The organism is Novosphingobium jiangmenense, from assembly GCF_015694345.1.
Classification (GTDB): Bacteria; Pseudomonadota; Alphaproteobacteria; order Sphingomonadales; family Sphingomonadaceae; genus Novosphingobium; species Novosphingobium jiangmenense.
In genome coordinates this window covers 451,834-509,504 of sequence record NZ_JADQDC010000002.1, presented here as the reverse complement: position 1 = coordinate 509,504, position 57,671 = coordinate 451,834, and the positions used below count along the sequence as shown (strand labels likewise).

General features: G+C 65.1%; 47 protein-coding genes (2 of these 47 only partly in view). 30 read left to right on the top strand and 17 right to left on the bottom strand.

Features of this window, described 5'->3' with window-relative positions; genetic code table 11:
• On the bottom strand, positions 1-1,094 hold the start of the coding sequence (locus tag I2488_RS05000) for an ATP-dependent DNA helicase (RefSeq protein ID WP_196274694.1). It extends 1,627 nt beyond the left edge of the window; 1,094 of the gene's 2,721 nt are visible here — the first part of the coding sequence; its start codon is at positions 1,092-1,094; the stop codon falls past the left edge of the window.
• 179 nt (positions 1,095-1,273) lie between these two features.
• On the opposite strand from I2488_RS05000, the gene I2488_RS04995 reads away from it, so the two are divergent.
• Positions 1,274-2,074, top strand: coding sequence for a flagellin N-terminal helical domain-containing protein (locus tag I2488_RS04995; RefSeq protein ID WP_196274693.1), 801 nt, complete (start codon positions 1,274-1,276; stop codon positions 2,072-2,074).
• 245 nt (positions 2,075-2,319) lie between these two features.
• Complete coding sequence (locus tag I2488_RS04990; protein ID WP_196274692.1) at positions 2,320-3,927, top strand: lysine--tRNA ligase; 1,608 nt, start codon at positions 2,320-2,322, stop codon at positions 3,925-3,927.
• 1 nt (position 3,928) lies between these two features.
• Here I2488_RS04990 and I2488_RS04985 read toward each other — a convergent pair whose 3' ends face one another.
• Both I2488_RS04985 and I2488_RS04980 read right to left on the bottom strand, forming a co-directional pair.
• Positions 3,929-5,785 carry a DUF885 domain-containing protein gene (locus I2488_RS04985; RefSeq protein ID WP_196274691.1) on the bottom strand — a complete coding sequence of 619 codons (1,857 nt, stop codon included), beginning with the start codon at positions 5,783-5,785 and terminating at the stop codon, positions 3,929-3,931.
• Complete coding sequence (locus I2488_RS04980; protein WP_343070984.1) at positions 5,776-6,405, bottom strand: prolyl hydroxylase family protein; 630 nt, start codon at positions 6,403-6,405, stop codon at positions 5,776-5,778. The genes I2488_RS04985 and I2488_RS04980 overlap by 10 nt, the downstream gene beginning before the upstream one ends.
• Positions 6,406-6,786: 381 nt before the next feature.
• Between I2488_RS04980 and I2488_RS04975 the strand changes: the two genes are divergently transcribed.
• A complete protein-coding gene (locus I2488_RS04975) occupies positions 6,787-7,071 on the top strand; it encodes a winged helix DNA-binding protein (protein WP_343070983.1) in 285 nt (94 codons plus the stop codon).
• A 55-nt stretch (positions 7,072-7,126) separates the two neighbouring features.
• Here I2488_RS04975 and I2488_RS04970 read toward each other — a convergent pair whose 3' ends face one another.
• Positions 7,127-8,179 carry an RcnB family protein gene (locus I2488_RS04970; protein WP_246465480.1) on the bottom strand — a complete coding sequence of 351 codons (1,053 nt, stop codon included), beginning with the start codon at positions 8,177-8,179 and terminating at the stop codon, positions 7,127-7,129.
• A 137-nt stretch (positions 8,180-8,316) separates the two neighbouring features.
• Between I2488_RS04970 and I2488_RS04965 the strand changes: the two genes are divergently transcribed.
• Both I2488_RS04965 and I2488_RS04960 read left to right on the top strand, forming a co-directional pair.
• On the top strand, positions 8,317-8,907 hold the full coding sequence (locus I2488_RS04965; RefSeq protein ID WP_196274688.1) for a PNPOx family protein: 591 nt from the start codon (positions 8,317-8,319) through the stop codon (positions 8,905-8,907).
• Between the two features lie 28 nt (positions 8,908-8,935).
• Positions 8,936-9,409, top strand: a complete 474-nt coding sequence (locus I2488_RS04960; protein ID WP_196274687.1) for a DUF6265 family protein — start codon at positions 8,936-8,938, stop codon at positions 9,407-9,409.
• A 224-nt stretch (positions 9,410-9,633) separates the two neighbouring features.
• On the opposite strand, the gene ettA is transcribed toward I2488_RS04960, so the two are convergent.
• A complete protein-coding gene (ettA, locus tag I2488_RS04955) occupies positions 9,634-11,307 on the bottom strand; it encodes an energy-dependent translational throttle protein EttA (protein ID WP_196274686.1) in 1,674 nt (557 codons plus the stop codon).
• A gap of 135 nt (positions 11,308-11,442) precedes the next feature.
• Between ettA and I2488_RS04950 the strand changes: the two genes are divergently transcribed.
• Positions 11,443-12,771, top strand: a complete 1,329-nt coding sequence (locus I2488_RS04950) for a M28 family peptidase (RefSeq protein WP_196274685.1) — start codon at positions 11,443-11,445, stop codon at positions 12,769-12,771.
• 116 nt (positions 12,772-12,887) lie between these two features.
• Here the strand turns inward: I2488_RS04950 and I2488_RS04945 are convergent, their stop codons facing one another.
• Positions 12,888-13,892 carry a sensor histidine kinase gene (locus I2488_RS04945; RefSeq protein WP_196274684.1) on the bottom strand — a complete coding sequence of 335 codons (1,005 nt, stop codon included), beginning with the start codon at positions 13,890-13,892 and terminating at the stop codon, positions 12,888-12,890.
• Between the two features lie 121 nt (positions 13,893-14,013).
• Positions 14,014-15,261 carry an acetyl-CoA C-acetyltransferase gene (locus tag I2488_RS04940; RefSeq protein ID WP_196274683.1) on the bottom strand — a complete coding sequence of 416 codons (1,248 nt, stop codon included), beginning with the start codon at positions 15,259-15,261 and terminating at the stop codon, positions 14,014-14,016.
• A 137-nt stretch (positions 15,262-15,398) separates the two neighbouring features.
• Between I2488_RS04940 and I2488_RS04935 the strand changes: the two genes are divergently transcribed.
• From I2488_RS04935 to trxB, 6 genes are all read left to right on the top strand, one after another.
• Positions 15,399-16,601 carry a M20 metallopeptidase family protein gene (locus I2488_RS04935; protein WP_196274682.1) on the top strand — a complete coding sequence of 401 codons (1,203 nt, stop codon included), beginning with the start codon at positions 15,399-15,401 and terminating at the stop codon, positions 16,599-16,601.
• Positions 16,598-17,032, top strand: a complete 435-nt coding sequence (locus tag I2488_RS04930; protein WP_214652190.1) for a hotdog fold thioesterase — start codon at positions 16,598-16,600, stop codon at positions 17,030-17,032. The genes I2488_RS04935 and I2488_RS04930 overlap by 4 nt, the downstream gene beginning before the upstream one ends.
• A 74-nt stretch (positions 17,033-17,106) precedes the next feature.
• On the top strand, positions 17,107-18,219 hold the full coding sequence (locus I2488_RS04925; protein ID WP_196274680.1) for a PAS domain-containing protein: 1,113 nt from the start codon (positions 17,107-17,109) through the stop codon (positions 18,217-18,219).
• Entirely contained in the window at positions 18,216-18,602 is a 387-nt protein-coding gene (locus I2488_RS04920; protein ID WP_246465479.1) for a response regulator, read from the top strand. The genes I2488_RS04925 and I2488_RS04920 overlap by 4 nt, the downstream gene beginning before the upstream one ends.
• Before the next feature lie 78 nt (positions 18,603-18,680).
• Positions 18,681-19,475 carry a tyrosine-protein phosphatase gene (locus I2488_RS04915; protein WP_196274679.1) on the top strand — a complete coding sequence of 265 codons (795 nt, stop codon included), beginning with the start codon at positions 18,681-18,683 and terminating at the stop codon, positions 19,473-19,475.
• 97 nt (positions 19,476-19,572) lie between these two features.
• Positions 19,573-20,541 carry a thioredoxin-disulfide reductase gene (gene trxB / locus I2488_RS04910; RefSeq protein ID WP_196274678.1) on the top strand — a complete coding sequence of 323 codons (969 nt, stop codon included), beginning with the start codon at positions 19,573-19,575 and terminating at the stop codon, positions 20,539-20,541.
• On the opposite strand, the gene I2488_RS04905 is transcribed toward trxB, so the two are convergent.
• Genes I2488_RS04905 through I2488_RS04890 form a run of 4 tightly spaced genes read right to left on the bottom strand, consistent with a single transcriptional unit; the run spans position 20,531 to position 23,282 of the window.
• On the bottom strand, positions 20,531-21,319 hold the full coding sequence (locus I2488_RS04905; RefSeq protein WP_196274677.1) for a hydrolase 1, exosortase A system-associated: 789 nt from the start codon (positions 21,317-21,319) through the stop codon (positions 20,531-20,533). The genes trxB and I2488_RS04905 overlap by 11 nt on opposite strands.
• Complete coding sequence (locus tag I2488_RS04900) at positions 21,316-21,987, bottom strand: alpha/beta hydrolase family protein (protein WP_196274676.1); 672 nt, start codon at positions 21,985-21,987, stop codon at positions 21,316-21,318. Before I2488_RS04900 ends, I2488_RS04905 begins: the two co-directional genes overlap by 4 nt.
• Positions 21,984-22,241, bottom strand: a complete 258-nt coding sequence (locus tag I2488_RS04895) for an acyl carrier protein (protein ID WP_039331417.1) — start codon at positions 22,239-22,241, stop codon at positions 21,984-21,986. Before I2488_RS04895 ends, I2488_RS04900 begins: the two co-directional genes overlap by 4 nt.
• Positions 22,242-22,277: 36 nt before the next feature.
• On the bottom strand, positions 22,278-23,282 hold the full coding sequence (locus I2488_RS04890; RefSeq protein WP_196274675.1) for a GNAT family N-acetyltransferase: 1,005 nt from the start codon (positions 23,280-23,282) through the stop codon (positions 22,278-22,280).
• A gap of 17 nt (positions 23,283-23,299) precedes the next feature.
• Here I2488_RS04890 and I2488_RS04885 point away from each other — a divergent pair, with 17 nt between their 5' ends.
• The 13 genes from I2488_RS04885 (at position 23,300) to I2488_RS19490 (ending at position 41,374) form a co-directional block, all read left to right on the top strand.
• Positions 23,300-24,826, top strand: coding sequence for an acyl-CoA ligase (AMP-forming), exosortase A system-associated (locus I2488_RS04885; RefSeq protein WP_196274674.1), 1,527 nt, complete (start codon positions 23,300-23,302; stop codon positions 24,824-24,826).
• A complete protein-coding gene (locus I2488_RS04880) occupies positions 24,823-26,049 on the top strand; it encodes a pyridoxal-dependent decarboxylase, exosortase A system-associated (RefSeq protein WP_196274673.1) in 1,227 nt (408 codons plus the stop codon). The genes I2488_RS04885 and I2488_RS04880 overlap by 4 nt, the downstream gene beginning before the upstream one ends.
• A gap of 211 nt (positions 26,050-26,260) precedes the next feature.
• The gene (locus I2488_RS04875; RefSeq protein ID WP_196274672.1) at positions 26,261-26,908 is read left to right on the top strand and encodes an XrtA/PEP-CTERM system exopolysaccharide export protein; all 648 of its coding nucleotides are present in this window, start codon (positions 26,261-26,263) and stop codon (positions 26,906-26,908) included.
• A gap of 10 nt (positions 26,909-26,918) precedes the next feature.
• The gene (locus I2488_RS04870) at positions 26,919-28,436 is read left to right on the top strand and encodes an XrtA system polysaccharide chain length determinant (protein ID WP_196274671.1); all 1,518 of its coding nucleotides are present in this window, start codon (positions 26,919-26,921) and stop codon (positions 28,434-28,436) included.
• 11 nt (positions 28,437-28,447) lie between these two features.
• The gene (locus I2488_RS04865; protein ID WP_196274670.1) at positions 28,448-29,377 is read left to right on the top strand and encodes an AAA family ATPase; all 930 of its coding nucleotides are present in this window, start codon (positions 28,448-28,450) and stop codon (positions 29,375-29,377) included.
• Positions 29,374-31,083, top strand: coding sequence for a preprotein translocase subunit YajC (locus I2488_RS04860; RefSeq protein WP_246465478.1), 1,710 nt, complete (start codon positions 29,374-29,376; stop codon positions 31,081-31,083). The genes I2488_RS04865 and I2488_RS04860 overlap by 4 nt, the downstream gene beginning before the upstream one ends.
• A gap of 18 nt (positions 31,084-31,101) precedes the next feature.
• A complete protein-coding gene (locus tag I2488_RS04855) occupies positions 31,102-32,364 on the top strand; it encodes an XrtA/PEP-CTERM system-associated ATPase (protein WP_196274669.1) in 1,263 nt (420 codons plus the stop codon).
• Between the two features lie 23 nt (positions 32,365-32,387).
• Positions 32,388-33,275, top strand: coding sequence for an XrtA system polysaccharide deacetylase (locus I2488_RS04850; RefSeq protein ID WP_196274668.1), 888 nt, complete (start codon positions 32,388-32,390; stop codon positions 33,273-33,275).
• Positions 33,272-34,327, top strand: coding sequence for a FemAB family XrtA/PEP-CTERM system-associated protein (locus I2488_RS04845; RefSeq protein ID WP_196274667.1), 1,056 nt, complete (start codon positions 33,272-33,274; stop codon positions 34,325-34,327). The genes I2488_RS04850 and I2488_RS04845 overlap by 4 nt, the downstream gene beginning before the upstream one ends.
• Positions 34,324-35,553, top strand: a complete 1,230-nt coding sequence (locus tag I2488_RS04840) for a TIGR03087 family PEP-CTERM/XrtA system glycosyltransferase (protein WP_196274666.1) — start codon at positions 34,324-34,326, stop codon at positions 35,551-35,553. The genes I2488_RS04845 and I2488_RS04840 overlap by 4 nt, the downstream gene beginning before the upstream one ends.
• Positions 35,540-37,108, top strand: a complete 1,569-nt coding sequence (xrtA, locus tag I2488_RS04835; RefSeq protein WP_343070982.1) for an exosortase A — start codon at positions 35,540-35,542, stop codon at positions 37,106-37,108. The genes I2488_RS04840 and xrtA overlap by 14 nt, the downstream gene beginning before the upstream one ends.
• Before the next feature lie 11 nt (positions 37,109-37,119).
• On the top strand, positions 37,120-39,009 hold the full coding sequence (locus I2488_RS04830) for an XrtA/PEP-CTERM system amidotransferase (RefSeq protein ID WP_196274665.1): 1,890 nt from the start codon (positions 37,120-37,122) through the stop codon (positions 39,007-39,009).
• A gap of 82 nt (positions 39,010-39,091) precedes the next feature.
• The gene (locus tag I2488_RS19490; protein ID WP_246465477.1) at positions 39,092-41,374 is read left to right on the top strand and encodes an EAL domain-containing protein; all 2,283 of its coding nucleotides are present in this window, start codon (positions 39,092-39,094) and stop codon (positions 41,372-41,374) included.
• A gap of 272 nt (positions 41,375-41,646) precedes the next feature.
• Here the strand turns inward: I2488_RS19490 and zapE are convergent, their stop codons facing one another.
• Genes zapE through I2488_RS04810 form a run of 3 tightly spaced genes read right to left on the bottom strand, consistent with a single transcriptional unit; the run spans position 41,647 to position 44,032 of the window.
• Positions 41,647-42,780 (bottom strand): cell division protein ZapE, encoded by a 1,134-nt coding sequence (gene zapE / locus I2488_RS04820; RefSeq protein WP_196274664.1) that lies wholly within the window; start codon positions 42,778-42,780, stop codon positions 41,647-41,649.
• A complete protein-coding gene (locus tag I2488_RS04815) occupies positions 42,777-43,241 on the bottom strand; it encodes a hotdog domain-containing protein (RefSeq protein ID WP_196274663.1) in 465 nt (154 codons plus the stop codon). Before I2488_RS04815 ends, zapE begins: the two co-directional genes overlap by 4 nt.
• 8 nt (positions 43,242-43,249) lie before the next feature.
• Entirely contained in the window at positions 43,250-44,032 is a 783-nt protein-coding gene (locus tag I2488_RS04810) for a succinate dehydrogenase iron-sulfur subunit (protein WP_214652189.1), read from the bottom strand.
• Positions 44,033-44,490: 458 nt separating this feature from the next.
• Between I2488_RS04810 and I2488_RS19775 the strand changes: the two genes are divergently transcribed.
• A complete protein-coding gene (locus I2488_RS19775) occupies positions 44,491-46,470 on the top strand; it encodes an alpha/beta fold hydrolase (protein WP_196274662.1) in 1,980 nt (659 codons plus the stop codon).
• 3 nt (positions 46,471-46,473) lie between these two features.
• Here I2488_RS19775 and I2488_RS04800 read toward each other — a convergent pair whose 3' ends face one another.
• Positions 46,474-47,106, bottom strand: coding sequence for a class I SAM-dependent methyltransferase (locus I2488_RS04800; protein WP_196274661.1), 633 nt, complete (start codon positions 47,104-47,106; stop codon positions 46,474-46,476).
• Positions 47,107-47,180: 74 nt separating this feature from the next.
• Positions 47,181-48,320, bottom strand: a complete 1,140-nt coding sequence (locus tag I2488_RS04795; RefSeq protein WP_196274660.1) for a ThuA domain-containing protein — start codon at positions 48,318-48,320, stop codon at positions 47,181-47,183.
• Between the two features lie 129 nt (positions 48,321-48,449).
• Here I2488_RS04795 and I2488_RS04790 point away from each other — a divergent pair, with 129 nt between their 5' ends.
• Together I2488_RS04790 and I2488_RS04785 are read left to right on the top strand one after the other, a co-directional pair.
• On the top strand, positions 48,450-49,814 hold the full coding sequence (locus I2488_RS04790) for an amino acid permease (RefSeq protein WP_196274659.1): 1,365 nt from the start codon (positions 48,450-48,452) through the stop codon (positions 49,812-49,814).
• Between the two features lie 5 nt (positions 49,815-49,819).
• The gene (locus I2488_RS04785) at positions 49,820-51,520 is read left to right on the top strand and encodes an amidohydrolase (protein WP_196274658.1); all 1,701 of its coding nucleotides are present in this window, start codon (positions 49,820-49,822) and stop codon (positions 51,518-51,520) included.
• A gap of 147 nt (positions 51,521-51,667) precedes the next feature.
• Here the strand turns inward: I2488_RS04785 and I2488_RS04780 are convergent, their stop codons facing one another.
• A complete protein-coding gene (locus I2488_RS04780) occupies positions 51,668-54,454 on the bottom strand; it encodes an Rne/Rng family ribonuclease (RefSeq protein WP_196274657.1) in 2,787 nt (928 codons plus the stop codon).
• Between the two features lie 588 nt (positions 54,455-55,042).
• Between I2488_RS04780 and I2488_RS04775 the strand changes: the two genes are divergently transcribed.
• Both I2488_RS04775 and I2488_RS04770 read left to right on the top strand, forming a co-directional pair.
• Positions 55,043-55,939 carry an N-acetylmuramoyl-L-alanine amidase family protein gene (locus I2488_RS04775; RefSeq protein ID WP_196274656.1) on the top strand — a complete coding sequence of 299 codons (897 nt, stop codon included), beginning with the start codon at positions 55,043-55,045 and terminating at the stop codon, positions 55,937-55,939.
• 51 nt (positions 55,940-55,990) lie between these two features.
• On the top strand, positions 55,991-57,671 hold the 5' portion of the coding sequence (locus I2488_RS04770; RefSeq protein ID WP_196274655.1) for a penicillin-binding protein 1A. It continues 854 nt past the right edge of the window; 1,681 of the gene's 2,535 nt are visible here — the first part of the coding sequence; its start codon is at positions 55,991-55,993; its stop codon lies off the right edge, out of view.

The following is a 57,671-nucleotide window of genomic DNA, read 5'->3' as shown; positions in this document are numbered from 1 at the left end:
CACCCGGCATAGACGCACTCGCCGCGCTGGTCAGTCAGCGCCGCGATCCCGCGCTTGCGGAACAGCGTGCCCAGCCAGCCCGGCAGGTCGCCGCCGATCATGTCGCCATCCTGCGAATAGGCAGCCCAGCGCGCCACCAGCTGCGCCAGAATTGCCGCCCGCCCGGCAAACCCGCCCTGCAGCGCGTCTTCCAGATTGAGCAGGCACAAGTAATTCTCGCGCCCCTTGCGCACCACAACCGGCGGCTTGCCGTTGCGTGAGGCCGGAAACGCGCGCCTGCTTTCGCGCCGCAACTGCCGCTGCAGCGCCTTGGTATAGGTCGAAACCCACACCGTCCCGCCCGATTGCTCCGCCCACAGCGACGACGGCGCGAGATAGCCGAAGGTCTTGCCCGTTCCGGTGCCCGCCTGCGCCAGCACCACATGCGGCTGGCCCTGACCCTGCCTTGGCGCGAACATCCGCGAAGCCTCGCGCGCATAGTCCTGCTGCGTCGGCCGCGCCTCGGCCCCGGCGCCGGTCAGTTCAGCAAGCCGCGAAACCACCGCCGTCTCGCCCAGCACCACTTGCGCCGGCTGAGGCCGTTCCGCCGTCTCTTCCCACTCCGGCAACTTGGCGAACAGCCAGCGCTCGGCCCGCTCCGGCTTCCTGATCCGCGGGGTCAGCAGCGTTGCCCAAGGCCAGCGCATCCGCACCAGCGATTGCAGCGCCGTCCACGCCCCCTCACGTTCGGCCCAGTCCGCACTCTCGCAGGTCGCCAGCAAGGCCTCCGCCGCCTCCTGCAACAGCTGCGGCACCTTGTCGTCACCCGCAGGCTCGTCCAGCCCCAGCGCGTGGGCGAGGCCCTTGGGTGTCGGCACCATGAACCGCGCCGGATGCACGAACGCGAACAGCTCCAGCAGATCGAGCCCCGAAAGGTCGGGATAGCCCAGCCGGCTCGCCACCAGCGGCGCATTCAGCATCAGCAGCGGCGTATCGGCCGCCGCCACGATCGCCTCGCCCTTGCCAAGCCCGCGCGTGGCAAAGCCATCGCGCAGCCAGCACCCGCCATGGCTCGCATGAATCGCTGGCAGATTGAGGGCAGGGCGCTCTGTCATCTGGCTCTAGCGTTAGAACAGGAATGGAACATCGCACAACCCTGCGCCGCGCGAAAAACCAAACCTTTCACCGCGATTCACTACTGCCCTTAAAACCTTCGCGCAGCCGCCGTCCTTGTCCTCAGCAACCGAACCGGAGCATTCACAGTCACGCTCCGGCCCATAGTGGAGAATGGGACATGGCAGTCATCAACACCAACATCAGCGCAATCCGCGCTACCAACGCTTCGAACTCGGCCAACAAGATGCTCGGCAGCGCGATGGAGCGCCTCTCGACCGGCAAGCGCATCAACGGCGCCAAGGACGACGCCGCCGGCCTCGCCATCAGCACCACCATGACCTCGCAGATCAAGGGCATGGGCCAGGGCATCCGCAACGCCAACGACGGCATTTCCTTCGCCCAGACCGCCGACGGCGCGCTGAACGAAGTCACCGCCATGCTGCAGCGCGTCCGCGAACTTGCCGTTCAGGCCAAGTCGGCCACCTATCAGGACACCGACCGGGAATACATGGACGCCGAAGTTCAGGAGCTGAACACCCAGATCAATGACGTGCTCAACAACGTCAAGTTCAACGGCAACAACGTCTTCGGCACCACCGACACGACATTCGACATCCAGGTCGGTGCGGAAACCACCGACACCGTGACCATCACCAGCAAGGGTATCGCCAACGTCGCGTTCGATGTCACCACCGTGACCGACGCCAGCACGACGATGGACGACGTCGACACCTCGCTAGCCGAAGTCAGCGCCGCCCGCGCCTCGTTCGGTGCCGCGCAGAACCGGCTGGAATCGGTGATCAACAACCTCAACGACAACGTCACCAACCTGTCGGACGCCCGCTCGCGGATCATGGACACCGATTATTCGGCGGAAACCACCGCCATGGCCAAGGCCCAGATCCTGTCGCAGGCTTCGACTGCCATGATCGCCCAGGCCAACCAGGCCCAGCAGAACGTGCTTTCGCTTCTGAAGTAAGCCTCCCTCAGAAGCCTCCACGGAAGGGCGGGATTGCGGATGCGCGGTCTCGCCCTTTCGGCGTTCGCCATACGGTGTTTCTTCCTCGTTCGTCATTGCGAGCGTAGCGAAGCAATCCATGGCGTTTGGCGCGTCGCTCCGGATTGCTTCGCCCGCTTCACGGGCTCGCAATGACGAGTGCGCGGTCGTTGGTGACGGCCTTTTCACTTGCACCAGCCGCCCCCACGCGCAAAAGGGCGGGCACTATGACAGACGCAATCAGCACCGCCGCCCAGACCTCCAAGGCTTGGCCCTTCGAGGAAGCCCGCAAGCTCATCAAGCGGTATCCCGGCGGCAAACGCGATGCGTCCGGCGAACTTGTGCCGGTGCTGTTCGAAACCGGCTACGGTCCCTCGGGCCTGCCGCACATCGGCACGTTTCAGGAAGTCCTGCGCACCACTTTCGTGCGCCGCGCCTATGAAGTGCTGACGGGAGGCCACCCCACGCGCCTCGTCGCCTTCTCCGACGACATGGACGGTCTGCGCAAGGTGCCCGACAACGTGCCCAACAAGGCGCTGCTCGATGCCCACCTCGGCCATCCGCTCAGCCGCATTCCCGATCCGTTCGAAAAGTTCGAAAGCTTCGCCCACCACAACAACGCGATGCTGCGCGATTTTCTCGATCGCTTCGGCTTCGATTACGAATTCGTCTCGGCCTCGGACCGTTACAACTCGGGCGCCTTCGACGAAGCCCTGAAGGGCGTGCTGCGCAACTGGCAGGCGATCATGGACATCATGCTCCCCACCCTGCGCGAGGAGCGCCGCAAGACCTACTCGCCGGTCCTGCCGGTCTCGCCGACCACCGGCGAAGTGCTGCAGGTGCCGGTCGAAGTCGTCGATGCCGAAGCCGGTATCGTCCGCTTCACCGACAGCAACGGCGAAACGGTCGAGCACACGATCCTCGGCGGCTGGTCGAAGCTGCAGTGGAAGGTGGATTGGGCAATGCGCTGGGTCGCCTTGGGCGTCGATTACGAAATGTGCGGCAAGGACCTTACCGACAGCGTCACGCAGTCGGGCAAGATCGCGCGCGTCCTCGGCGGCCAGCGCCCCGAAGGCCTGATCTACGAACTCTTCCTCGACGAGAAGGGCGAGAAGATCTCCAAGTCCAAGGGCAACGGCCTGACCATCGAGCAGTGGCTTGAATACGGCAGCGAGGAGTCCCTGGGCTTCTACCTCTTCCGCGAACCCAAGAGCGCCAAGTCGCTCCACGTCGGGATCATCCCCCGCGCGGTCGACGAATACTGGCAGTTCCGCGAGAAGATCCCGGCCCAGCCCATCGAACAGCAGCTCGGCAACCCGGTGTGGCACCTGCTGCGTACCAACGGTCCGGCTGAAGGCGAGGGGGACAAGCTCCCCGTCACCTATGGCTTGCTGCTCAACCTCGTCGGCGTGCTCGGCGCGCAGGCGACGCGCGATCAGGTGTGGTCGTACCTCGGCAACTATGTCGAGGATGCCGACCCGGCCGCGCATCCCGCACTCGACGGCCTCGTCACTCGCGCGCTTGCCTATAACCGCGATTTCATCGCGCCCACGCTTCAGCGCCGCAAGCCCGAGGAGAACGAGGCCAAGGCGCTCGCCGCGCTCGACGAGGAACTCGCCGGAACCTCCGAAGACGCCACTGCAGAAGAACTGCAGAACATCGTCTACGAGATCGGCAAGGACCCGCACTACGGCTTCGAACAGCTGCGTGACTGGTTCAAGGCGCTCTACGAAACCCTGCTCGGCTCCAGCGCCGGCCCGCGCATGGGCAGCTTCATCGCGCTTTATGGCGTGGTCAACACCCGCAAGCTGATCGCCGAAGCGCTGGGCGACTGATCTACCGGGCTGCGCGGGTGCGAGAAATCCACCCGCGCACCTTGCCCTCCAGCACCTTCATGGGCAGCGCACCCGATCCCAGCACCTGATCGTGGAAGGCGCGGATGTCGAACTTTCGGCCCAGCGTGCCTTCGGCTTCCTTGCGCAGCCGCTGGATCGTCAGCGCGCCAATCTTGTAGGACAGCGCCTGGCCCGGAATGGCGATGTAGCGGTCCACTTCGGCTTCGGCATCGCTGCGGCCCATGCCGGAATTGGCCAGCATGTACTCCACTGCCTGATCGCGGCTCCACCCCTTGGCGTGCAGTCCGGTATCCACCACCAGCCGCATTGCCCGCAGCATCTCGTCGTCCAGCGTGCCCCAGTGCTGCATAGGGTCCTTGTAGAACCCCATCTCGTAGCCCAGCGTCTCGGCATAGAGCGCCCAGCCTTCGATGTAGGCGTTGTTGCCGCCAAAGCGCTGGAAGTCGGGCAGGGCGGTGTTCTCCTGCGCAAGGCTGATCTGGAAGTGGTGCCCCGGCGCGCCCTCGTGCAGGTAGAGCGTCGTCACACCGGTCAGGAAGCGGCTCTTGAGGTCATAGGTGTTGAAGAAGAACGTGCCCGGCGTTGTGCCATCGGGCGTCCCTTGCGCATAGCTCCCGCCCGCCTCGAACTTGGCGCGATAGGCAGGGTAGGGCTGGATCTGCAGCGGCGTGCGCGGCAGGTGCAGGAAATAGCGCGGCGCCAGCGCATCGACCTTCCGGCCAACGCTGCGGAAGCCCTCGGCGAGTTCCTGTTCGGTCTTCGGGTGATAGCGCGGATTGCTGCGCAGATCGTCGAAGAACGCCCGCAGCGGCCCGCTGAAGCCCAGTTCGGTCTTCACCTGCTCCATGCCGCTGTGGATGCGCGCCACTTCCTCAAGGCCCATGGCGTGAACCGTCTCGGGATCGAGGTCGAGCGTGGTGTAGGCGCGGATCAGGTCGCGATAGAGGTGGTCGCCGCCGGGAAGGGCCGAAAGTCCCGCCTGATCGCGGGCCGCCGGACGGTATTCATCGGCCAGAAACCGCCGCAGCTTGCGGTAGGCCGGATAGACATCGCGTCGCGTCACGTCGAACAGGGCGCGCTTCAGACGCGGTCGTTCGGCAATGGGCACGCCCTCGGGAAACCTGCGCACCGGGCTGGTGAACGGCGATCGCTCGACCGGCTGGGCCAGCAGCGCGTCGATCTGCGCGATCATGTTGTCGACGGTCAGCCGCGGCTCGGTCACCCCGCTCGCCAGGCCTTCGCGGAACCGCGCAGTCGCCTCGTCGAACACCCGCCCCAGCACGCGGTGCCGCGCGATCAGCAGTTCATAATCGCCCGTCGTCTCGAGCATGATCCCGCTGCCGGGAGACGACAGCTCGGGATAGGCAACATGAAATCCGCCGAAGTGGTTGAACGGCCTCACTTCGGTCAGCGCCAGCGCCTGCGGTTCAAGCAGCGCGGCATCGGCGCCCTTCGCATCGATCAGCACCGCGCGCGAGATGCGGTGCGCCTCGTCAAGCTTGGCCGGGTTGATCCTCTCGAGGCGGTCCAGCAGCCGGGCGTTGGCGTCGCGCCGCTCCCGCGCCAGTTCGGGCGTGAACAGCCTGAGGAACTCGGGCACCGAAACCCGCTGCCCCTGCTGCAGCGCGCCCACCGGATCGAGCGAGAAGCCCTGCCGCAAATCGTCGGCAAAGATCGCGTCCAGTTGCGCGTTCTCGGAAAGCTCTGCCGTGCTCTGCGGACCGATGTCGATCCTGGCCGGAACCGCCGCCGCCGCATCCCCTGCCGCGTGGGCCGGCAGGGACAGGAGCATGGCCAGCGCGACAAGGCCGACCCGCGCAGTCGCTCTCAATGCCATGGCCGTGCCCTGTACCATTTCGTCAGGACGTACTTGGTCCCGCGGACGACGGGGGTTCCGGCATGCAGCGCATCGGGATTGGGCGTGCCGTCAGGCTTCATGTTGTTCCATATCAGCAGCGCGCCCGGCTGCGGCGGGATCGAGAGGTTGACGCGGGGAAAGTCGGTCGTGCCACCTTCCTCCACCGCGTTGAGATAGGCCATCGCCGTCCAACTACGCTGTCCCCCGCGCTTCTGTTCCGTATCCCAGAAATGTTGCGAAGGCAGGAAGTGGTCGTAATGCGCGCGAAATTCCTGGCCGGGTTCGTAGCGCTGTCCCTGGATCGTCTCGCCCAGCGCGGGATCGATGCCCATCAGGTCGTCGATCCGGCGCTGCAGCATCAGGATGAAGGGATCGAACGGATCGACATCGCCGGTGTAACTGGTCCGCCCGGTTGCGTCGGTGCCCTTGTAGGTCGGGGAAGGGCGGGCAACGCTGTCGACGATCGCCATCAGCTTATCGCATTCGGCGGTCGAGAAGAAGTCGGCCACGCCGAATATCTCGAGTCCTTCCACCGGTATGCGATAGACTCCACCGTCCCCTGAAAGGCGCAGGCGAACCGTCTCGCCAACCTTGCGCAAGGCCAGCGTTTCGGAAGTTTCTGACTTTCGTTTAGCGAAGAAGGACATCCTGCCTAAACTCATGTTCTATCCGGGAACTTGTGGCAAGAGCGTTCAATTGGTCCAAAGCGGACTCATAACACCGATTTCATCAAGCATTCTTTGTAGCTTTGCGTTAACCAGTGTTTGATGTGAATTCGATTGTGGTCGCAACGGAATCAAGTGGAGGGTGCGCGGTGTCGTTGGCAGGACACCGCTGTCCAGCCTGAGGCGCAGATGCGCCGCCACTGATGTTCTTGTGTCCGCCGGGAGCTTTGCTTGGACGCCTTCGTAGATCCGGATCTGGAAAGCCTTCGTCTCGCTGTTGCTCTTTACGCGTTGCGCCGCAAACGGGATTCCGTCGTGGCCCGCAAAGGCCTGTTCGGCGAACCGGGCTGGGACATCCTGCTCGATCTCTACATCGCCGACCGTCGGCGGACCGAACTTCAGGTCTCCAGCGTCTGTCTTGACGCTGGTGTCCCATCCACCACGATCCTGCGCTGGATCTCCCGGCTTGAGCGGGAAAAGCTGATCTATCGCACCGCCGATGCGTCCGATGCCCGCCGCCGCTACGTGCGGTTGACGGACGAAGGCCGCACCATGATGCGCAAGGTCCTGCGCGCCATCTCGGCGGCAGGTCTGGCCTGAACGCAAAAAGGCCCCCGCACCGCCGGGTGCAGGGGCCAGTCGTTTTGCGGGAAGCCTACCAGAAGAAGTCGTAGATCACGTCCACCACTTCACCGGAATAGACGTCCACCAGCAGCACGTCGTCCCAGTAACGGACCCAGCGATAGCCGCCATAAGCCGGGGGCAGGCGATAAGCCCAGGGATCGTTGATCCAGTAGTTCTGGCCATAGAAGCCCGAATTCAGGAAGATCCCGATCGACAGCCGGCTGTAGTTGTACCCGCGATAGGGCGAATAGTAGCGCGGCAGGCGGTAGATCCCGCGATTGGCTGAGCGATAGTGGCTCCAGTTGTAGCGATTGTCGCGCCGCCAATCGTTGTTCCAGCGGCGGTAGTCTCCCGCACCATTGTTGCGCCAAGTGTCACGCCGCCAGTTGTCGTCGCGACGATCGTTCCGGCTCCAGTTCCGCCCATCGCGATCACGGTTCCAGTCACGCCCGTCGCGGTTCCACTGACGCCCATCGCGGTTCCATTCCCGGCCATCCCGGTCGCGGTTCCAGTCGCGCCCGTCACGATCCCGGTCACGGTTCCAGTCGCGGCCAGCATTCTGGTTGCCGGGGTTAGTCCCGTTCCACTGCCTGCCGTCCCAGCCGCGCTGTGGCACCGCTGGACGGCCAGCCCGATCTGCCGGAGCCGGACGGTTCACCGTGCCCTGCTGCCAGTCACGACCCTGCGAGCGGCCCCAATCACGCTGCGATCCTTCTGCACGACCCTGCCACGCCGGGCGCGACTGCTCTGGCCGCGCCTGTTCTGATCGGGCCGGCACCTGCGCCTGCGGAGCGCTGCCACCCCACGCCGGACGCTGCACCTGTGCCTGCGGCTGAGCCTGACGCTGGACCTGCTGGTTGCGGAAGTCACCGCCCCCGCGCTGCCAGCCGCCACCACGTTCGCCGCCGGCATCGCCACCGCGCTGCCAGCCGCCGCCGCCGCGATTGCCGCCACCCCGTTCACCGCCGCCGCGCTGTTCGCGCTGCTGTTCCTGGGCAAAGGCCGAGGTCGGTATCGCACTCGCGGTCATGGCCACGGCCAGCGCTGCGAGCGCACTGCTTCTGAAGATTGACTTGCCGGACATCGTGACCGACCCTTTCCCGGTATGAAGAGCCGCGACACCTTTCGCAGCTTTAATGCCATCGTAATAATTGATTCGCGCTGTCCGATGTCTGAACCGGCTTGGTAGCCTCCCGTTCAGGTTTGCTTGGGGAAAGATGAATGGAGTTGACGCTCGACAGCGTCCTTGCCGATGCCGTGAACCGGCTGGCCACCGCCGCCAAAGACCGCCGCCACCCCATGCACACCCCCGTCGTCGGCACCGCCGACGGTGATCTGCGGATCATGGTCCTGCGCGAAGCCACACCGGATCTCGCCACGCTCCGCTTCCACACCGATCTGCGCAGCCCCAAGTGCGGCCTGATCGGAAGCGGCGCCCCGGTCAGCGTCCTGGCTTACGATCCCGAAGCCCGCATTCAGCTCAGGATGCGCGGGGAAGGACGGATTGAGAGCCAAGGGCCTATAGCCGATGCCGCGTGGGAACGCGCCACCGCCTCCAGCCGCCGCTGCTATCTTGCCGAAATCGGCCCGAGCGGCCTGCTCGAAGCAGCAGGCTCGGCCATCCCAGACCATCTCCTCCACCGCGCGCCGACCATTGACGAAACCTTCCCGGGCCGCGCCAACTTCGCCGTCCTCCTCGTCGAGGTCCGCAGCCTCGACTGGCTCCACCTGACCCACGAAGGCGGCATCCGCGCCCGCTTCACCCGCACCAGTGCCGCCGCATCTTGGCAGCAGACATGGCTCGCCCCGTGATGTAACTTGCCTGCAAAGGGGGACAGCCATGATCAGACCGCTCGTCGCATTCGCCGCCGCCATCCTCGCACCCGCCAGCGCCATGGCCGCGCCGCCCGCCACACTCGCCGACATCGCCTGGTTGAAAGGCTCATGGGAAGGCGAGGGCATCGAAGGGGCACCGGCACTCGAAGCCTATGCCCCCGCAGCAGGCGGTCAAATGGTTGGCCATTTCCGCCAGTTGAACAAGGACGGCACGGTGATGTTCTACGAACTCATCACCATTGTCGAAGAAGGCGGCTCGCTCGCCTACCGCCTCAAGCACTTCAATGCCGATCTCACCGGCTGGGAGGAAAAGGACAAGGTCGTCTCCTTCCCCCTGACCGACCGCAAGGGCGACCTGCTGGACTTCTCGGGCCTTGTCTACGAACGCACCGGCAAGAACACCATGACCGCCTCGGTCCAGGTCAACGAAGGCGGCAAGACCGAAACCCTCGTCTTCCGCTTCCGCCGCAAGCGCTAAAGTCCTCATTTCGTCATTGCGAGGAGGCGTAGCCGACGAAGCAATCCAGAGTTGCGCAAGGCTGCACTGGATTGCTTCGCTTCGCTCGCAATGACGATGCAAAAAGCGCAAGTTCGCAAGAGGTTGGCTGCCACCAGCCCCTCTGGCGCCTCTGCGTGAAACAAAAAAACACCCCGCCAGCCACGTAGGCTGACGGGGCGTCTCAAACACCAATCTGTAAAAAATCAGCGCGTCAGCTTCTTGTACGCCAGCGCGGTCGGACGGTCCGCAGCATCGCCCAGGCGGCGGCGCTTGTCTTCCTCATAAGCCGCGAAGTTACCCTCGAACCATTCGACGTGGCTGTTGCCCTCGAACGCAAGGATGTGCGTCGCCAGACGGTCGAGGAAGAAGCGGTCGTGGGAGATGACCACGGCGCAACCGGCGAAGTTTTCGATCGCGTCTTCCAGCGCTGCCAGCGTTTCGACGTCAAGGTCGTTGGTCGGTTCGTCGAGCAGCAGCACGTTGCCGCCGGCCTTCAGCATCTTGGCCATGTGTACGCGGTTGCGCTCACCGCCCGAAAGCTTGCCGACGTTCTTCTGCTGGTCCGGGCCCTTGAAGTTGAACGCGCCGACATAGGCACGGGTCGACATGTCCTGCCCGTTGACCTTCATGTAATCGAGGCCGTCCGAGATTTCCTGCCACACGTTGTTGGCGGGGTTCAGGTCGTCGCGGCTCTGGTCGACATAGCCGAGGTGGACGGTCGAACCGATTTCCACAGTGCCGCTGTCGGGCGTCTCCTTGCCGGTCAGGATCTTGAACAGCGTGGACTTGCCCGCGCCGTTCGGCCCGATCACGCCGACGATGCCACCGGGCGGCAGCATGAACGAGAGGTCTTCGAACAGCAGCTTGTCGCCATAGGCCTTCGAGATGTTCTTCACCTCGATCACCTTGCCGCCAAGGCGCTCGGGTACCTGGATGACGATCTGGGCCTTGCCGACCGGACGGTTGTCCTGCGCGTTCTGCAGTTCCTCGAACTTGCGGATACGCGCCTTGGACTTGGTCTGGCGCGCGGCCGGGGTCTGGCGGATCCACTCGAGTTCGCGCTGCAGCGCCTTCTGCTTGCCGCTTTCCTCGCGTTCTTCCTGGGCCATGCGCTTGGCCTTGGTTTCGAGGTAGGTCGAGTAGTTGCCCTCGTAGGGGAAGTACTTACCGCGGTCGAGTTCGAGGATCCAGCCCACCACGTTGTCAAGGAAGTAGCGGTCGTGGGTGATCATCAGCACCGCGCCGGCATAGTCCTTGAGGTGGTTTTCCAGCCATTCGACGGATTCGGCGTCAAGGTGGTTGGTCGGTTCGTCCAGCAGCAGGATCGACGGCTTCTGGATAAGCAGGCGGGTCAGCGCGATGCGGCGCTTTTCACCGCCCGAAAGGCTCGCCACCGACCAATCGCCCGGAGGGCAGCGCAGCGCTTCCATCGCAATCTCGAGCTGGTTATCGAGCGTCCAGCCGTCGACAGCGTCGATCTTGTCCTGAAGCTCGGCCATCTCCGCGCCCAGCGCGTCGAAGTCGGCGTCTTCCTCGGCCATTTCCATGCCGATCGCGTTGAAGCGCTCGACCATGTCGGCAATCTCGCGGGCGCCATCCTTGACGTTCTCGAGCACGGTCTTGCTCTCGTCGAGCTGCGGCTCCTGCTCGAGATAGCCGACGGTGATGTTCTCGCCCGGCCAGGCCTCGCCGGTGAAGTCCTTGTCGATCCCGGCCATGATCTTGATCAGGGTCGATTTACCGGCGCCGTTCGGGCCGACGATGCCGATCTTGGCGCCCTGGTAGAACTGCAGGTTGATGTTGTTCAGCACCGGCTTCTGCGCGCCGGGGAAGGTCTTCGTCATGTCCTTCATGACGTAGGCGTATTGGGCAGCCATCTCGGGTCCTTGGGGTTCTGGCAAAAACTGTTGCGCGCCCTCTATCCGAGCGCGGGGAGTGGGGCAAGCGCGGCATATGTCACAAGGGCGCAGCCAGGGCTTGGCAGGCGACGGACCGGGCGATAGCAAGGTTGCATGAGAAACCATGCTCGCGCCCTTGCGCTCACCGCCACCCTTTTTGCTTCAACAGCTTATGCGCAGGATCCGAAAGGCGACGTCGCGTGGGACCTGCTCGCCGGGCTCACCAGCGAAGTCGGCCCGCGCCTGCCGGGCTCCGAAGCCGAAGCCCGCGCCCGCGTTTGGGCCGAAGCGCGGCTGAAGGCGCTGGGCTTCAGCAAGGTCGCCGTCGAGGACTTCAGGATACGCGGCTACGTGCGCGGGCGTGACGAAGCCAGCCTGCTCGCTCCGATCCCGTTCAGGCTCGCCGTCACCGCATTGGGCTATAGCGGCACCACGCCGGACACGGGCATCGAAGGCGAAGTCGTCTATTTCCCGACACTTGACGCCCTCAAGGCCGCGCCCGCAGGCTCGCTTGCCGGCAAGATCGCCTTCATCGACCACGCCATGAAGCGCAATCAGGACGGCAGCGGCTATGGTCCGTACGGACAAGTGCGGCGGCAAGGTCCGGCCATCGCCTCGGGCAAGAGCGCGATGGGCGTCGTGATCCGCTCGATCGGCACCGACAGCCATCGCAATCCGCACACCGGCGGCACCAATTTCCCCGATGGCGTCAAGCCTATCCCGGCAGGCGCCGTCTCCAACCCCGACGCCGACCTGATCGCCCGCATCGCCCGCAGCGGCAAGCCGATCCGCCTCAACCTCACGCTCACCGGCAAGACCACCGACAATCTGCCCTCGGGCAACGTCATCGGCGATCTCCCCGGCCGCGATCCCTCGCTCCCGCCGATCCTGCTCGGCTGCCATCTCGACAGCTGGGACCTCGGCACCGGCGCGATCGACGACGCGGCAGGCTGCGCCATCATCACCGCCGCTGCACTCAAGGCCCAGGAAGGCGGCAAGCCGCTGCGCACCATCCGCGTCCTCTGGGCCGGCTCGGAAGAACTCGGCGGCTTCGGCGGCAAGGCCTACGCCGAGAAGCACAGCGAACCCCACGCCCTCGCCATGGAGAGTGACTTCGGCGCCGCCCGCGTCTGGCGCGTCCAGTTCAACATGGCCGACAAGGCCCTGACCGACCGCATCGCCGCCGCCCTCTCACCGATGGGCATCGTGCGCGGAAGCGGCAAGGCCGATGGCGGGACCGACGTCGAACCGGTGATCGAAAAGCAGAAGCTCGCCGTGGTCGATCTCAACCAGGACGGCACCCACTACTTCGATCTCCATCACACGCCGGACGACACCCTCGACAAGGTCGATCCCGCCGAATTGGCGCAAAATGTCGCGGCGTGGACCGAGGTCCTGAAGATCGTCGCCAACGAGGCGGGGCCGATCGCTGCGGCACCCTGAATGTGCATGGGCAAAGCCTCGCCGAGTTGGGGCTTTGCCGTCATGAGTTGGGGGAGAGTCAGGGGGGAGTTGGGGTAGAGTTAGGGGTGAGTTGGGGGGGAGTTGGAAAGTCCCTGTCAGTCCTCCGGAAACTCCACGATCGTCGTCACCCCGTTGCTCCCGTCGACCGTGATCGTGCCGCCCAGCTGGGTGGCGAACCCCTTGGTGATGGCATTGCCGAGACCGCGATGACGAGGCATTTCGCCCTGCTCGGCGGGCAGCCCGCGCCCGTTGTCGGCGATGGTCAGGCGCAGGCGACCGCTGGCGATGCGGTCCAGATTGAGGCGCACTTCGCCTGCCGAACCCTCTGGAAACGCGTGCTTTATCGAGTTGTTGAGCACCTCGGTGATCAGCAGCATCAGCGTCATCATCCGGTCGATAGCCAACCGCGCATCCACGGCGTCGACGACTACCGTGACATGGCTGGCGGCGGCCACGTCCTGCGCTTGCGCCACCACGTTTTCGATCTGCTCGGGCAGGGCCAGTTCGCGCGCGGCGGGGTCATAGAGCTGGCGATGGACCCGGCCCATCAGCTCGATCCGCTGGTCGGCGCTCTCCAGCACGGCCAGCGCCGTCTCCGGTGCGCGCTCGATCTGGCGACGCTGAATGCGCAGCATCGAGGACACCGAGGCGAGGTTGTTCGCCACGCGGTGCTGAAGTTCCTGAAAAAGCAGGGTTTGCTGGTCTGCCATGGCGGCCAGCTGGCGCTGGCTTTCGACCAGCTTCTCCTGCCGCTGCTGCAGCCCGTCGATCAGCAGAATGTCGACGATGACCACGGCGGCAAAGAACAGGAGCGCTGTCGTGACCGGCCACGAAATCGCGAAGGTATTGGCCGGAGGGATGAAAAAATACCACGAAGACAACAGGCTGAGCACACCGCACAGCGCCCCGGGACCACGCCCTGCGACAAATGCCGTCACGATCACCGCCGGAAAGAACGTCAGGAACGGGAAACCCGGAGGAAGCAGATGGTCCGACACTTGTCGCACCAAGGTCGCGACCGCCGCAAGGGCAATGGCCACCGCGTAACCGGAAAGCTTTCCGCGCAAGGGTCTGACGAGAGTTCGCGGAAAATCGGGCATGATTGCCCGACGCTTGCCAGTGCCAAGGCACTATTGCAACGTAACAATTGCAACCGCTTGAAAAACAATGGCCCGGCGACTTGCTCGCCGGGCCATTAATGCTTTCAGATACTTACTTTAGTTAGATGCGCTCAATGATGATCGCAGGAGCCATGCCGCCAGCTGCGCACATCGTGACGAGGCCATAGCGTCCGCCCGAACGTTCCAGTTCGTCAAGCGCGGTGCCGATCAGGATCGAACCGGTCGCGCCGATCGGGTGGCCAAGCGCCATCGCGCCGCCGTTGATGTTCACCTTGTCGCGGTCCAGTTCGAGATCGCGGATGAACTTTTCGGCAACGACGGCAAAGGCTTCGTTGATTTCCCAGACGTCGATGTCGTCCTTGTTCAGGCCCGCCTTGGCCAGCACCTTCTTCGCCGCCGGGACCGGCGCGTTGAGCATCAACGTCGGGTCATCGCCCTGATTGGCGTAGGCGACGATCCGCGCGCGCGGCTTCAGGCCGTGCTTTTCGGCATAGGCAGGCGAGACGATCAGCAGCGCCGCCGCGCCATCGACCACGCCCGAGGAGTTGCCGGCGTGATGCACGCCCTTCCATTCGAGTTCCGGATAGCGGCGCTGGATCTGCTTGCGGAATGTGGTTCCGCCCAAGTCGAAATCGGCGATCCCGTCAAAGCTGGCCTTGAGCGAGGACAGGCCTTCCATGGTCGTTTCGGGACGCGGGAATTCCTCGCGGTCAAGCGCGACGGTGCCGTCCGGATTGTAGACGGTGACCACCGACTTGTCGAAACGGCCTTCGCGGATGGCCCGGTCGGCACGTTCCTGGCTGACAAGGGCGAGAGCGTCGAGAGCCTGGCGATCGATCCCCTCGCGCGCGGCGATGGCGTCGCCGCAGACGCCTTGGTGCGATTGCGGGTGGATCGCATCGAGTTCCATGTTGCCCGAACCCATGCCGAGCGGACGGATGCCGGCATTGGCCTGTTCGGCGCCATGGGCAGCGGTGAAGCTCATCATTTCGGTGCCGCCTGCAATCACGCAGTCTTCCATGCCCGACATGACCGAAGCGCAGGCGAGGTTCACCGAGGTGATGCCGCCGCCGCAGAAGCGGTCGAGCGTGGTGCCGCTGGCCGAGATGTCGTAACCCGCCGCCAGTGCGGCCATGCGGCCAAGGTCGCCACCCTGCTTGCCGACCTGCGACGAGGTCGACCAGATGATGTCGTCGACCGTCGAGGTGTCGAGATTGTTGCGCTCCTTCAGCGCCTTGAGCACGGTTGCGGCGAGGTGCTGCGGGTGCAGGTGTGACAGCGCGCCCTTGCCGGGCTTGCCAATCCCGCGTGGGGTGCGGACGGCATCGATGATGTAGGCTTCGGGCATCGGGACTCTCTCCGTCAGGTGCTATTTAATCGACCGATTAACGCGTCCTGCCCGCTGGTGCAAGTGCTATCCGGAAGGCTCGACAGGAACGCTGCAACGTGCCAGCTTTGGCTCAATCCCATTCCAGAGAGGCCCCGATGCTTCATCACGAACTGCTCGAACAGGCGCGCGGCTTTTCCGGCGCGATCGTCGCCTTGCGACGGGCCATCCATGCCGAGCCGGAACTGGGCCTGCATACGCCAAAGACGCGCGACAAGGTGCGTGCGGCCTTGGCGCATCTGCCACTGACCTGGCGAGAAGGCCCATCGACCACCGGCCTCGTCGCCACGTTGAAGGGCGGCGCGGGTCCCGGACGCCGGGTGCTGCTGCGCGGCGACATGGACGCGCTGCCGATGACCGAGGAGACCGGGCTCGAATTCTCCTCGACCATTCCCGGCGCGATGCATGCCTGCGGCCACGACACGCACACGGCGATGCTGGCCGGGGCGGCAGAATTGCTCTGCGCCCGGGCGGATCAGTTGAGCGGCGAAGTGCAATTCATGTTCCAGCCCGGCGAGGAAGGCTTTCACGGCGCGCGCTTCATGCTCGACGACGGGTTGATCGATCCGCTGCCGGATGCCGCGTTCGCGCTGCACATCATGCCCAACAGCCCGCATGGCCTCGTCGCGGGGCGGGCAGGGCCGCTGCTCGCCTCGGCCGACCAGTTCGACATCGTGGTGCAGGGCCGCGGCGGCCATGCCTCGATGCCGCACGAGACCCTGGACCCGGTGCCGGTGGCCTGCGAGATCGTGACGGCGCTGCAGGCGGTGGTCACGCGCAAGTTCCCGGTCAGCGATCCGGTGGTGGCCACCGTTGCCAAGATCGAGGCCGGCACCGCGCACAACGTCATTGCCGACCGCGTTGCCATGCGCGGCACCCTGCGCACGCTTTCCGCCACCAACCGCGCCCGCATCCATGACGCGCTGCGTCAGGTGGCGACGAACATTGCCGCTGCCCACGGCATGACCGCCGAAGTGGCGATCACGCCCGGCTTCCCGGTGACGGTCTGCGATGGACGCGCGGTCGATCTGGGCGAGAAGGTCGTGCAGGAACTGACCGGCGAACGCGGATTCCATCGCCTTGATTCCCCGATCATGGGGGCAGAGGACTTCTCCTATGTGCTCGAGAAGGTCCCGGGCGCGATGTTCTTTCTTGGCGTTGCGCATGAGGGCGTCGACTGGCGCTCGTGCTGTTCGATCCATTCGACGAAGATGATGGTCGATGAATCCGTCTTGCCGCTCGGCACCGCAGTGCTCGCCGGATGTGCGGAGCGGTTCCTGGCGGAGGGATTTGCCGCTTGATCTGGTGGAATGGCGCAAGGCCCTCGCTCGAAAGACTGACACGACTGGGCAGTTCCTCGATGCCCGCCCATCTCGGCATCGAGTTTCACGATTGCGGCGACGACTGGATCACGGCGCGCATGCCTGTCGATCATCGCACGCATCAGCCGTTCGGGCGGCTCCACGGCGGAGCATCGGTTGCGCTTGCCGAAACCATCGGCTCTATGGCCGGGGCGATGGTGGTCGATCCGGAGCGGTTTGCCTGCGTCGGCATGGAGATCAACGCCAATCACTTGCGCCCGGTGCGCGAGGGCTGGGTCTATGCCACGGCGCGACCTGATGCGCTTGGCCGCACCACCCACGTCTGGTCCATTCGCATCGTCGACGAACTTGACAAACTGGTTTGTGTATCGCGATTGACACTCGCGGTTATTCCGCTGGAACGGAAGTGATCCATCTGAATTTAATGCTTTTTGGCGGAACAAAGCAGTAGGAACTGCATTTTCGGTGGCAGGTAGCCACTGACATGAACCGCAGCACTCCCGACAGCATCCCAGACTCTGGTCCGACGGATCAGGCCCACACCGTGTTCGACCCCTCCGTGGCGCGGTTTCGCGCGCAACATCCGGAAGATACCTTCGATGGTGCTTCCGGTGTCCTGTTCGAACAGGCGATGGCACAGACCCGCATGGCGATCTGCCTGTGCGATCCGCACGCGGCGGACATGCCGATCGTCTTTGCCAACCGCGCTTTCCGCCATCTGACCGGATACGAAGAGCATGAGATCGTCGGCCGCAATTGTCGCTTCCTGCAGGGACCGCACAGCGATCGCTCCTCGCTCGGACGGATCCGCAACGCGCTCGCCCGCGAGGACGTGACGGTCGTTGAACTGCTGAACTATCGCAAGGACGGGACGGCGTTCTGGAACGCGCTGCACCTTGGGCCCGTCTACGATGCCGAGGGCAAGCTCGTCTATTTCTTCGGCAGCCAGTGGGACGTCTCGGACGTTCGCGCGGCGCGGGCCGACGAACTCCACGCGCGCGAGCTGGCGCGCGAACTGTCGCACCGCATGAAGAACATGTTCGCGGTGATCGGCAGCATCGTCAATTTCACCGGGCGCGTGCGCGGGATCGAAACCGAGGCGCGCGAGATCAATGATCGCATTCAGGCGCTGGGGCGGGCTTACGAGACGACGCTGGACGATTCGCACCGCGGTACGGTCGAAGTCGGTCAGGCGATCCGCGCGGTCCTGGCGCCCTACGATCCCGACGGCACGCGCATCCGCTTCGAAGGCAACGGCCTCAGGTCGGACTTCGCCTCGGTCTCGGTGCTGGGACTGTCGCTTCACGAACTTGCGGTGAATGCGATCCGCCACGGCGCGCTGAGCCGTGACGACGGGCGTGTCACTGTTGCCTGGCGGCGCAACGGGACGTCGGAAAGTCCGGCGATCCGCATTGATTGGGTGGAACATGGACATGGCGTGGGTGACACGTCCCACGCAGCCGAACGCGGCTCCGGCGCGGTCGACGGGATCGTTGACCGGATGCTCGACATGGCAAGGGGAGGAATAGTGCGAGAGTGGAACAGCGAAGGGCTGCGGGCGCGGCTCAACATCCCCTTGCGGGACGCAGGCGAATGAGCGGAATGCACCGGGCCAGTTCGGAACCTTGCCGCGTCCTCGTGCTCGACGACGAGCCGCTGATCCTGCTCGACTTGGAGTTTGCGGTGGAGGATGCGGGGTGCAAGCCTCTGACGGCGCTGGATCTGGTCGAAGCGTTGGCTATCGTGCGGAACAATGCGATTTCGGCAGCGATCCTCGATGTCTCGCTGGGGCAGGGGCAGACCTGTGAACAGGTAGCGCGCACCTTGGCGGCAATGGGTGTGCCCTATGTCCTGCACACCGGCGATCTCGATCGCATGGACGAGGCCGTTCGCGAGTTGGGCGGCACGCTGGTGCCCAAGCCCACGCCTGCCGCAGTCGTGGTCGCGCGGGCACTCGAGCCACTTGCCGCGCGCCAATAGCGGAATGAAACGTCACGCCGCGGTGCTTGCACCGGAAGCCGAAGCTGCGCATGGCGATGGGCAGACAAGGACGGTGAGATGAGCATCCAGCAAGAGTCCCGCGTAATCGCGATGGCAGGCATTCACAACTTCCGTGATTACGGCGGCTATGCCGCGCGTGGCGGTCGGCTGCGCGCCGGCAGGTTGTGGCGTTCCGGCCAGCACAGCGAGGCAACGCCCGAGGATCTCGACAAGGTCCATGCTCTGCGCATCGCCACGGTGATCGATCTGCGCGGGGACAGCGAACGTGCCGGGAACCGCTGCCTGCGTCACCCCGAATTTGACGGCGAGGTGCTGTTCCACCCCGGCGAGACCGCCAGCGCGGCAGGCCGCGCGGTGCACGAGGAAATGGTGCGCGATGTCCGCACTGCCGACGATGCGCGGCAGGCCATGCTCAATCTCTACGAGACATTGCCGTTCCGGCCGGTGCTCGTGGGCACCTATCGGCTGTACATGCAGGCACTGGCCGAGCGCGAGAGCCCGAGCCTGCTGCATTGCCTGGCGGGCAAGGACCGCACCGGCGTTGCCGCTGCGCTGGTCCACCACCTGCTTGGCGTGCATCAGGACGACATCGTCGCCGATTACCTGCTGACCAACACCGCCGGCAATGCCGAGGCGCGGATCGAGGCCGGGGCGCGGCATGTGCGCGAGGGGTTCGGCATCAGCATGGATGATGCTGCGGTGCGCGTGCTGATGGGTGTGGAGGCGCCGTTCCTCGAGCGCGCGTTTGCCACTGTCCGCGAACGGCACGGCAGCGTCGAAGCCTATGCCCGCGATGTGCTCGGGGTGACGCCGCAGGTGCTGGCGGCGATGGAAGCGAACCTCGTCGAATAAAGAAAATCTGTCGGATAGCTGCGGAAAAAGCGGGGGGCGCGGACTCGCTTTTGGCCCGCGCGCTGCTTATCTCGCTGGCGACTGGAGGACTTTTCCCATGGCGACCACGCACAAGACCCGCATGCTCATCATCGGTTCCGGCCCGGCCGGGCTTTCCGCCGCGATCTATGGCGCGCGCGCGGGGATGCAGCCGATCGTGGTGCAGGGGCTGCAGCCCGGCGGCCAGCTGACGATCACCACCGACGTCGAGAACTATCCCGGCTTCCGTGACGTGATCCAGGGGCCGTGGCTGATGCAGGAAATGCAGGCCCAGGCCGAGCATGTCGGCACGCGCATGATGTGGGACACGATTCTCGATGTCAGCCTCGATGGCAGCCCGTTCCGCGCCGTGGGCGACAGCGGCGACGTCTACGAAGGCGATGTGCTGGTTATTGCCACGGGCGCGCAGGCCAAGTGGCTCGGCGTGCCGGGCGAGCAGGAGTTTTCGGGCAAGGGCGTCTCGGCCTGCGCCACCTGCGATGGTTTCTTCTATCGCGGCAAGAAGGTCGTGGTGATCGGCGGCGGCAACACCGCAGTCGAGGAAGCGCTCTACCTCACCAACCATTCACCCGATGTGACGCTGATCCATCGCCGCGACAGCTTGCGCGCCGAGAAGATCCTGCAGGACCGCCTCTTCGCGCACCCGAACGTCAAGGTGCTGTGGAACGCCAAGGTCGACAGCTTCGTCGGCGAGGCGGGCAAGGGCCTTACCGGCGTAAAGGTAGTCGACACCGTGACCGGCGCGGAGAGTGTGGTCGAGACTGACGGGGCCTTCGTGGCTATTGGTCACGCGCCGGCGACCGAGCTGTTCAAGGGCAAGCTGGAACTGGACGAGAGCGGCTACATCGTCGTCGAGCCTGGCACGCCCAAGACTGCCATCCCCGGCGTTTTCGCCTGTGGCGACGTGATGGACCACACCTATCGCCAAGCGGTGACGGCGGCGGGCACCGGCTGCATGGCCGCGCTCGATTCAGAACGCTTCCTTGCCGAACTGGACTTCAAGGCCGCTCAGGCGGTTACGGCCTGAGCACCTCGATCAGCCGCGCGTGGAGCCATTCGCGCGCGGCTTCGTCTGAAAAGCTGTGCGAGGCGCTGTCGATGCGCTGAATGCGCGGGTCCGTCGCGTCCCAGACTTCGCTGAACATCTGCGCGGTACGGTCTCGGCTGGCGAGCAGGATTGTCGCTGTGCCACTGAAGCGAGCGAGACCGGACTTCATTTCCTCGACCATGCCGACGGGGGCAGGGGCTGAGGACGCGGCACTTCGCAGGCCCTTGGCAAGCTTTGCCAGGTTCACGCCGCCGGTCAGCAGGCGCCACACCTCGCGCGGGTTGGCGAGCTTGGTCAGGTAGCGGCTGCGAATTGCGGATGCAGGCATCGCATCTGGCGCTTCCTCGCCGTCGATGGTCCACGGATTTGCGAGGACCAGCGCATCGACGGTGAGCGCGGGCGTGTTGAGCATCAGTGCCGCTGCCGCATCACAGTTGCCGAATGCGACAATGCGCGAGACGTGCGGAGCTGCCGCCCGGAAGGCGGTGAGGGCGGCGGCAATGTCCGGGCCCGAGTGCCGGAACGAGAGGTTCTCGCCCTCGCTGTCACCCACGCCGCGCCGGTCGTAACGGAACACCGGGTAACCCTCTGCCGCAAGTCTCGCGGCCTGTTGCGCCTGCCCGCTCCATGCGCCGGCGCGCAGCTCGTTGCCGCCCGAAACGATCAGCAGGCCGGTCGAATGGCTCGCCGCCTCGCGATCAAGCGTGCCGACCAGCGTGGCGCCTTCGCACGGAAAGGTGAGGTGGCGGCGGGTCATGCGTCGATCCCGGACAGGATCAGGCGGGCAAGTGCGGCGGACTGTTCGGGCGCCGCCGCCGGTTCTGCCCGCAGCCACAGCCCGCCGCCACCAAGCTGGCTCTGTGCGATAAGGTGATGACCTTCGACCTGCGGCAGGGCGTTCTCGAGGCCAGCGACCAGCGACGCGCCGCAGTGCCATCCGGCAAGTTCCAGCCCTTCGTTGCGACCTTGTTCCAGCAGTGCCGCACTGTCTTCCTGAATCCCCGCTTCCCGTGAGGCAATGACGCGGGCGCGGATCATCTGCCGCAGGATCGTCGCGCCCTTGGCCGGTTCGAGCGCCCAGCCTGGCAGCGCGTTCGGGAAGACAAGCGCACCGCCGCGCACGGCCAGTACTTCGGTAGCGGAGAAGTGCTGCGCGGCCAGTTGCATTGCGCTGCGCCAGCCATGCAGGCTTTGCGCTTCAAAGCGTTGCAAGCTTTCGTTGCAACCGGGCAGGTCGGGCAGGAACGTGTCGACGCCGGCGTCGTCCAGCATCCGCATGGCATCGACCAGCATCCGCCGCATGCGGTTGGCTTCGTCGAACAGCGCAGGGACGATCAGCAGACGACGCGAGCGACCGCGATCATAGGCCAGCGCGTACTCCTCGCTCTGGCCTCCGGGGCCGGGGCAAGGCCATTGCGCAATCACGCCGTGACTTTGGCTTCCAGAAACGACCGCAGATTGCCGAACGTCTCGAGCAGTTCGCCGTCGACTTCATCATCTTCGATCACTATGTCGAGCCGGTCCTCGATCTCGGTAAGCAGCCCTGCCACCGCCATCGAATCGAGTTCGGGCAGTTCGCCGAACAGGCCGGTCGAGGCATCGAAAGCGGCCACGCGCTCGGCCGAGAGGCCAAGAACGTCCTTGAGGATCGCGCGCAGGGTGCTGTCGGTGTCGCTCATCAGTGTTCCGGCTGCCGTTGACTGTTCATCGCGCCCTTAACCATGGCGGTTCTTGGAAACAAGGGGTTGCAGCGTGCGGGCCGCCAGCGCCCGGAGCAGCGAGGGCCAGTGCCGGACCGCTCTCTTGCGCCATGCGCGCAGCCGCCAGCGAGTGCGAACCTCTTCCATCCAGTCACGCTTGTAGGGATCGTCGCCCGTGCCGAAATCGATCAGCGAGACCCCGTCGCGGTCGATCACGTGCTCGAACATCGCGGCGCTGAGCAGGGTTCCGGGCGATTGCTTACGAAAGCGCTCGTCATGCGCGAGTTTGTGGATGAAGGCCGTGCCGCCTTCGACGGTCCAGAATTGCGCGGCGACGGGCTGGTCCGCGACTTCGGCGATGCCGAGGCGCAAACGGCCGGCACCGCTTTCCATCTGCGCCCAAGCACGCAGGAACTCGGGCGATCCCTCACCGGGCTTCCAGCTCAACTTGTAGATCGCCTCGTAAGCATCCCAATCGGCTTGGGAAAATTCCGTGACGAGCCGCACGTTTACCTCGCCCTTGCGGCTTTTGCGGCGGAAGGTTTCGCGCAGCGCGCCGGGACGGTCGGCCCAGTATTCGGCGAAGCTCCGTCCGTTCACGGGAAGGATGTGGTTGCTGTCGCAAGGCTCGGCAATGACGATCCAGCCTGCCCTGCGGAACGCCTCTGCCAACCCGGTGGCGTCCTCCTCCGGCAGAGGAGCGAACATCGCGCGGGCGTGAGGCAGACTTCTCGCAATCTCTGAAAGGTGATTCTGATCCCCAAGAAATCGCACGTAAAAATTGTACCAGTTGGCAAGCGCGACGATCTGTCCGCCATCATCCAGCCACGGCAACGCGGCAATGCCATGGTCGTCCGCAGCCACGGTGACATGCGCCTTCGTCTCGTCGAGGCAATGCTCGGCCAGCAGCGCGAGCCAGTCCAGACGCTCGAACGGAGACGCGCCTTGCACCGCGACAAGGCGCGGGTCGGCTTGCGCTTCCTTAAGACTGGCGTGATAGACGTCCAACGCTTGTGCCATTCCCTATCGAGACCCGAGTGCCAGAAACGCCCGATCCTACTGTGTATCCGCTCGATCACCTTGCCTTGCGGGGGGAGCGAAATGCCCCTGCGCTGGTGCTCAAGGACCGCACGCTTAGCCACGAAGCGTTAAATGCGCGTGTAGGAAGCCTTGCGAAGTGGTTGAAATCGCGCGTGGGCGAGCAGGGCGCGCGGGTGGCAACCTGGCTGCCCAAGACCGAACTGGCCTGCCTGATGCCGCTGGCGGCGGTGCGGGCGGGGCTGGTTCATGTGCCGATCAATCCGTTGCTCAAGCGCGCGCAGGTCGCGCATATCCTTGCCGACAGCGGATCTTCGCTGCTGATTTCCAACAAGGGACGGCTGGATACGCTGGAGGTTGGTGACGCGGCCTGTCCGGTGATCGAGGAAGCTGCGGTCTGGGCGGAAGTCGAGGCAGGCGGTGGCGAATTGCCGCCGTCGGACGCCGCGCCTGACAGTCTGGCCGCGATCCTCTACACCAGCGGCTCCACCGGGCGGCCGAAGGGTGTGATGCTCAGCCAGGCCAACCTCTGGCTCGGCGCAGTCAGCGTCGCGCATTACCTGAAGGTCGCGCCGGACGATGCCGTCCTGGCAGTGCTGCCTCTGGCCTTTGATTATGGCCAGAACCAGTTGCTTTCGACGTGGTACGCGGGCGGCACTGTGGTTCCGCTGGATTACCTGACCCCGCGTGATGTGGTGAAGGCGGTGGCGAAGCATGGCGTTACAACCATCGCCGCCGTGCCGCCATTGTGGCTGCAACTGACTGAACTCGAATGGCCGACTGAGACCGCTCAGTGCTTGCGCCGCCTGACCAACAGTGGCGGTGCCTTGACGGTACCGCTGGTCCAGGCGCTGCGTACGAAGTTCCCCGCGGCCGAACTTTACGCCATGTACGGGCTGACCGAGGCGTTCCGTTCAACCTACCTCGATCCCTCGCTGGTGGACCAGCATCCGACGTCGATGGGTACGGCCATACCTTTTGCTGAAGTCATGGTCGTCAATGACTTGGGACTGGAAGCTCAGGCACAGCAGGAAGGCGAGCTGGTTCACGCCGGACCGCTCGTCGCGCAAGGTTACTGGCAGGATGCGGAGCGTACAGCCGAGCGGTTCAAGCCGGCCCCGGCCTTCTCGAAGCTTGGCGGAATGGCTGTGTGGTCTGGCGACCGGGTCAAGCGGGATGCGGAAGGGTTGCTCCACTTCGTCGGTCGGCGTGACGCGATGATCAAGACGAGCGGCAATCGTGTCAGTCCGCAGGAAGTGGAAGAGGCGGCAGTGGCGACGGGAATCGTGGCAGAAGCTGTGGCGCTTGGATTGCCCGATCCGCAACTGGGGCAGGCGATCCATCTGGTGGCGCGGGCGGTATCCGGCGCGGACCGCAGCGAACTTATCCCCGCGCTTACCCGTTCCCTGCCCAATTTCATGGTGCCGCGCCATGTTCACTGGCGCGAAGCCATGCCGGTCAGCCCGAATGGCAAGTTGGACCGTGTTGCGCTTGCCGCCGAACTGGCCGAGGAGTCGCAGCCATGAAGCCGCTCGGTCCTATTCCTCACGGTTTTAAAGCCATCGATGGCGTTCTGGCGATTGCCGGACGCAAGGTGACGGAGCTTGTTGCCGAAGCAGGCAGCACCCCGCTGTTCGTCTATTCGCGCGATCTGCTGACGGCGCGGGGGGCTGCTTTGCGTGCGGCAATGCCACATCGGCTTTCGATTCATTATGCCGTAAAAGCAAATCCCTACGGGCCTTTGCTCAAGCACATGCTCGGGCTCGTGGATGGGTTCGACATCGCGTCCGGTGGCGAACTGGCAATTGTTCGCGAGGCTGGCATCGATCCGGCGCGGGTCAGCTTTGCCGGACCGGGCAAGCGGGATGCGGAACTGGAAGCGGCCATTGCTGCTGGCGTCACGCTGAACCTCGAATCCGAGGGCGAAGCTGGCCGCGCGCTGGCCATAGCCGAGCGTCTCGGCGTTCGTCCAAAGCTGGCGATCCGCGTCAATCCGGACTTCGACCTCAAGGGTTCGGGCATGAAGATGGGGGGCGGAGCCAAGCCCTTTGGCATCGACGCCGAGCGCGTACCTGCGCTGGCGCGCAAGCTGATTGCGGCCGGGGCGGACTGGCAGGGGTTTCATATCTTCGCCGGAAGTCAGGCCTTGTCTGCCGGGGCGATCATCGAGACGCAGAGCCAGACGCTGGCACTGGCAGCACGCCTTGCCGAGGAGTCCGGCGCGCCTTTGCCGAAGTGCAATCTTGGTGGCGGCTTGGGCATTCCCTATTTTCCGGGTGACGAGCCGGTCGACATTACCGCAGTCGGCGCTGCCTTGGCCGAGCGCTTCGCCGATCTGCCCGAGGTCCTGCACGAGACCGCATTCTGCATCGAACTTGGGCGCTATCTCGTTGGAGAAGCAGGCGTTTATCTGGCGACCGTGGTCGATCGCAAGGAGAGCCATGGCGAGGTCTATCTCGTCACTGATGGCGGCTTGCACCATCAGCTCGCAGCCTCCGGCAACTTCGGGACGGTCGTCCGTCGCAACTATCCGAGCGCTATCGCCACGCGTTTTGCGGCGCCCGTCGAGGAAGAGGCCAGCATCGTCGGTTGCCTGTGCACGCCGCTGGACCGGCTGGCCGACAAGGGCGGCTTCCCGCGTGCTGACGTCGGCGATATCGTCGCGATTTTCTGTGCCGGGGCCTATGGCGCAAGCGCCAGCCCGGCGATGTTCCTGGGCCAGGGCCCGGCAGCGGAAATGCTTGTCTGACAACAGCATAGGTTCCCGCCGTTAACCGATGATGCCACGCCAGTCCCGTTACGGGACGGCGGCGAATGGGCGCTTGGCGTCACGCCTTCAAGCAATCAAGGCTAACGCAATCTTCACCCTTTTTGGCGATAGCCAGCGGTGAATTGCGGCCCTGCGCGCGCTGTCGGTGGACAGGGCTAGCCGGGAGCCACCGCAGCAAGAAGGACTGTCCATGCCGTTCAATTCGCGCCTTACCCGTATGCTTGCCGGCACGGCCATGCTGAGCCTTGCCCTGTCGGGCTGCGGCGGCGTGGGCGGCGGGGCGCAATTGCCGCCGGCTTCTTTCGTAGCCCTGCAGGAAGGGCCGGGCGAGGAATACGTGATCGGCCCGCTCGACGAGCTGACGATCTTCGTCTGGCGCAATCCGGAACTTGGCGCGAGCGTGCAGGTGCGTCCTGACGGGCGCATCACCACGCCGCTGATCACGGACATGCCGGCCGTGGGCAAGACACCGTCGATGCTGGCCGAGGATATCAAGCTCCAGCTGTCGCAGTACATCCAGGAGCCGATCGTCTCGGTCATCGTCAACAAGTTTGCCGGTACCTTCAGCCAGCAAGTGCGCATCGTCGGCGCCACCGAGAAGCCGGCCTCGATTCCGTTCCGCGCGAACATGACGCTGCTTGATGCGATGATCGCGGTGGGCGGGCTTTCGGAATACGCGGCGGGCAACAAGGCGCGGCTGGTGCGGTTCGACAAGCAGTCGGGCAACCAGAAGGAATATGCGGTGCGCATCGGCGATCTGCTGCGCAAGGGCGATACCAAGGCCAACGTGCTGCTGATGCCCGGCGACGTGATCATCATCCCCGAGAGCACGTTCTGAGCGCGCGCCGATGACCAGCATCTACGAAGAAGTGCGCATCGCGCTCCACGGCATCTGGCATCGGCGCTGGATCGCGCTGGGCATTGCCTGGGCGGTCTGCCTGCTCGGCTGGCTGGTCGTGGCGATGGTGCCCAACAGCTACGAATCCAAGGCGCGCATCTTCGTCCAGATCGACGACGTGCTGGCCGACCAGATCGGCATCGGCGGCGATCGCAAGCGCGATATCGAGCGGGTGCGCCAGACGCTGACCAGCGCGGTCAATCTCGAGAAGGTCGTCCGCGCCACGCGTCTGGGCGACAAGGTGACCAGCGACAAGCAGATGCAGGCGGCGGTCGAGAGCCTCGGCAAGCAGGTGACCGTGGTCAGCCAGCAGGACAACCTGTTCGAGATCACCGGCACCGCTGGTGGCGGCGGTCGCAACGACGCGGAGAATGCCAAGCTGGCGCAGGATGTCGTGCAGAAGATGATCGACATCTTCCGCGAGGAAAACCTTGCCGGCGGTCGCGGCGAGATGACCGATACGCTGGCCTTCATGGACCAGCAGCTTGCCGACCGTAAGAAGGCGCTGGAAGAAGCCGAGCTGAAGCGGACCGAGTTCGAATCCAAGAACGCAGGGTTCATCCCGGGTGCCGGTTCGCTCACCACCCGGCTCGAAGCCGCGCGCAACCAGATGCGCGATGTCGAATCCAACCTGCTGGCGGCGCAGAGTGCGCTGGCCTCGATCAACGGCCAGCTTTCGGGCACGCCGCAGACCATCGCCATTCCCGGCGTTTCGGGCGGGGCCAAGGGCGCGCTGGCGCAGGCGCAGGCAGACCTTGCCTCGATGCGCGCGCGCGGGCTGACCGATGGCCACCCCGACGTGATCTCGGCCAAGGCGCAGATCGCCAACCTGCAGAAGGCGGCGGCGGGCGAGGGCGGCGGCGGCGGCGCGCCGAACCCCGCCTACAGCTCGCTCGTCTCGATCAAGGCCGATCGCGAGGCCAGCCTCGTTTCGCTGCAATCGCGTCGCGCCTCGCTCCAGGCCGAAATCTCGCAATTGACGGCGCAGCAGTACAGCGAGCCGACCGTGGCTGCCGAAGCCGCGCGTATCAACCGCGATTACGACGTACTCAAGGAGCAGTACGACAAGCTCCTGCGTGACCGCGAACAGCTGCGCCTGCGCGGCCAGGTCGAGACCGAGCGCGATGCGGTGAAGTTCGAGGTGATCGACCCGCCGACGATGCCGCGCGGACCCGCTGCGCCTGACCGTCCGCTGCTGCTGTTCCTCGTGCTGATCGTCGGCATCGGCGCAGGCTGCGGCGGGGCCTTTGCCATCGGCCAGCTCAAGTCGGCCTACTCGACGACGGGGCAGCTTGAACGCGCGACCGGCTTGCCGGTGCTGGGCGCCATCTCTGAAGCCATAACCCGCACCACCCGCGCCGAACGGGCCAAGCGCCTGAAGTATTGGGCGGGCGGCGTGGCGGGCCTTTTCGTCGTGCTCTTCGTCCTGCTCGGCGTCGAGATGCTCAAGCGCGGCATGGTGGCCTGAGGAGATATGCGATGACCGAACAGAGCAAGATCCCTCTTCCTGCCAGCGGACCTTCGCTGATCGAGCGCGCCTCGGGCACGTTCGACTTCCGCACCCTGACGCGCCCCGTCGTGCCGGACCTGCCGCCTGCGCCGATGCCCAAGGTCACGGCTGCGCCTGCGCCCGTCATGGCGCCCGAACCGGTTGCCAAGGCTGCACCACCGGTCCGCCAGTTCACCGGCGAGCGCCATCCTATCGACCGCTCCCACTTGCGCGAACAGTGCCTGATCGAACCCGAGAGCGGCGTGACCGGCCTGCTCGAGGAATTCCGCATCGTGAAGCGCCAGCTGCTGCGCACGGCGGCTGACGAGCGTGTCAAACATGGCGAGCGGATCCTCGTCGCATCGGCACATCCGGGCGAGGGCAAGACGTTCTGCGCGGTCAACCTCGCGCTGTCGATGGCGGCGGAGAAGGACACCGAAGTCCTGCTGGTCGACGCCGATTTCGCCAAGCCCTCGGTCCTCTCGACGCTGGGCCTGCCCGGTGGCAAGGGCCTGATGGACGCTCTGGCCGATCCTGCCATCGCGGTGGAAGACTGCATCCTCGGCACCGATATCGCCGGGCTCTATGTCCTGCCCGCAGGCAATGCCACCGGCTCCGACACCGAATACCTCGCGTCCGCGCGTACCGAAGAAGTGCTCGCCCGGCTGACCGCCGATGCGCCCAACCGCGTGGTGATCTTCGATTCGCCACCTGTCCTTGCCGCATCGCCTGCCAGCGTGCTTGCCAATCATGTCGGCCAGACCGTGATGGTCGTGCGCGCCGACATGACCGGCGAGGCTGCGCTGCGTGACGCCGTGGGCCTGCTCTCCGCCTGCGAGGACATCAAGCTCCTGCTCAACGGCACCCGGTTTTCTACTACCGGCCGCCGCTTCGGCACCTATTACGGATACAAGGAATGACCCGGACGAGGCATTCTCTGCGCCTGATGGCAGCTACCGGGGCGATGCTCCTGGCAGGACCGCTTCATGCGCAGTCGCTCGATTACGAGAACGTCGATGGCGATGTGCCCTCGGACAAGGCCGATGCCCCGCGCGAGGGACGCGGCCTGACCTCGCGCGGTGCAGGCGGCGGTCCGCGCACGACGATCCGCCCCTATATCGAAGCCACCCAGAACGTCCTGTGGGAGCTTTCCCCCGGCGACGAAGTGCTGACCTACAGCACGATCGCGGCAGGGGTAGACATGAACCTTGACGGCCGCCGCACCCAAGGCGCGGTGTCGGTTCGCTACGAACGCCGCATCTCGCAGTCGAACCGCGTGCCTGATGGCGATACGCTTTCGGGCCTCGCCCGCGTCAAGCAGGACCTGATTCCCCGTACGCTTTCGGTCGAAGCCGGCGCGCTGGCCGCCCGCACCCGTGTGGAAGGCAGCGGCGCGTCGACGCTCAACCCGCTCGCGGCCAATGATGCGGTGAGCCAGGTCTATTCGATCTATGCGGGGCCTGCCGTCTCGACCCATGTCGGAGACGTGGCGCTCGCCGGGTCCTACATGCTGGGTTACACCAAGGTGCAGCAGAAGGACGCAGTCCAGCTGGCCCCGGGGCAGGCGCTGACCGACATCTTTGACGATTCGGTCTCGCAATCGGCGCAAGTCTCGGCAGGCATCGCGCCGGGAACGGTGCTTCCCGTGGGCATCACCGCCAGCGGTTCGTACTTTCAGGAAGACGTGACCAACCTCGACCAGCGCGTGCGCGACATGCGCGCCGGGGTACAGGTGACCTATCCGGTGACCATGGAACTCGCGCTTGTCGGGGCCGTGGGCTATGAGGATGTCGAGGTTTCTGCCCGCGACGCCGTGCGCGATGCCAATGGTGTGCCGATCCTCGGCAGCAATGGCCGCTACGTCACCGACAAGTCGCAACCCCGCAAGCTGGCCTACGATACCGAAGGCTTCACCTGGGATGCCGGCGTAATGTGGCGCCCGAGCCGTCGCACCGCGCTCTCGGCCTTTGTCGGCCGTCGCTATGACAGCACGACCTACTACGGAAGCTTCTCCTACAACCCGAACGCGCGCAGCTCGTTGACCGTTGCGGTCTACGACAACGTCTCCGGCTTCGGCGGTCAGGTGAACCGGGCGCTGCGCGATCTGCCGACCGACTTTCAGGTCAACCGCGATCCGTTCAACGGCCAGATCAGCGGCTGCGCGATCGGTTCGGAGTCCGGGGGCTGCGTCAACAATGCGCTGTCCTCGGTGGCCAGCTCGGTGTTCCGGGCACGCGGCGTCAACGCCACCTATGCGCACCGCATCGGCCGGATGCAGGCCGGGATCGGCGCAGGCTACATCCGCCGCAAGTACATTGCCCGCGAGGACTCCGTCCTTGGTGCGGCGAACGGCGTGGTGGACGAAAGCTTCTATGTCGACGCCGGGCTCAACGGTCCGATCGACCGCCGCTCCAGCTTCGCCGTATCGGCCTATGCCGCGTGGTTCCAGTCAGGCGCATCCAGCCTTGGCGACGTGACCACGGTGGGCGCCAACGCTGCCTACTTCCGCAACCTGACGGACCGTCTCGTGGCAACCGCAGCGGTCGGTTTGGACAGTGTTAACCGTAAAGTGATTGAAGACGAAGTAATCGCATCGGGCCTTGTCGGCCTGCGCTATTCCTTCTGATGCCCGGAGACGGCTTCGATGTACGATGAATTCTATGGTCTTTCGGGTCGCCCGTTTCAGCTGACGCCCGATCCGCACTTCTATTTCGAGAGCGGAACGCACCGCAAGGCCTTGTCCTACCTCGGTTATGGCCTTGCACAGGGCGAGGGATTCATCGTCATCACCGGCGAGGTTGGCGCGGGCAAGTCCACGCTCGCAGCGCACCTGATGGCAACGGTCGACCGGCAGCGACTCACCGCCGCGCAGATCGTGACGTCCGCGCTTGATGGCGAGGAGCTGATCCACGTTGCCGCGCGTGCTTTCGGTCTGGAAGTCGCCGGACACGACAAGGCGACGGCACTCGCCCAGATCGAGGCCTTCCTGCATCACGAGGCACGCGAAGGCCGTCGCTGCCTGCTGGTGGTGGACGAATCGCAGAACCTTTCAGTCGAGGCACTGGAAGAGCTGCGGATGCTTTCCAACTTCCAGCTGGGCGCGCATCCGCTGCTGCAGATCCTGCTGCTCGGCCAGCCCGAGTTCCGCACGCTGATCCAGACTTCGCCCGACCTCGAGCAACTGCGCCAGCGCGTGATCGCCTCGCATCACCTCGATGCAATGGAGCCTGCCGAGGTTGGCGCCTATGTCGAACACCGCCTTGCGCTGGTTGGCTGGCAGGGCAGGCCGCAGTTCGATGCGCGGGTCTATGCCGATCTCGCCAAGGCCAGCGGCGGCGTGCCGCGCCGCATCAACCAGATCGTCAACCGCCTGCTGCTGATGGGCGCGGTGGAGCAGCGCGATCACATCGATGCGGCCATGCTGCAGGCCGTGCTGGCGGATCTTGCTGGCGATGGCGCATTCGGCAAGCCGCAGGTTTCGGTCACGCCCGCTCCTGCAGCCGAGGTGCCGAAAATCGAACTGCCGGTTGCTCCTGCGCCTATCGCGCCTGCGTCGGTCGCCCCCGCGTTTGACGAAAGCATATGGCGTGCGGCTCTGGCCGAGCGCGACGAGCAGATTGCCGAACTGCAGCAGGCGATCATCGAACTGGCCGACATGCGCGCCGCGCCGGTCGCTTCGGTGCCGGACTTCGATCTGGCTGCGCAGCTTGAGGAAGCCAACCGCCGCATCGCCGCTCTCGAAGCGCGTCCCGGTGATGAAGGCGTGCTCGCTGCGCTGGCCGAAACGCAGCGCACCATTGCCGCGCTCGAATCCCGCACCAGCGAGCAGGAGCAGGCGATCCGCCACACCCTGACCATGCTGATCGAGTGGATCGAAGCCGAAGACTTCCACCGCGCCGCTGCTTGAGCGACGCCACAAGGGGTAAAGCAATGCCGTCCGGGGTGCTGAACGGCCGGGTGTTGAACGGACTCTCGGTCGACGTCGAGGACTGGTTCCAGGTCGGCGCGTTCGAAACCGTGATCGACCGCGCCGACTGGGACGGGCTCGATTGCCGGGTCGAACGCAATTGCCAGCAGATTCTCGCACTGTTCGAGGAAGCGGATGTGAAGGGCACCTTCTTCACGCTTGGCTGGATTGCCGAACGCTATCCCGCGATGATGCGCCGAATTGCCGCAGCAGGCCACGAGATCGCCAGCCATGGCTGGGACCACGCGCGTGTATTTACCTTGGGCCGTGAAGCCTTTGCCGCTGACATCGAAAGCGCGCGCAAGATGCTGGAGGACGTGACCGGCCAACGCGTCATCGGCTATCGCGCCCCGAGTTTCTCCATCGATGCGCGCACGCCGTGGGCGCACGAGGTGCTGGCCGAGCAGGGCTATGTCTATTCCTCCTCGGTCGCGCCGATCGTGCATGACCACTATGGCTGGCGCGAGGCTCCGCGCTTTGCCTTCCGTCCGGTTGAGGGCGCGGAACTGATCGAGATTCCGGTCACCACTGCCGAGGTCGCCGGGCGTCGCATGGCGGCGGGGGGTGGCGGGTTCTTCCGGCTGCTGCCTTATGCCGTGTCGCGCTGGGCGATCCGGCAGGTCAACGAACGCGATGACCGTCCGGCGGCGTTCTACTTCCACCCGTGGGAAATTGACCCCGATCAGCCGCGTCCGCCAGCCGCGCCGCTCAAGTCGAAGCTGCGCCATTACACCAATCTCGATGTCATGGCGGCAAAGCTGGCCCGGCTGGTGCGCGAATTCCGCTGGGGCCGAATGGACGAAGTCGCTGCCATCGAGGCGGCGCGAACCCCACTGAGCCGCGCGGCATGAACGCGCCGTTCTTTCCTTCCAGCGCTGTGGCGCGCCGGGCTGATCCCGGTGACCATGCGGCGGTTGCCCGGTTCCTGTCCGATCATCCGGATACGACCGCGTTCCAACGGCTGGAATGGCTCGACGCAGTAGAGCGCTCAACCGGCCACCGCTCGCACATCCTGCTTTCGGAACAGGACGGTGCGATCCGCGCTGTCTTGCCATTGCACGAAGTTCACTCCCCGCTGTTCGGCCGCGCGCTGGTTTCGACCGGCTTTGGCGTTGGCGGCGGCGTCGTGGGCGAGGGGGATGCTGCGCTGTTCGTGGCCGCGCAGGAACTGGCGGTGCGCCTCAACTGCCCGACGCTCGAACTTCGTGGTGGCCCCTTGCCGGAGGGGGAGGGCTGGCATGTCAAGACCGGCAGCCACGCCGGTTTCGTCATCGCCCTGGCTGCCGACGACGAAGCGCAACTCCTGGCCATCCCGCGCAAACAGCGCGCCGAAGTGCGGCGGGGGCTTGGGCATGGCATGGAGGTGCGGGTTGGCAGCAGCGCCGAAGACAGCGCCATGCACTACGCTGTCTACGCCGAATCCGTGCGCAAACTCGGCACGCCGGTGTTCCCGAAGCGCCTGTTTGATATGGTGCTGGATAGCTTCGGCGGCCAAGCCGATATCCTGACCGTGCTCCACGAGGGTCAGCCTCTCGCATCGGTGCTGAGCCTCTACCACCGCGGCGCGGTCATGCCCTACTGGGGCGGCGGCACCTTCGCGGCGCGGACCATGCGCGCCAATGACGTCATGTACTACGCGCTGATGAACCACGCTCGAGCGCGGGGATGCGACCGGTTCGATTTCGGCCGCTCGAAGGTCAATACCGGCGCCTATCACTTCAAGCGCAACTGGGGCTTCACGCCGGAGCCGCTGGCCTATGCGACGTGGACGGCCAATGGGCAGGCCCCGCGCGACGTCAATCCGCTCAGCCCGCGCTACAAGGCCAAGATCGCATTGTGGCAGAAGCTGCCGCTCGGTCTCGCCAACCGCCTCGGCCCGCTCATCGCGCAAGGGCTGGCATGAGCGAAGTCCTGTTCCTCGCCCACCGCATCCCGTTCCCGCCCGATCGCGGCGACAAGATTCGTTCGTGTCATGTGCTGCGCCATATCGCGGGTCTGGCGCCAGTCCACGTCGCCTGCTTCGCCGATGACGAGGGCGACATGGGGCACGAGCCCGATCTTGCCGCTGTTGCCGCCTCCTATTGCCTCGTCCGCCGCTCGCGCACGCTGAAAGTCGCCGGGCTGGACGCGCTCGCCTCGGGCAAGCCGGTCAGCCTGACCGCTTTCGCCGACAAGCGCATCTCGGCCTTTGTGGCAAGGCTTCTCGCCACCCGGCCGATCTCGGCGATCTACGTCTTCTCCGGCCAGATGGCGCAGTATGTTCCGGCCAGCTTTGCGGGCCGTGTCTTGATGGACTTCGTCGACGTGGATTCGGCCAAGTTCGAAGCATACGCGCAGCAGGCACGCTTTCCGCTTGGGCTGCTCTACACCCGCGAAGCCCGGCTACTGTCCCGCTTCGAAAGCGAGACGGCCCGTCGCGCCAGCGCCAGCCTGCTGGTCACGCCCGAGGAAGCCACGCTGTTCCGCCAGCGGCTCGCTCCCGGCCCCGACCCCGTCATCCTCGCGCTCGGCAATGGCATCGACACCGAATTCTTCGACCCTGAGGGCATGCCGCCCGCGCCGGAACTCGCGGGTGAGGGGCCGCACCTGACCTTCACCGGGCAGATGGACTACCCACCCAACGTTGCCGCGGTGGAGATGTTCGCCCGCGAAGTCATGCCGCAGATCCGCGCTGTCTTCCCGCAAGCCCGCTTCAATGTCGTCGGCCGCGCCCCGACGCTCGCCGTGCGCTCGCTCGAAGGCGTTCACGGCACCCTCGTCACCGGCGCAGTGATCGATGTGCGTCCTTGGCTCTCCGGAGCCGACCTCGTCGTCGCGCCGCTGACTATCGCGCGCGGTGTGCAGAACAAGGTGCTCGAAGCCATGGCCATGGCCCGCCCGGTCCTCGCCACGCCCGAAGCCGCCACCGGCATCCCCGCGCGTGACGGGCAGGAACTGGTCGTCGCCAATGGCACTGAAGCCCTCGCGAAGGCGGCGCTCAGTCTGCTCCACGACAAGGTGCGCGCCGCCACCATCGGCCAGTCCGCCCGCGCTTTCGTCGTAGAGAAGTGCGGTTGGGCAGGGGTGCTTGCCCCGCTGGCCGACCTGCTAGGCCTGTCCGGCCTCAAGGGCTCGCGTGTCGCGGCCTGACGTCGCCCTGAAAGCTCCGCTCGCGCGTGGCTGGGCGAGCCTGCCTGCGACCTGGAAGCGTGCCTTGTCGATGCTCGCGCTCGCCTGGGCCGGAAACATCGCGCTCTTCGCATCCGACTGGCAGGCGATGTTCCTGCAATGGTGGGACAGCTCGACCTACAACCACGTCCTGCTGATCCCCTTCATCCTCGGCTGGCTGATCTCGCTCCGCTGGAAGGAAGTGGAGAAGCTGGTGCCGCAAGGCTGGTGGCCAGGACTGGTCCTGTTTGCAGGCGCAGGCTTCCTCTGGCTCCTCGGTGATTTCGCAGGCCTCTCGCTCGCCACCCAGCTCGGCGTCGTGCTTATGGCGCAGGCGAGCGTATTGACCCTGCTCGGCCCGCGCGTCTCGGCAGCCTTGCTCTTTCCGCTCGCCTACATGCTGTTCCTGGTGCCCGCTGGCGACGAACTGATCCCGGCGCTGCAGACAATCACCGCGCGCATCACCATGGCGCTGCTCGATCTTGCCAATGTCCCCGCCCACATCGAAGGCGTGTTCATCACCACGCCGGGCGGTTACTTCGAGGTCGCCGAGGCCTGCTCTGGCGTGAAATTCCTGATCGCGATGATCGCCTATGGCGCCCTTGTCGCCAATGTCTGCTTCGCCTCGTGGAGCCGCCGCGCTGCCTTCATGGCGCTGAGCGTGGCCATGCCGATCCTCGCCAACGGTGTGCGCGCTTGGGGCACGATCTTCATCGCCGAGCATCGCGGCATCGCGTTCGCCGCCGGGTTCGACCACATCTTCTACGGCTGGATCTTCTTCGCCGTCGTCATGGCACTGGTCATGGCGCTGGCCTGGCGCTTTTTCGATCGCGGCATCGACGATCGCATGGTCGATGCCGAAGCGATCGCCGGGAATCCGTTGCTTGCCGGGCTTGCCGCACTGTCGATCCGCCCCGCTGGCGCTCTCGTCGGCATGGCGGCGCTTGCTCTGGTCTTCACCGGCTGGGGTGCGTGGGCCAACCGCATGGAAGCGCAGGTCCCCGCCCGGATCGATTTCCCGCAGATCCCCGGCTGGAGACAGATCGACTATGCGCCACAGGCCGCATGGAAGCCGCTCCACACCGGCGCCTCGCACGTGCTGCTCGGCCGTTTCCGTGATCGCTCCGGGCATGTCGTCGACGTATCCTTCGCACTCTACGCCACCCAAGGCGACGGCCATGAGGCTGGCGGCTTCGGGCAGGGCGCGATTCCCTTGGACAGCGGTTGGGCGTGGGAGCGCTCGTCCCCGCCGGTGGCAGGCGGACAGGCCGAACGCATCCAGACCGCAGGCCCGGTCCATCGCCTGGCGGAGACATTCTATCGCTCAGGCAATCTCTTCACCGGAAGCAACAGCCACCTGAAACTGCAGAATATTCTCGATCGCCTGCTGCTGCGGGAGCAGACGACGGCAGCGCTCATCCTGTCCTCGGAAGATGGCATTCCCGGCCAGCCCGCTGCCGATCAATCCCTGCGCGCCTTCATCGACGCCACTGGTCCGCTCGATGCGTGGATGGACCGCGTGGCGTCCGGTCGCTAGGCTGCGTTCGCATGTGCGGAATTGCCGGTATCGTCCACACCGAGGGCCTCAAGCCCGTCGACCCCGACCGCGTCCGGCGCATGTGCGATGCCATCGCGCACCGCGGCCCGGATGGTGAAGGCGTCTGGACCGCCCCCGGCGTAGGCCTCGGTCACCGCCGCCTCTCGATCATCGACCTTGCCGGCTCTCCGCAGCCAATGATCGCCGCCGAACAGGATGCGGTGATCGTATTCAACGGTGAAATCTATAATTTCAGAGAGTTGCGCAAGGATCTTCAGGCACTCGGTGCCACCTTCCGTACCGATGGCGATACCGAGGTGATCCTCGAGGCCTGGCGCCATTGGGGCGTCGACTGCCTGCCGAGGCTGCACGGCATGTTCGCCTTCGCGCTTCACGATCTGCGCCAGCGCACCACGCTGCTTGCGCGCGATCGTTTTGGCGTGAAGCCGCTGTTCACCGCGCGCCTGTCCGACGGCGCGGTGATCTTCGGGTCCGAACTCAAGGCCTTGCTCGCACACCCCTCGCTGCGGCGCGAGATCGATCCGCTGGCGGTCGAGGATTATCTCGCCTGGGGTTACGTGCCGGACCATCGCTCGATCCTCAAGGGCGTCGAGAAGCTGCCGGCCGGGCATTACCAACTGCTCCGCCCCGATGCACCGCCGCCAGCGCCGGTGCAGTGGTGGGACGTGTCCTTCGCCGATCGCACCAAGGGCAGCGCGCAAGACCTCGAAGCGCATCTCCTGCACCACATGCGTGAAGCCGTCACCTCGCGCATGCTGGCAGACGTTCCGCTGGGCGCTTTCCTGTCGGGTGGTGTGGACAGCTCCAGCGTCGTCGCCCTGATGGCCGAGGCGAGCGCCACTCCGGTCAAGACCTGCTCGATCGGCTTCGACGTCGGTGCGCTCGATGAAACCGCCTACGCCGACCGTATTGCCGCGCAGTATCATACGCAGCACAGGAAACGCACCGTTTCGGCGGACGATTATTCCTTGGTCGACCGGCTCGCGGGCATGTTCGACGAACCCTTTGCCGATGCCTCGGCCTTGCCGACCTTCCGCGTCTGCGAATTGGCCCGGGAGCATGTCACCGTGGCCCTTTCGGGTGACGGCGCCGACGAGGCCTTCGCCGGTTACCGCCGCCAGACCTTCCAGCACCGCGAGGAACAGGCGCGGGCCTTGCTACCCTCGGCGATCCGCCAGCCATTGTTCGGAGCGCTCGGTCGCGCGTGGCCGAAAGCTGACTGGGCACCGCGTCCGTTGCGGGCCAAGACAACGTTCCTCAGCCTCGCTGAAAGCGGTGAGCAAGGCTATGCCCGCGCCTTGGCGGTGACGCCACCGGAGCTGCGCGATTCGCTTTACAGTCAAGATTTCAAGCGCTTGCGAGGCGATTATCGCGCGGAGCAATCGCTGGTAGACCTGATGAGGAACGCCCCGGCGCGTTCCGGACTGGATCGCGCGCAGTACGCCGACCTCAAGTTCTACATGCCCGGCGATATCCTCACCAAGGTGGACCGTACCAGCATGGCCGTGAGCCTCGAGGCGCGCGAGCCTCTGCTAGATCACCGCCTTGTCGAGTTCGGCGCTCGCCTCCCGGAACGGGCGAGGGTTCGCGGAACCACCGGCAAATGGCTGATCAAGCAGACCATGCGCCGCTATCTTCCTGACGACGTGCTGTTCCGGCCGAAGATGGGCTTTGTCACGCCGATTGCGCAATGGCTGCGGGGACCCTTGGCCGGTGAGGCTATGGGGCTTTCCCGGAGCGATACCCTGGCCCGGACAGGCTGGTTCGAGAACGGCCGTCTCGATTTCGTCGTCCAGGCGCATCTGTCGGGCCGGGCGGACCACAGCCGCCTGATCTGGCAGCTGCTTATGCTGCAGAAATCTATGGATCGCCTTGGTTGATCGCGCATTAAGTTTGATCAAGTGGTAAGGTGATCTTCACCATTGCGGACTAATCCGGTGTTGAAACAACGCCCGTGGGTCCATGCTGAAGAAACTGCGCACACCGCTGTATCTCGCGCTGCTTATCCCGGCGTTGCTGGCGTTTACCGATTTTCTGACGCCGATCGACCATGTCTTCTGGAACGTCCGGTACAAGCTGAATCAGCACCCCGCAAACGCCTCGACTGTCATAGTGGAGTTGAGCGCTGACGGTGAACATCTCGATTCCGCTACTGTAGCGTCGCCTCGCCTGGCCCGCGTGCTCGAACAGGTGCGCCGCCAGATGCCTTATCGGGTTTTTGTCGACGCCCCGGTGAAATATGGTGCCGACGTTGCGGGTGACCGCCAGCTGGGGAAGACGATCAAGGACTTTGGCTCGGGCGTGTCGCTGGTCGTGCGCAGCCAGTCAGTCGGCAGTCTCGATCACGAGTTTACCTACCGTGATTTCCGCATGCCGCCGCGTGCCCTGTCAGACGTCGCCCCGGTGGTCGTTTCGGTGTGGAACGCCAACTTCCTCGATTATGCGGTGTCTTCGCCCTATTCAGTCAAGGTTGACGGGAAGGACTACCCGACCTTTGCGGCTGTTCTTGCCGGCGCCAAGGCCGGGGCGCAGGAGACCTTCGAGCCGGACTTCCTTGTCGATCCCGCTTCAATCCCGAGGGTTGGCGAAGATTCGCTGCTCAGCGGTGCCTATACGCCCGGGTTGCTCACCGGTCGCACGGTCGTGGTTACGCAGGCCGGCAACGCGCCCAACATCGGGTATTTTGGCAAAGGGCGTTTGCACCCGCTGGCTGTGGACATCGCCGGCGCTTCAGGTCTCGCCAAGCCCTTCGCATTGTCGCTCGGGCAATTGCCCTTGCTGGTGCTGGTCTGGCTGATCGTCCGCGCTGGATCCCGCATGGCATTGCGTCGGCGCAAGGTCGCACTGCACGCTGCTGCGACAGCGGTGCCCTTCGTCCTGCCGCCCATGCTCCAGTTGATTGGAATCACCGTCGATGTCGGCGCGGCCATACTGTGCCTCTGTCTTTATGGTGGTGCGCGCGTATGGCAATTGCGCGTGCGCCGGGTGCAGCACACCAGCACCTCCGGTCTGCCCAACCTCCTCGCCTTGAGCGCACATCCCTTCGAAGTCGGGCGTGACGTGATCGTCGCGGTGATCGGTCGCTACGAGGAGATCCTTGCGACGCTGCCAAAGGACCTGCACGGCGAATGCGCTCGCCAGATCGCAAGACGCCTTTCGGTCGGTTCGGGAATCGAGGCCATCTTCAACGGCGAGGGCGGCCACTTTGCATGGACCGAGGAAGCGCGTCCGCTCGAGATGCAACTCAATCACCTTGAGGGATTGCGCGCGCTGTTTTCCGCACCGCTGCAGATCGGCGCGTTCACTTTCGACACGAATATCCATTTTGGCCTGGACCGCAACGAAGGGCTGGACGCGCAAACTCGCGTCAATTCGGCCTTGGCCAGTGCCAACGATGCCCTGAACTCCGGGCGCTCGGTCGAGCTTTTCGAAGCCGAACGCCTTGCCGAAGCGAGCTGGGAGCTTTCGCTTCACGCACGAATCGACGAGGGCTTGCGCAACGGCGAAATCTGGCTGGCGTACCAGAGCCAGTGGGACATGCGCCGCGGAGAGCCATGCGGTGCCGAGGCACTGATTCGCTGGAACCACCCGACACGCGGTCCGATCGCGCCAGATGCTTTTATCCTGCAAGCCGAACGCGCAGGGCGCATCGATGCCTTAACCTATTGGGTGGTGGACGAAGCGATCACCGCGGCTCTCGCGCTGAATGCGCAAGGGCGTCATTTCCAGATGAGCATAAATCTGTCGGCGCAGATGGTCGACAAGCCATCGCTCGTGGCAAACTTCGCGGAGATCGTGCGCCGCCGGAACATCGACCCGCGCCTGCTTACCGTGGAAGTCACCGAAACATCGAGCGTGCGCAATCGCCCGGCAGCGGTTCAGAACCTCTCGCAGCTTCGTGCGATGGGATTCCGGCTTTCGATTGACGATTTCGGTACCGGCGAAGCAAGTCTTGCATACCTCGCCGACCTGCCCAGCGACGAGCTGAAGCTGGACCGGCGCTTCGTCTCGAAGCTGCTCACGCATGACCGCGAGCGCCACATCATCCGCTCGACGATCGGCTTGGCCCATGCCCTCGGGCAGACGGTGGTGGCCGAAGGGATCGAGGATGAGGCAACTTATCGCGCGTTGCTCGATCTGGGCTGCGACGTCGGCCAAGGCTATTTTCTCGGTCGTCCTCAACCATTTGCCGAGTTCTGTCAGGGGCTTCTCAAAATGGGACAACGCCAAAGCGGAGTCGTTTAGAAGTTGTTAACCATGAAGGGCGGTGTTAACCATGTGTCTCCAATCGTGGATGGAGGCACGAATGTCCGCTGTGAACGCAATCATCGAAATCCTGCGCTGGCTCTTCCAGTAATCCGGGTTTCTCCCTGATTTCTCTATGGAATCAGGGGCATGAATAGATAGGCACTGCCACCCGAGTTTGGTGGCAGTGCCCTGTCCATTGCAGATAGACCCTGCGTTGCCCCGATTCGTGGTTAACGCAATATTCTTACGGAAAGCTCTGTTAAGGGCCCTCAGTCCTCGCCGTGGCCGAGCGCCAGATAGTCCTGGCTCTGCATTTCCATCAAACGGCTGACGGTGCGATCGAACATGAAGCGGCCTTCGTCGTCGCCTTTTCCGCTCCAGTCATAAAGCTCCGCTGGCTCCGCTTCAGCGGTAGCGATCAGCTTGACCTTGTGCTCGTAAAGCGCGTCGATCAGGGTGATGAAGCGCGCTGTCTCGTTGCGCAATTCGGCGCCGAGGCGGGGGATGGCGACGACGATGACGGTGTGGAAATTGCGGGCGATGGCCAAGTAGTCCGCCGCGCCGCGCGCTTCGCTGCATAGCCGCTTGAAGCTGAACACGCCCACGCCCTTCAGGCTCTTGGGCACGTGCATCATGCGACCGCCGCCGACGTCCAGTTCGCATGACGGGACGTGCTCGCTGTCTTCGGGCGGATAGTCGGTCAGGCGGAAGAAGGCTTCGCGGACCTTGGCCGTCGATTCGGGGCAGACGGGCACGTGCCAGGTCCCGACGCCCTGCATGCGCTCGAGGCGGTAGTCGGTCGGGCCGTTGAGCGTGAGCACGTCGAGCTTGCCTTCGATCAGCGCGATGAAGGGCAGGAAGTGTTCGCGGTTGAGGCCGTTCTTGTAGAGATCCTGCGGCGCGCGGTTGGATGTGGTGACGACGGTGACGCCGCCGTCGTTCATCAGCGCGGTGAACAGGCGACTCATGATCATGGCGTCGGCGCTGTTGTTGACGACCATCTCGTCGAAGCAGAGCACGCGCGTCTCGGCAGCGATTGCGGCGGCGACGGGCGGGATCGGGTCGCCGCTTTCCTTCTTGCGCTCCTCGCGCAGGCGGGCGTGGACGTCGAGCATGAACTCGTGGAAGTGCGCGCGGCGCTTGGCGCTGACGGCGAGGTTGTCATGAAACAGGTCCATGAGCATCGACTTGCCACGCCCGACGCCGCCCCACATGTAGACCCCGCGCGGAGGTGGTGCGGGTTTGGCGCCGAACAGTTTGCGGAACAGGCCGGGCGAGGGCGGGGGCGTTTCCAGCACCTGCTGAAGTGCGTCGAGGCGCGCGGCGCCGGCGGCCTGTTCGGGATCGGGCCGGAGCTCTCCCGCAGCGACCAGCTCGCGGTAGCGCTGGAGGACCGAGGTCATCGTCTGGTCGGCTTGCGGATCGTGCCGTTGAAGGCGGCCACGGTGTCGTTGCCCTGTTCAACAAGGCCGCGCAGGAAGACGAGGCGACCGGTTTCGCGCAGCACTTCGACCACAGCGTCAAGCGGTTTGCCGACTCGGCCTGCGCCGATGAACTGCGTCGACAGATCAAGTGTGACCGAGCCGGCGGCATCGCCCGACAGGAGCGTGCGCATCGCCGCGAAGAGCGAGATGTCGATCAGCGCGAGGGTGACGCCGCCGTGTACTGCTTCGAGCAGGTTCGAGTGGCGGCGTTCCGGGAACATGCGCAGGCGGGCGCGGCGGGTGCCGTCAACGCCTTCCTCGATCCGCGTCAGCATCCGGCCCATCGTCTGGGCGTTGAAGCGGGTCTCGTCGGTCAGGTTCCAGGTGAACCAGCCGGGGTGGTCCTCGGCCGGTTCGTAACGGAAGGCTTGCTCACTCACCGGATCAATCAGACGAGACGCTCGGCCTGCATCTTCTTGATCTCGGCGATGGCGCGGGCGGGCGAGAGACCCTTCGGGCACACGTTCGCGCAGTTCATGATGGTGTGGCAGCGATAGAGGCGGAAGGGATCTTCCAGCTCGTCAAGCCGCTCACCGGTCATCTCGTCGCGGCTGTCAGCCAGCCAGCGGTAAGCCTGGAGCAGGATGGCGGGGCCAAGGAACTTGTCGGAGTTCCACCAGTAGCTCGGGCACGAGGTGCTGCAGCAGGCGCACAGGATGCACTCGTAGAGACCGTCGAGCTTTTCGCGCTGTTCCGGCGACTGCAGGCGCTCCTTGCCCGAGGGCGTGGGGCTGACGGTCTGGAGCCAGGGACGGATCGAGGCGTACTGCGCGTAGAAGTGGGTGAAATCGGGGACGAGGTCCTTGATCACTTCCATGTGCGGCAGCGGCGTGATGCGGATTTCGCCGTCGAGATCCTCGATCGCGGTGGTGCAGGCGAGGCCGTTGCGGCCGTTCATGTTCATCGCGCACGAACCGCAGATGCCTTCGCGGCAGGAGCGGCGGAAGGTGAGGGTGGGATCCTGCTCACCCTTCATCTTGATCAGCGCGTCGAGCACCATCGGGCCGCACTGTTCGAGATCGATGTCGAACGTGTCGTAGCGCGGATTCTCGCCGCTGTCGGGATCGTAACGATAGACCTTGAACTTGCGGATCTTGCCGTTGGTGGCCGCCGCATGGTGGCGGGGCTTGCCGGTGATCGTGGAGTTCTTCGGAAGCGAGAATGTCGCCATCGTTCTGTCCTGTCCTTCGCGTGGGCGCGGCTTGTTGAGTCGTCCTTAGCGAATGCAGCGCAAGGGGCAAGAGGGCTTTGGCCTGCACGTTGGTAGAGGTTGCAGCCTTGAAGGGCGGCCGGTTTCCATTCGCATATGTGAAAAGGGTTTACGGGGTTTACAGAGTTCAGGGAAATCTTTCCGGGGACTTGGCAGGCGGTTTTCGGGCAAAGCGTTCTTAATTTGTTCGCATATGTGAAGATCGTTTTCCCCTCCGTCAGTCGCCGATGGCGACTGCGACCTCCCCATTTGTCCTCCGGAAAAACGGGGAGGATCACTCGAGATGTTGGTTCGATCATGCGCATGTCCCGACCATGCCATTTTGCTTGCGTGTAGGACAGCGATGAATAGGGTTGGGGTTGGACTTGATCGGACGGCTAATCCCTCTAGCCTGCATTCAGTCAATACACGGGGGAATCGTGCAAATACTTTCGACGGCCATGGTGCTGGGGCTGCTGTCAGCGAATATTCTTCATGCGCAAGCCGTCCCGGCGGACGAGGCCGCCCCCAGAACCGAAGCGGCCACGCCGGTTGCGGTTACCGTCCAGGCACCGTTGCCCGCTTCTGCCTATGCCCAGCTGCCGTTTGTCGAAGGGGCGAAGCTTTCGCCCGACGGGATGTGGGTGGCCGGCCAATTCGCGGTCAACGGCAGCCAGCGGATCGTCGTCATTTCGCCGTTCGACACCAGCAAGCTCAGCCAGGCGGGCCTGCCCGACGATGTCGAGGTGCGCTCGATGCAATGGGTCGGCAACGATAACCTGCTGATCCGGATCACGGCCATCCGCCCGCTCGACGGGGGCGACAAGGCCTATATCTCGCGCGCGGTTTCGTTAAACCGCACGACCGACAAGTACACCAAGCTGATGTGGGACCTTGGCGGACAGAATGCCGCCGATGTGCTGTGGGTTCCGACTGACGGATCAACCCGCATCCTGCTCGCTGGACAGAACTCGATCTACATGGGCGACGATTTCTGGCCAGCGGTCTATTCTGTCGACGTCACCAACGGCCGCCATACCACCGAAGCCAATCCACGTGCCGAAGTGCTGGACTGGATCGCCGATACGTCGGGCGTGGTTCGCGGGGCGATCTCCAACGACCGCGCCAAGGGTACGCGGACGCTGCTCTACCGGGCGAAGAAGGGCAGTGCCTTCGACCGCAAGGATCGCCAAGCCTACGATGACCTCGAAGTGCCGCTGCTGGTCCGCGCCGATGCGAACCGGATGGTCGTCCTGCGCCCCGGCACCGATGGCCGCGATGCGCTGGTCGAGATCGACGGGGACAGCGGCGCGGTGGTGCAGACGCTCTACCAGGCCGAGGTCGGCGTGGACATCGAAGGCGTGCGCTACGACGATTCGGGCAACGAGGTGCTCGGCGTCTACCTCGGCGGCGCCGCGACCGAGCCGCTCCACTGGCTCGATCCCGCTCTCGACGAGCTGCAGAAGGCCTTCGAGAAAAGCCTGAAAGGCAGGCGCGCGCAGATCATCTCGCTTTCGGCCGACCGCCAGCGGATGCTGGTACGGGTGGACAAGCCGAACGAGGCGGGCAGGCTCTATTTCTTCGACACCGCCGACGGTAATCTTCACCTCTTCGCCAATCTCAACAGCGCGACCAACGGCACGCGCGCCGGCAAGATGGAGAAGGTGCATTACAAGGCGCGCGACGGGCTGGAGATCGAGGCGATCATGACGACGCCGCCGGGGCGCGAGGCGAAGAACCTGCCTGTGGTGATCCTGCCGCACGGCGGCCCTTGGGCGAACGACACGATGGACTGGGACTATTGGGCGCAGTTCATCGCGAGCCGAGGCTATCTGGTGATCCAGCCCAACTTTCGCGGATCGACCGGCTACGGCGAGGCCTTCCTGAAGAAAGGCGAGGGGCAACTGGGCCTGGCCATGCAGGATGATGTCAACGACGCGCTGGCCTGGGCAGCGAAGCAGGGGCTGGCGGATGCCAAGCGTGCCTGCGTGGTCGGCGCAAGTTACGGCGGCTACGTGGCGATGTGGGGCGCGGCGCGCGATCCCGACTTGTGGCGCTGTTCGATCTCTATCGCGGGCGTGGCCAACTTGCGCCGCGAGGTGAACGACTTCGGCGACCTGCTTTTCGGCAAGCGCTATCGCGAACAGTGGCAGAAGATGACGCCGGACTTCCCCGCCGTTTCACCGATGAACCACATTGATGCGATCAAGGTGCCGATGCTGCTGATCCACGGCAAGAAGGACCTGACTGTCGATCACGGGCAATCGCAGAGCATGTTCAACAAGATGCAGGCAGCAGGCAAGAACGTTGAATTCGTCTCGCTGCCCAAGGCCGATCACTACTTCACTCGCGAGCCGGACCGGCTTGCGCTGCTTTCGGCAATCGAGACGTTCCTGGCGAAGCACAATCCGGCGGATTGAAGATCAGCGCAGCTTTGTGGCGGTGCCCCATTCCATCCAGGCGGCCCATTTCGGCATGCCGGGCATGTACTGGTGGCCGGGGTGTTCGAGCTGGAAGCCGGCCTGGAGGACCGGGGCGGTGACGGCGCGGGAGAGGTGGCAGCCACCCATCAGGGGTTTCCAGACAGGCTCGATCCGGCGCTGCCATTTGGCAACCGGAGCATCGGGGCTGAGGCCGTGTTCGAGGAACAGGAGCGTGCCGCCGGGCTTGAGGATGCGGCGCAGTTCGGACAGGACCTTGGCCGGATCGTCGACCGAGCAGAGCGTGTAGGTGCAGACGGCGGTGTCGAAGGTTTCGTCACCGAAGGGGATGTCCTCGCCGACGCCCTGCCGGATATCGGCCTGCCAGCCCTTGCGGGCGGCGGCTTCGCGGGCATAGTCGAGGAGCTTGCCCGAAGGGTCGATCCCGGCAAAGCCGATGACGCGGGCAGGATCGTAGAACTGCTGGTTTAGGCCACCACCGCAGCCGATCTCGAACACGCGGCCCTGCGCGCGCGGCACGACGCCGGCGCGCAGTTCCATGATGTTTGGTGATGCACAGGCACACTTGATCATGCGCGGGACGACGTGCGCGTCCCAAACCGCTTTCAGACCCATCGCAATCCCCCTTCGTTTATCGCAGGAGACTGGCAAAGTGGCAGGTGCGGCGCAACCGGGTGCGCCGTGTCATTTCATTTCGCGCGGTCGCCCGCGGAGCCGCAGCCTTCGGGGCTGAGGCCCATCGCCCACATCACGCCCTGATCGAGCAGCTTGAGGCTTTCGGGCTGGCTGTAGTTTTCGGGGCGATGACCGATGGCAGTGTAGAAGCTGCGGCCTTTGCCGAGGCAGCGCGTCCAGGCGATCGGGTGATCGCCCATCGCCAGCTTCTGGCCGAAGCCTTCGCCGGGCTTGTAGGTGCTTTCATCCAGCGAGGCGAGCACGCGGGCGCCCGGCAGGGAGCGCACGCTGCGGTTGAACGAGTACCATTCCTCGGTCATGCGCCAGTCGGCAGGCAGGCCGTATGTGGCGGGGTGGCGCTTGTCTTCGACGACGACGCGGGCTTCCTGGAACTGCGGTGTCATCGGGTGGCCGATGAAGCGGGCGCCGATCAGGCTGTCTGCATACCAGTCCCAGAAGAACTGGGGATCGCCGCCGGAGCCGTGGATTCCGGCGAAGCCGCCGCCATGCTCGACATAGCGGCGGAAGGCGGCGCGCTGCGGGATGGTCAGGGCGTCGCCGCTGATGTTGTTCCAGACGACCGCATCGAAGTGCGCGAGGTCCCTTGCGTTGAACACGCCGCCCTTGTCGGTGAAGACGATGCCCCAGCCGTGGCGCGCGGCAATGCCCTTGAGCGCTGCTTCGGCAGCGTTGACCGAGGGGGAATCGCGGAAGCCGGTGATCTTGCCGAAGACGAGCAGCGAGGGGCGGGGCAGGTCTGCGGGAATGGCGGGCCGGTCGTTGTCGTAAGTGCGGCAGCGGGCGCCGACATCGGCGGTGGTGAGACGGACCTTGGCGAGGTCCTTGTCGAGACGGGCCCCCAGCGCGGCGTCGTTCTTGCCGAGCATCGCCATGACCGCGCGCGGCGTGACGATGCGATCGAAGCCGGGGGGCAGGGCATGGCCGTTGAACGGGTGGGTCATCGCCTCGGGAAGCCCTGGCGAGGCAGCTTCGATTGCGGCCTTGGCGGCGGGGACGGCGAGGACGTCGGCAAGCGGTGACTGCGTGGACAGGGCCTGCTTGCCCAGGGGGCAATCCAGCACTGGTGCGGCTCGCGCCGGTGTGCCCGCAATCAGTCCAAGTGCCGCTGCGGCCAGCAGAATCCCTTTGCGCACGTCCGTCTCCCGATACCTGTGTTTGCGCTACCATGGCCGGGCCGACAGCGCCGGTCAACCGCAGCGGGTGGCACCCTTGCGTGAAAGACGTATTGTCCGCAGGCAGCAAGGCTTCACGAAGGAATGCAGATGGACGGGGGACAGCAAGACAAGAACCGGCACGGGCTGGACGCGGCGCTGCACGCGCGGCACGTGGCGATGATCGCGATCGGCGGGATCATCGGGGCGGGGCTGTTCGTCGGCTCCTCGACCTCGATCGCGCAGATCGGTCCGGCGGTGGTGGTGAGCTATGGCCTTGCCGGACTGGTGATCCTGATGATCATGCGGATGCTGAGCGAGATGGCGATGCTGCATCCGGGGGCGGGATCGTTCACCGAGCACGTGCGGCTGGGGCTGGGGCCGCTGGCGGGCTTCGTGGCGGGGTGGCTGTACTGGTACTTCTGGGTGATCGTGGTGGCGATCGAGGCGATTGCCGGGGCGGTGATCCTGGCGATGTGGCTGCCGTTCGAGGTGTGGCAGATCGGCTGCGTGCTGCTGGCGCTGATGACGGTCGTGAACCTGTTCTCGGCGCGGTCCTATGGCGAGTTCGAGTTCTGGCTTTCGGCGGCGAAGGTCGCGGCGATCCTCGGGTTCATCGTGATCGCGGGGCTGTGGGCGTTCGGGGTTACCTCGCCTGCGGGCAATACCTTCGCCAACGTGACCGCGCATGGCGGCTTTGCGCCGAAGGGCTGGGGCGCGGTGATCGGGGGCGTGACCTCCGTGATCTTCGCGCTGTGCGGGGCCGAGATCGCGACGGTGGCGGCGGCGGAATCGAAGGCTCCGGCCAAGGTGATCGCGCGGATGACCGGCTCGGTCGCCTTGCGCATCCTGCTGTTCTACGTGCTCTCGCTGATCCTGATCGTGGCGGTGCAGCCGTGGAATACGGTGGTGCCGGGACAGAGCCCGTTCGCAAGTTCGCTGGCGCTGATGGGCATTCCGGGCGCGGCAACGATCATGAACGCGGTGGTGCTGGTGGCGGTGCTGTCGTGCCTCAATTCGGGGCTCTACGTGACGTCGCGCGCGCTGTTCGGGCTGGCGCGGCATGGCGATGCTCCGCAGGCGCTGATCCGGCTGAACAGGCGCAAGGTGCCCGCGCGGGCGACGATCATTGCCAGCCTGTTCGGCTATGGCGCGATGGCCGCCTCGGTGCTTTCGCCCGAGGGGGTGTTCAGCTTTCTGGTGAGCGCTTCGGGCGCGCTGATGCTGGTGATCTACCTGATGGTGTGCCTGGCGCAGGTGCGGATGCGGCGGCAGGTCGAAGCCGATGCACCCGAGAGGCTGCAACTGCGGATGTGGCTGTTCCCGTGGCTTTCGTACGCGACGATCGGCGCGATCGGGGTGGTGCTGGTTGCCATGGCGCTGGTGCCCGAGTTGCGCCCGCAGTTTGTTGCCAGCGCGGTTACGGTGGGGATTGCCGCCGTCGCCTGGTTTTTCCTTCGCCGACAAAGGATGTGACTTCGATGAAGACCGCCCGCCTGCTTGCCCTTGTCCTGGCCGCTTTGCCACTTCCCGCGATTGCTGAGCAGGCGGACCTCCTGCTGGTGAATGGCAAGGTGCTCGCCGTCGACAAGGACTTTGCGGTGCGTTCGGCGGTGGCGGTGAAGGACGGGAAGGTGGCGGCCGTGGGCGGGCCGGAACTGGCGAAGACATGGACTGCGGCGCGGACGATCGACCTCAAGGGGCGGACGCTGATGCCGGGGTTCATCGATGCGCACCTGCACCTGATCAGCGTGTCGCCGCGCTCGGTCGAGCCTGCCAAGGCGCGCTCGATTGCCGAACTGGGGCAGATGGTCGCGGCCAAGGCCAAGGCGCTGGGGCCGGGGGAATGGGTGGTCGGTTCGGGCTGGGACGAGGCGCTGCTGGCCGAGAAGCGCAATCCTACGCGTGCCGATCTTGATGCCATTGCGCCGGACAATCCGGTGGTGCTGGTCCGCGCCGGGGCGCATAGCGCGGTGGCCAACACGATGGCGCTCAAGCTGGCGGGGATCGACAAGGATACGCCCGATCCCGAGGGTGGCCTGATCGAGCGCGGGCCCGGCGGGGTGCCGAATGGCATCGTGCGCGAGCGCACCGACCTGATCCTCAAGCTGGTTCCGCCCAGTACGCCTGCGCAGATGCGGCCGAGCTACGTCAAGTCGCTCAAGGACCTTCTGACGCTCGGGATCACCAGCTTCATGGAGGCTTGGACGACGATCGATGACGAGCCGGTGGAGCAGGGCGGAGTGCCTGGCGGGGGCGGCAACGGGGTGCGCGCGCATACCTTCAAGCAATTGCGCGCGATCTATGACGACGAAGGCGAGAACCTGCCGCGCGCGACGCTCTACATCATGTATCCGGGCGCCGAGCGGCTGAAGAAGTTTCCCTACCACACCGGTTTTGGCGATGACCGGCTGAAGCTGGGGCCGATTGGCGAGAGCGCCTATGACGGCGGATTCACCGGGCCGACGGCGCGCACGTCAAAGGACTACAAGGGGCAGCCGGGATTCCGGGGCACGACGTTCATGTCGGAAGCGGCGCTGCACGAGATGGTCGAGACTTCCGCGTCGCTAGGCTGGCAGCTTGGCATCCATGCCATTGGCGACGAGGCGATCGATACGGTGGCTGCGGCCTATCACGATGTGCTGACCGCGCATCCCAGGAAGGACCATCGCTGGTTCCTCTCGCACTTTACCATGCTGCCGACCGAGCAGACGATGAAGGCTATGGCGGCGGACGGGGTGTGGACGACGGCGCAGCCCAATTTCACCTACAACCTCGAGGGGCGCTATCTGCAGGTGCTCGATGGCGAGCGGCTGGACCGGATCAATCCGATGGCAACGCCGATTGCGCATGGCGTGAACGTGGTGATGAGCAGCGACAACCTGCCGATCGGGCCGATGGTCGGGCTCTATGCTGCGGCGACGCGCAAGGGCATGACCGGGCACCAGTTCGCGATGCAGGAGGCGATTACCCGCGAGGAGGCAATCCGGCTCTATACCGCAAAGGCTGCGGCGCTTGCGTGGGACGAGGGCAAGAAGGGTTCTATCGAGCCGGGCAAGTTCGCTGATCTGATCGTGCTGGATCGGGATCCGCTGACGGTTCCGGCAGAGGAGTTGCTGGCGACGAAGGTGGATATGACGTTCGTGGGTGGCAAGCTGGTGTGGAACCGGACGGGGGAGTAGGTCCGGCCAACTTTTCCGCTTTCAAGCGCAGCGCTTGAATGCCCACCCCCAACCCCTCCCGCCTGCGGGAGGGGAGAAAGATCACTTGGAAATCAAAAGGCCCCGCCATTGCTGACGGGGCCTTTCAGCTTGGCGGGGCCTGAAGGATCAGGCGCCGAAGGTGCGCTGCCACCAGCCGCGGCGCGGCGTGGACTCTTCGCCAGCTTCTGCCTCTGTTGCGGCTTCTGCAGCGACTGGCGCTTCAGCGCTGACCGTCTCGGCGGGCGCTGCTTCTGAGGCGACCGCGTCAGCCTTCTTGCGGCGCGTGCGCTTGGGCTTTTCGACCGGAGCTTCCGCTTCGACAGCAGGAGCCTCGACCGGAGCCGCTTCCGTTGCAGTCGCTTCGGGAGCGGCTTCGACCTTCTTCTTGCGGGTGCGCTTGGGCTTTTCGGGCGCAGGCGCGGCGGCTTCCTCTACTGCCGGAGCAGCGGCGGGCGCTTCCTCGGCTGCAGGAGCAGCTTCGGCTTCGACCAGGGCGTCAGCCTTCTTGCGGCGGGTGCGCTTCGGCTTGGCCGGAGCTTCCTCTGCGGCAGGGGCCTCGGCTTCGGCCGGAGCTGGCGCTTCGACAGCGACCGGTTCTGCCGGAGCTTCGGCAGGTTCAGCCTGGCGGCTACCCTCGTCAGTGTCACCCTCGGCCTGATCGCCGTCAGCCTGTTCGCCGGTGCCTTCGCCGTTTTCACGGCCACCACGCCGACGACGACCGCGACGGCGGCGCTTGCGCGGACCGCGCTCGTTGCCGTCATCGTTCTCGTCAGAGCGTGCGCCATCGACGCCTTCAGCCTCGGTTTCCGTGCCTTCAGCTTCATCGCCTTCGGCTTCGTCGCCTTCTTCGCCCGAACCTTCGGTTTCGCCGTTCTCGTCACGACGATCGCGGTTGCGGCCACGGCGGCGCTTGCGGCGCTTGCGGCGGCCATCGCGGTCACCGTCCCGGTCGCCCTCGGCGCCATCGCGCGAGCGTTGGCGGGGCTGCTCTTCGGCTTCTTCCTCTGCGTCGAATTCTTCCTCGACGATGTCGTCCTCTTCAGGCTCGATGATCGGTTCGAAGCGGGGGACGAATTCGGGCTTGGGCCCGCGCGAGGCGACGCGCATCTTGGCGCCCTCGTTCTCGCCCTCGGGGATTACCTCGACGGTGACGCCATAGCGTTCCTCGATCTCGGCAAGATCGGTGCGCTTGGCATTGAGCACGTAGATCGCGGCTTCCTGCGACGCATAGAGCGTGACGACGTTGCCCTTGCCCTTGGCGGCTTCGTCCTCGATCATGCGCAGGGCGGACAGACCGGCAGACGAGGCGGTGCGGACGAGGCCCGAACCGTCGCAGTGCGGGCAGGCGCGGGTGGTGGCTTCGAGCACGCCGGTGCGCAGGCGCTGGCGGCTCATTTCCATCAAACCGAAACCGGAAATGCGGCCGACCTGGATGCGGGCGCGATCGTTCTTGAGCGCGTCCTTCATCGCCTTTTCGACCTTACGGATGTTCGACCCGTATTCCATGTCGATGAAGTCGATCACGACGAGGCCGGCCATGTCGCGCAGGCGCAGCTGGCGGGCGATTTCGCGCGCGGCTTCGAGGTTGGTGGCAACCGCGGTCTGCTCGATGCCGTGTTCCTTGGTGGAGCGGCCCGAGTTGATGTCGATCGAGACGAGGGCCTCGGTCGGGTTGATGACGAGGTAGCCGCCGCTCTTCAGCTGGACGACCGGATCGTACATCGCGGTGAGCTGGTCTTCCGCGCCATAGCGCTGGAACAGCGGCACCGGATCGGCATAGGCCTTCACGCGCTTGGCATGGCTCGGCATCAGGAGCTTCATGAAGTCCTTGGCGGCGCGATAGCCATGCTCGCCCTCGACCACGACTTCCTCGATCTCGCGATTGTAGATGTCGCGGATGGCGCGCTTGATCAGGTCGGAATCCGAGTGGATCAGTGCGGGCGCGACCGACTTCATCGTGCGTTCGCGGATCTCGTCCCAGAGGCGGGCGAGATAGTCGAAATCGCGCTTGATTTCGGGCTTGGTGCGCTGGAGGCCGGCGGTGCGGACGATGCAGGACATCGAGCGCGGCAGCTCCAGTTCGGAAATGATCGTCTTCAGGCGCTTGCGATCAGCCGAGGAGCTGATCTTGCGGCTGATGCCGCCGCCGTGGCTGCTGTTCGGCATGAGCACGCAGTAACGGCCGGCGAGGCTGAGGTAGGTGGTGAGGGCAGCGCCCTTGTTGCCACGCTCTTCCTTGACGACCTGGACGAGCAGCACCTGGCGGCGCTGGATCACGTCCTGGATCTTGTAGCGGCGGCGCAGGGCCATGCGCTTGGCGCGCAGCTCGTCGGCTTCCTTGCCCTGCGAACGGCCACCCTGACGACGGCGGCCCTGACGACCGCGACGACGGTTGCTGTCTTCGCCTTCTTCGCTTTCCTCTTCCGAGGCCTCGGCGGAGTCTTCGCCCTCGTCGCCTTCGTGGTCGAAACCATTCTCGACGACGCCGCCTTCGATGGTGGCGACATGATCCTTCTCGGAAGTGTCGACCTCGGTCACGCCCTCGTCGGAATCGTAGCCTTCGCCATCGGCGTAGTCTTCGTCCTCGGCATCCTCGGCGGCGCGCAGGGCGGCCTCTTCCTCGGCGTGGGCGGCTTCTTCCGCCAGCAGGGCCTCGCGGTCCTCCTTGGGGATCTGGTAGTAGTCAGGGTGGATTTCGCTGAACGCGAGGAACCCGTGACGGTTGCCGCCGAAATCGACGAACGCCGCCTGCAGCGAGGGTTCAACGCGGGTTACCTTGGCGAGGTAGATATTGCCCTTGATCTGCTTGTGATCAGCAGATTCAAAGTCGAACTCTTCAATCCGATTGCCCTTCAGCACCGCCACCCGGGTTTCTTCCTGGTGGCGCGCATCGATCAGCATGCGCGTGGTCATTACAATTACTCCAGCCGCGCCGCCGCAGGGTTTCCCCCGGAATACTGGCGCGGTTTGTTTGGGATGCACGAACGGCACTGGCCCGGATTGCTCCGTTGCGGATGTCGTTCGCGAATGGGGGTTTGCCGGATCGGAGCGTTGCGGCGCGCAGCGTATCGGCTGCCTTGCCCTGTCGCTCGCCGCCCGGCGGCGGTTGGTTTGCGTCTGCTGTGAAGACAACTCGCGGCGAAGTGCGCGTGCCGGCAAGCGTCCAAGCCGCGACCGCCCCGGTGGGGCAGACAGGCAGGAACGAAACGCGGCTCATCATCACGGCATCAACCTTGTCGCGTGGAGGAGGGCGCTTGCGCTTCTTTCTCTCCACGTGGGCGGGATCTTCGCCAGCGGGCTTTCCCTCGCCCACCGCGGCGCAAGTGTGCGCTTTCCGGCGGTTTCGGCGTGGATGTGCCGGTGCTGGCTTGCCCCGGTAAATGGGTGCTAGCACCGCAATTGCAAACCGGCAATTAAAACAATGCCGCGAACACCGCGTTAACCTTATGCACCTTTTCGGTCTGGACCGGCGGGGGGCGGGCGGGGCATAGACCTTGCAAGATGGAGAACAAGGGGGTCCTGATCGCGGTCTTTGCCGCGCCGGTCGCGGCGGCGGCGCTGATGTGGGCGGCGTTTTCCTCAGGTCTGGCCGATATCGAACCGCGTTCGGTGCTGCGCATCGAAATGCCGCCGAGCAGTGGACGCGTCGGGCTGCCGCCGGTGGAGGGACCGGCCGATGTCAGCCGTCCGCTGGTGGTGATCGATGCCGGGCACGGCGGGCATGATCCGGGCGCGAGCGGGGCCGCTGGCGAGCGCGAGAAGGAGCTGACGCTGCTGCTGGCGCAATCCTTGCGCGAAGCCTTGCTGGCCGCCGGCAAGGTGCGGGTGGCGATGACCCGCGATACCGACCGCTTCCTGGTGCTGGAAGAGCGCGCCGATATTGCGCACCGGCTGGGCGCGGACCTGTTCGTTTCGGTCCATGCCGATGCAGCGCAGAACGATACGGCGCAAGGGGCGACGGTCTACACGCTGTCGGACAAGGCTTCGGATGGCGTGGCCGAGGCGCTGGCAGCGCGGGAGAACAAGGCGGACACCGTCAACGGCGTCAATCTCGAAGGGCAGGGGGCGGCGGTTTCGTCGATCCTCGTCGATCTGGCACGGCGCGAGATGCGCGGGCGGTCGTTGCGGTTCGGGGAGCTGGTGGTGCGTGAGGGCAAGGACGCCGTGCGCTTTCACGAAACGCCGCAGCGTGAGGCCGCGTTCGTGGTGCTGAAGTCGCTCGACCTGCCATCGGCGCTGATCGAGGCGGGGTACATCAGCAACGCCGAGGATGCGCAGAAGATGCGCGACCCGGCATGGCGCAAGGTCTTTGCCGGGTCGGTGGCGCGGGCGATCGAGATTTTCCTCGCGGAAGGACAGGTGGCGCCGGTCGCGGTGGAGAATACTGCGACGCCTTGAGCAGGTTCGCTCTGGCTTGGCACGGCGCGGGCGTGCTAGAGGCCCTGCAACATGGCCGAAGAGACGTCCCAGCAATCCCGGTTCAAGCTCATCCGCGCGGAAGGTCGCGCACGGTGGGGTAGCCTTTCCCGGTGGTATCGCGAGAAGTGGGGCGAGAGCCGCCGCTTCCGTTTTCTGAACTATGCCGTCGGCGCGTTCCTCGTCGGCTGGTTCGTGCTGTGGGTGGCGGTAATCCGCACGATGCCTTCGGCTGACATGCTGCTGACCTATCAGCCGCCGCTGCCGACGATGGTGCGCGGCAACGATGGCGAGATCGTCTCCAGCTATGCTCGCGAACGGCGCGTGCAGCTGCGCTTCGTCGATTTCCCCGAGCCGCTGATCAACGCGTTCCTCTCGGCCGAGGACAAGACGTTCTGGACGCATGGCGGCATCGACTATCTCGGCTTTGCCGGGGCGGTGGTCGATTACGTCACCAAGTACGGTTCGGGTGAGCGTGCGCGCGGCGGTTCGACGATCACGCAGCAGGTGGCCAAGAACATCCTGATCGGCGACGAGTACTCGATCACGCGCAAGCTCAAGGAAATGGTGCTGGCGCGCCGGATCGAGGGGGTGCTGAACAAGCAGCAGATCCTCGAGCTTTACCTCAACGAGATACCGCTTGGTCGGCAAAGCTTTGGCGTGCAGGCGGCGTCGCGCGCCTACTTCGACAAGGACGTTGGCGACCTGCAGCTGCATGAGGCCGCGTTCCTGGCGATCCTGCCCAAGGCGCCAGAGCGCTATGGCAGAGCAAAGTACGAAGGCATGGCGATTGCCCGGCGCAACTGGGTGCTTGACCAGATGGTCAAGAACGGCTGGGCCACGCCGCAGCAGGCCGCTGCCGCCAAGGCGATGCCGCTGGGGCTGAAGCAGCGCCGGGCGGAGAACTACACCGCCGATGCTGGCTACTTCCTCGAGGAAGTGCGGCGCCAGTTGATCGAGAAGTTTGGCGAGAAGGCCGAGGACGGGCCGCACAGCGTCTATGCCGGTGGCCTGTGGGTGCGGACTTCGCTCGACACGCAACTGCAGACGGCTTCGCAGAATGCGCTGCGGGCGGCGTTGCTGCGATATTCGGGCGGACGCGCATGGCACGGGCCGATCGCGCGGATCGACGTGGATGGTGACCGGTGGCAAACCGAGTTGATCACCAGCAACATCTCGATCAACTACCAGAACTGGCGGATCGGCGTGCTGCTGTCGCGCAGCGGATCATCGGGCAAGGTCGGCTTTGCCGATGGCAAGACTGCCAGCCTGACCGGTCTGCCTGACAGCATCAAGCCCGGTGACGTGACAGCTGTGGCGCCGATCAACGGATCGACCTATGCGGTGCGCACGGTGCCCGAGGTTTCGGGCGGCATGGTGGTGGAAGACCCGCAGAACGGGCGCGTTCTGGCGATGCAGGGCGGGTTCGACGCGCGGCTCGGCTCGTTCAACCGCGCGACACAGGCCAATCGCCAGCCGGGATCGACGATCAAGCCTTTCGTCTATGCCACTGGCCTCGACAATGGCATGACGCCGGCTTCTATGGTCGTCGACGGGCCGTTCTGTGTCTACCAGGGCGCGGCGCTGGGCGAGAAGTGCTTCCGCAACTTCAACAACGAAGGCGGGGCGGGCAGCCACACGATGCGCTGGGGCCTCGAGCAATCGCGCAACCTTATGACCGTGCGCATCGCCAACGATACCGGCATGGACAAGG

Coding starts and splice junctions, on each gene's coding strand:
- I2488_RS04970 (WP_246465480.1), bottom strand. CDS start 8,179: ATGTCCGGCAAGTCAATCTTCAGAAGCAGTGCGCTCGCAGCGCTGGCC.
- I2488_RS04940 (WP_196274683.1), bottom strand. CDS start 15,261: ATGCCCGAAGCCTACATCATCGATGCCGTCCGCACCCCACGCGGGATT.
- I2488_RS04925 (WP_196274680.1), top strand. CDS start 17,107: ATGAACCGCAGCACTCCCGACAGCATCCCAGACTCTGGTCCGACGGAT.
- I2488_RS04800 (WP_196274661.1), bottom strand. CDS start 47,106: ATGGGTCTGAAAGCGGTTTGGGACGCGCACGTCGTCCCGCGCATGATC.
- trxB (WP_196274678.1), top strand. CDS start 19,573: ATGGCGACCACGCACAAGACCCGCATGCTCATCATCGGTTCCGGCCCG.
- I2488_RS04790 (WP_196274659.1), top strand. CDS start 48,450: ATGGACGGGGGACAGCAAGACAAGAACCGGCACGGGCTGGACGCGGCG.
- I2488_RS04810 (WP_214652189.1), bottom strand. CDS start 44,032: ATGGCGACATTCTCGCTTCCGAAGAACTCCACGATCACCGGCAAGCCC.
- I2488_RS04840 (WP_196274666.1), top strand. CDS start 34,324: ATGAGCGAAGTCCTGTTCCTCGCCCACCGCATCCCGTTCCCGCCCGAT.
- I2488_RS04875 (WP_196274672.1), top strand. CDS start 26,261: ATGCCGTTCAATTCGCGCCTTACCCGTATGCTTGCCGGCACGGCCATG.
- I2488_RS04865 (WP_196274670.1), top strand. CDS start 28,448: ATGACCGAACAGAGCAAGATCCCTCTTCCTGCCAGCGGACCTTCGCTG.
- I2488_RS04855 (WP_196274669.1), top strand. CDS start 31,102: ATGTACGATGAATTCTATGGTCTTTCGGGTCGCCCGTTTCAGCTGACG.
- I2488_RS04775 (WP_196274656.1), top strand. CDS start 55,043: ATGGAGAACAAGGGGGTCCTGATCGCGGTCTTTGCCGCGCCGGTCGCG.
- I2488_RS04785 (WP_196274658.1), top strand. CDS start 49,820: ATGAAGACCGCCCGCCTGCTTGCCCTTGTCCTGGCCGCTTTGCCACTT.
- I2488_RS04905 (WP_196274677.1), bottom strand. CDS start 21,319: ATGACCCGCCGCCACCTCACCTTTCCGTGCGAAGGCGCCACGCTGGTC.
- I2488_RS04845 (WP_196274667.1), top strand. CDS start 33,272: ATGAACGCGCCGTTCTTTCCTTCCAGCGCTGTGGCGCGCCGGGCTGAT.
- I2488_RS04995 (WP_196274693.1), top strand. CDS start 1,274: ATGGCAGTCATCAACACCAACATCAGCGCAATCCGCGCTACCAACGCT.
- I2488_RS04880 (WP_196274673.1), top strand. CDS start 24,823: ATGAAGCCGCTCGGTCCTATTCCTCACGGTTTTAAAGCCATCGATGGC.
- I2488_RS04780 (WP_196274657.1), bottom strand. CDS start 54,454: ATGACCACGCGCATGCTGATCGATGCGCGCCACCAGGAAGAAACCCGG.
- I2488_RS04860 (WP_246465478.1), top strand. CDS start 29,374: ATGACCCGGACGAGGCATTCTCTGCGCCTGATGGCAGCTACCGGGGCG.
- I2488_RS04990 (WP_196274692.1), top strand. CDS start 2,320: ATGACAGACGCAATCAGCACCGCCGCCCAGACCTCCAAGGCTTGGCCC.
- I2488_RS04945 (WP_196274684.1), bottom strand. CDS start 13,892: ATGCCCGATTTTCCGCGAACTCTCGTCAGACCCTTGCGCGGAAAGCTT.
- I2488_RS04890 (WP_196274675.1), bottom strand. CDS start 23,282: ATGGCACAAGCGTTGGACGTCTATCACGCCAGTCTTAAGGAAGCGCAA.
- I2488_RS19490 (WP_246465477.1), top strand. CDS start 39,092: ATGCTGAAGAAACTGCGCACACCGCTGTATCTCGCGCTGCTTATCCCG.
- I2488_RS04915 (WP_196274679.1), top strand. CDS start 18,681: ATGAGCATCCAGCAAGAGTCCCGCGTAATCGCGATGGCAGGCATTCAC.
- I2488_RS04960 (WP_196274687.1), top strand. CDS start 8,936: ATGATCAGACCGCTCGTCGCATTCGCCGCCGCCATCCTCGCACCCGCC.
- I2488_RS04935 (WP_196274682.1), top strand. CDS start 15,399: ATGCTTCATCACGAACTGCTCGAACAGGCGCGCGGCTTTTCCGGCGCG.
- I2488_RS04870 (WP_196274671.1), top strand. CDS start 26,919: ATGACCAGCATCTACGAAGAAGTGCGCATCGCGCTCCACGGCATCTGG.
- I2488_RS04985 (WP_196274691.1), bottom strand. CDS start 5,785: ATGGCATTGAGAGCGACTGCGCGGGTCGGCCTTGTCGCGCTGGCCATG.
- I2488_RS04920 (WP_246465479.1), top strand. CDS start 18,216: ATGAGCGGAATGCACCGGGCCAGTTCGGAACCTTGCCGCGTCCTCGTG.
- ettA (WP_196274686.1), bottom strand. CDS start 11,307: ATGGCTGCCCAATACGCCTACGTCATGAAGGACATGACGAAGACCTTC.
- I2488_RS04895 (WP_039331417.1), bottom strand. CDS start 22,241: ATGAGCGACACCGACAGCACCCTGCGCGCGATCCTCAAGGACGTTCTT.
- I2488_RS04965 (WP_196274688.1), top strand. CDS start 8,317: ATGGAGTTGACGCTCGACAGCGTCCTTGCCGATGCCGTGAACCGGCTG.
- I2488_RS04850 (WP_196274668.1), top strand. CDS start 32,388: ATGCCGTCCGGGGTGCTGAACGGCCGGGTGTTGAACGGACTCTCGGTC.
- zapE (WP_196274664.1), bottom strand. CDS start 42,780: ATGACCTCGGTCCTCCAGCGCTACCGCGAGCTGGTCGCTGCGGGAGAG.
- I2488_RS04950 (WP_196274685.1), top strand. CDS start 11,443: ATGAGAAACCATGCTCGCGCCCTTGCGCTCACCGCCACCCTTTTTGCT.
- I2488_RS04830 (WP_196274665.1), top strand. CDS start 37,120: ATGTGCGGAATTGCCGGTATCGTCCACACCGAGGGCCTCAAGCCCGTC.